Genomic DNA, 54,743 nt, shown 5'->3' with positions numbered 1-54,743 from the left:
AGCGTGTCGGGCCGGGTGCTGCTGGGCGGCCGCGACCTGGTCGGGCTCGACGACCGACGGCTGTCCGCCGTACGCGGCAACGACATCGGCATGGTCTTCCAGGATCCGCTGTCCGCACTGACTCCCATCTTCTCCGTCGGACGGCAGCTGTCCGACGCTCTGCGCGTCCACCAGAAGCTCACGAAGCAGGCCGCGTGGAACCGGGCCGTCGAACTCCTGGACCTGGTCGGCATCCCGGACCCACGGCGCAACGCACGGTCGTTCCCGCACGAGTTCTCCGGCGGCATGCGCCAACGCGTGGTCATCGCCCTGGCGATGGCGAACTCGCCGTCGGTCATCGTCGCCGACGAGCCGACCACCGCCCTCGACGTGACGGTGCAGGCACAGATCCTGGGTGTCCTACGGACGGCCCAGGCCGAGACCGGCGCGGCCCTGGTGCTGATCACCCACGATCTGGGGGTGGTGGCCGGATACGCCGACGACGTCGCCGTGATGTACGCGGGCCGGATCGTGGAACAGGCGCCCGCCGAGGAACTGTTCGCGCGGCCGACCATGCCGTACACCATCGGACTGCTGGGCGCGGTCCCCCGACCCGAGGCGCGGGCGGACCACCCGCTGGTGCCGATCGCGGGCGAACCACCGTCACTGGTCGGGCTCCCGCCAGGATGCTCCTTCGCGGACCGCTGTCCCGCCGCCGTCGGGCCCTGCCACACGGACGAACCGGAGCTGACCACGGTCCCCGGGCACGGACAGGTGGCCTGCCTGCGCGCGGACGAGATTGCCGACGGCACGTTGGCGGCCGACGCGCTCTTCCCGCAGGCGGCAGAGGCCGAAGGGCAGGCCGGGCCCGGCGCGGGCACCGGCGCCGAGACGGTGCTGCGGGTCGCCGGCCTGACCAAGACGTTCCCGCTCACCAAGGGAGCTCTCCTCAGACGCCGGGTCGGGACGCTGCACGCGGTCAGCGACGTCAGCTTCGAACTGCGGGCCGGCGAGACCCTCGGTCTGGTCGGCGAGTCCGGAAGCGGAAAGACCACCACCCTGCTGGAGATCATGCGGCTCGGGCGACCCGAGCACGGTCTGATCGACATCGCGGGCACGAACGTCGCCGCCCCGGCCTCCGCCGGCCAGAGGCGGAGGCTTCGGCGTGCCGTGCAGATCGTCATGCAGGACCCCATGGGATCGCTCGACCCGCGCCTGCCCGTCTTCCAGCTCCTCGCCGAACCGCTCCAGGCGGTGGGTGAGGATCGGGCGGCGATCCGGACCCGGGTGGGCGAACTCCTCTCCCTGGTAGGGCTGGACGCCTCGGTGGCGGACCGCTTCCCAGCGGCCCTGTCCGGTGGTCAGAGGCAACGCGTTGGCATCGCACGGGCGTTGGCGACCGAGCCGCGGATCCTGATCCTGGACGAACCCGTGTCCGCCCTCGACGTCTCCGTCCAGGCCGGCGTCCTCAACCTGCTCACCCGGCTGAAACGCGAACTGGGGCTGGCGTACCTGATCGTCGCGCACGACCTCGCGGTGATGCGCCACGTGTCCGACCGCATCGCGGTGATGTACCTGGGGCACATCGTGGAGACCGCCGGCACCGAAGAACTCTTCGCCAACGCCCAGCACCCCTACACGCAGGCGCTGCTGTCCGCGATCCCGGTACCCGATCCGCAATGGGAACGCACCCGCGAGCACATCGTCCTGGAGGGCGAGCAGCCCAGCGCGTCGCGCCTGCCGCAAGGGTGCGTCTTCGTCGACCGCTGTCCGCTCCACCGGCTGCTCGACGACGGACTGCGGCGGCGGTGTCGTACCGAGCGTCCCGCCCTGCACCCCGCGGGGTCCGGCGCAGGCCACCGCTCCGCCTGCCACGCCCGCTGACCGCCCTCCCGGCCTCTCTTCCGCAGCGCCGCCGCATCGTGCGGCGCCCCACCCCCACGAAGAAACGGATCCACTCGCCATGCGACCGAGAACCGCCCAGGCCTCCGTACTCACCCTGGCCCTCGCCCTGACGGCCACCGCCTGCAGCTCGTCCGGGGCCGACGCGCCGGACACCGGAGGGTCGGCCAAGGGCTCGACGCCCGCCGTGGCGTCGGCGAAGGTCGACTACAACCCCCAGCCCTACGACAACATCAAGGACGGAGGGACCTACACCACGCCCGGGACCTTCGACGACCAGGGCAACCCGTTCAACGCCAACGCCACCCTCACCGCCACCCGGGTGTGGTTCTGGTACAACCCCGACGTCATCACCTACTCGCCCACCGGCGACGTGCAGTACAACCCGGACTACCTCAGCGACGTCAAAGTCAGTGTCACCGGCGGCAACCAGCGAGTCGTCCTCACCCTCAACCCCAAGGCCGCCTACAACGACGGCTCCCCGATCGACTGGCGGGCGGTCAAAGCCACCTGGCAGGCCGACAACGGCGCCGACAAGGACTACAACGCGAGCAACACCGAGGGGTACCGGAACATCACCTCGGTCACCCGCGGCGCCGACGACAAGCAGGCCGTCATCAACTTCAAGGGCGTGGATCCATGGTGGTCCAGCCTGTTCACCACGCTGCTGAACCCCAAGGCCGCCACGGTGGCCAACTTCAATGACGCCTACGTGAAGAAGGCCCATCCCGAATGGGGTGCCGGCCCCTACACCGTCGGCACCTTCGACACCAAGAGCGGCAACCTCACCTTCGTCCGGAACCCCAAGTGGTGGGGGAAGAAGGGCAAGCTCGACAAGCGGATCTACGTCAACCTGGAATCGTCCGCGGCGATCAATGCGTTCAAGAACGGGCAGGTCGACTACGCCACCACGGGCAGCGCCGAGGGACTGAGGCAGATCAGCGGCGTCGCCGGCACCGAGATCCGCCGCGGCGGCAGCCCGTTCGAGTACTCGCTGTACGTGAACTCGAAGTCCGCCGTCCTCCGGGACGTGCGGGTGCGCAAGGCGCTGTTGGAGAGCGTCGACCGGACACAGATCGCCAAGATCCAGTTTCAGGGACTTGACTACTCCGAGCCGCTTCCCGGCTCAGCGCTCCTCTACAGCTTCCAGAAAGGGTATGAGGACAACGTCTCATCGGTGATCAAGTACGCGCCCGACGACGCCAGAAAGACCCTGGAGTCCGCCGGCTGGAAGGCCGGCGGCGACGGCATCCGCGAGAAGGCCGGCACCAGGCTCACCGTCCGCTACACCCTGCTCGGCGACGACCCGCTGGACAAGGCCACGGCCAACGCGTTCGCCGCGATGCTGAAGCCGGTCGGCATCGGTGTCGACATCAAGAAGGCCGACGAGGCGGACTTCTCAAAGATCCTCAGCGATCGCGACTTCGACCTCTTCCTGTCCGGCAACCGTTCCACGGACCCCTTCGGCGCGCGCTATCTCTACCAGTTCTACGGCACCGACAGCGACTCCAACCTGACCGGTACCGGAACCCCGGAGCTGGACAAGCAGATCCACGCCGCCTCCGAGATATCCGACCCCGCCAAGCAGACCGCCCGCGCCAACGCCATCGAACGTGAAGAACTGGCGCAGTACGCCTTCCTGCCCCTCTTCAGCGGTCCGTCCGTCTACGGCGTCAGGAAGGGGCTGGCCAACGTCGGCGCCACGATCTTCGGCACTCCTCTGCCGGAGACCGTCGGCTGGCAGAAGTAGCGTGCGAGCGCGGCGGCCGCCCGGTCTGTCCGCTCATGCTGCGCTCGGGTCGTGGCCGGCCAGGAAGGGGCGCACCCGGGCGAGCAGGGCTTGCGGCCGGTGCAGCGGGATGATGTGGCCGCAGTCGTCGATGACGTGTCCGGTGAGATCGTCGGTAACGGGACGGAGTTGGCGTTCCAGCGCCGAGCCGACGGGGCGGGCGCCCAGCGCCATCGTCGGCACGGCCAGGCGGTTGGCGCCGACCGCCCGCTCGATCTGTGCCGCGCTCTCGGGCAGGGCCCGGTAGTACGAGAACGCGCGGCTCAACGCCTCCCGACCGGTGTAGGCGTGGACGAAGGCGTCCCGGATGTCGGGGCGTACCCCGTCACCGAGCGTGCCGGCCCGCAGGAACCAGTCGACGTAGGCCGCCTCGTTCCCCTCCAGCACGGTTTCGGCGAGGCCGGGCGCGGCGGCGTGGAAGCCGAACCACCAGGGCGGCCCGTCGCAGAGGAAGTCCACGGCGCCGGGCAGCCTCCCCAGCAGGGACTCCATGACGACCAGGCGCCGTACGAGGCGGGGGCGGCGCATGGCGAGGAGGAAGGCCGGCGGAGTGCCGGCGTCGACGGCCACCACGGCGGCCGAGGACACGCCGAGCACGGTGAGGAGCGCCGCGGCGTCCTCGGCCAGGGTGTGCGCGTCGTACCCGGAGGCAGCGGGGCCGCTCGCGCCGAATCCGCGCAGGTCCGGCGCGATGACGCGGTGGCTGTCCGACAGGTCGGCCATGACGTCGGTCCACACCTGCCAGGTGTGCGGGAAGCCGTGCAGCAACAGCACGGCCGGGCCGGTTCCGGCGAGGGCGACGTTCAGGTCGACGCCGTTGACGGCAACTCGGCGCAGTTCGGGCATGGCGGGCTCCGGAGACTGGTAAGAAAGGTGACAAGGTCACCGTAGGGAACTAGCCTGTCTCGCCCAAGACGGCACTTTCCCTTCAGGTGGTGAGCTCCAGGTGACCACGTCGGGTCCCGACGGACAGGACAGGCGGCCAGGTGAGCGAGGCGACCTGTTGGACCCGCGCTGCCCGACCCGCCAACTGCTCGACCGCATCGGCACCAAGTGGACGTCGATGACGGTCAAGGTGCTGGCCGAGGAGTCCCCGCACGAGGTCCGGTTCGCGGAGTTGCGGCGTCGTGTCCCGGGCATCTCGCAGAAGATGCTGTCCGCCACGCTGCAGAGCCTGGCCCGCGACGGCCTGGTGGCGCGCCGCGTGGAGCCCACCGTGCCCCCTGCCGTGCACTACCGTCTCACCGAGCTGGGCCTGTCCCTTGAAGGACCGCTCTCCGTCCTGCGGCTCTGGGCCGAGACGCACATGCCGGAGATCGACCGCAACAACCGGGATGCCGACCAGTCCTCGACGCCCTAGGACGGGACTGTCAAACGAGTGGCCCTGTCTCGCATTCGGTGGTGACGGGGCGTGCTGCTGTCCGAGGAGGATGCGGTGCCGGAGCAGGGTGAAGCTTGCTCGTCCGTGCATCTGGCGGGCGATCCGTTTGGTATTGGTGTTGACGCCCTCGGTGGGGCCGTTGCTGTACGGAAGCGTGAGCCCGGCGATCACGGCGTCGATATCCCGGTCCAGGCCCCGGGTGAAGGCGTGGAGGTGGGGCAGATCGGCGGTTCGGACTCGGGCGATCCAGCGCGTGAGCGCATGGGGGTTGTCGGTCCGTCCTGACCCGAGGTTTTCCCGGAAGGTTGTCTACGTTCACATACCGCAGTCCTTCGTGGATCTTTCCTGTCTGCCCCAGGCGAGCTGCTGCCCTTGGACGGGAAGCCAGTCGCTCTGTCATCCAATCGAGCGCCAGAACAGCCGGCGTGGACCCCACTCGATCTGGCTAGTGTCAGCCCAGGCGACCAGACTTCGATGGCGCGCATCAAGTGCCATGGTTCGATGGCGCGTTCTCATCGGCGCCGAGGGTGCGTTCGAGCAGGCCGGTCAGCCGGGCAGCGGTGGCATGCTCGGCGACGTCGGCGAACTGGGCCGACAACTGCCCTGGCGCGGCCGTCTGCTGCTGGAACGCGGCGATCGACTCGGTCGCCGACAGCTGGGCGCGCCGGCGCGCGGCGATGTGGGCGAGGACGTCGTCCAGGCGGTCGCCGTCCATCTGATGTGCATCCACCTCAACTCGGTCTACCGGCTGCCGCTTGTTTCGATATGGAACCTCGTGAGTGCAAACAGGATCAGGAGATCGAGGGCCATCATGGGAATGGCCCATGCCGGATAGTGTGGGACGAACATGAACTGAGTGATCAGGCTGATTGCTGCCACCGCTGCGCCCGCCCCACGCCCCCAGCTCTTGTGGGCCAGGACCGCCACGCCGGTGATGACGAGCAGCACACCGACGACGAGGTGAAGTACGCCCCAGGTGGTGAGGTCGAACCAGTAGGTGTAGCGGGACGAGGTGGCGAACAGGCTGTCTTGTGCGATCCCGGATACACCCATGAGGATGCTGAACGACCCGCTGAACGTCATCATGCCCCCAGCGGCCAAGGAGGCGCCGTTGAGCGTTGCGCTGCCGCGCCCTCGTTGTGTCTTGGTGGGTACCGCTGTCATGGGTCATCGCCTCCCTGTCGGCGCGGTCAGCGACACACAATGGAGTACGCGAAGCCAGCCGTGCCTCCCTGCCAGGATCGCCGCATACGTTCCGTATCGCGACTGCGATCTTGTGCATGCGGAACGCCCCTCACCGAAGGCAGCGAAAGCTCCACGTCGCGGTGGCTCCAGGCCGCCCACGCCACGAGGAGGGAAGGTACCCCCGCTTGGTAGCAGCACTATGACGTGAACCGGCGTCGGGTCAGGGTCGTAAGACGGGCCGGTGAGGGGCTCGCGTGTGGGGCGGCAGTGGTGAGCGCTGCGTGGGGAGTGTCCACGCCCCCTTCGAATGGCCACGGTCGACTCGCCGGACGCGATCGCGGCGCGGAAGATGAGTGTGCTTGGCCGCGTAAGGCGCAAAGGATGGCACATGTCCCCAAGGTTTCCTGGCCGCTCCGGTCGCTTCGGGCACCGAGCCGTCCCGTTGACGCTTCGCTGCGCCGTCGGGGCGCTCACCCTGACAGGCTGCCGCGGTGGCGGTCAGAACACCGGTTCGTCACCCCCCCCCACCCAGCAGCCGCCATCCGGGGTCCCCTTCCGGCATGCCGCCGTCGGCGGCCTCTTCGACGGCTTCCACAGTCGCCTCTTCTCGCGCGTCCGCCTCGGCAGCGGCATTCTCCGCGGCCGCCCGGGCCACGGAGTTCGAGGCATCGGTCAGACGCCGAGGCCGCCCGGGCCGGCATCGCCGTATCCGAGAGCCTGCCCCGGAACCAGAGCGGAGGACTGCTCGCGCCCTGGTCACGATCACGAACAAGACGAACCAGAAGTCGTCCTGTGCCATGCAGGTCGACTTCACGGACTCCGCCGGGAAGGTCGTCGATACCGGATTCGTGGGAGCGGGGAAACCGGAGCCCGGCCACAAGGAGGAGCCCATCGCCTTCAGCGGACAGCCGCAAGGAACCCACTGACGGCCCCTCTCGCCCAGGGCCAGCGGTACTGACGTGTGTGAGGAGACGCTGTGGGCAGCATGGTCGTCGTAGGGGTGGACGGCTCGTCGTCGAGTCATGCCGCGGTGGTTCAGGCCGCCCGGGAGGCTGAGCGGCGCGGTGCGGAGCTGCGTGTGGTGCACGCCTTCAGCTGGCCGGTCGGGCCCATGTACGCGCCGCTGGACCCGTCCCCGCTCAACACGCTGGCGCACGACGCCGCACAGGACGCCCGGCGTGTGGCGCCCGGCGTGGAGGTGGGCGACGCCGTGATGATCGGCGGTGCGGTGTCGGTGCTGGTGGCCGAGTCGCGCGCCGCGGACCTCGTGGTCGTCGGCCGCCGGGGCATCGGGGGTTTCGCCGGCATGTTGCTGGGCTCGACGGCGCTGTCCGTGGCCGCCCACAGCCACTGTCCGGTGCTGGTGGTCCGCGAGGAACCGGACGGCGCCGCGCCCGTCGTGTTGGCCGTCGACGGGTCCCCCGAGGGCGAGAAGGCGGTTGAATTCGCTTTTGCGGAGGCGGCGTTGCGGGGAGCCGAGCTCGTCGCCGTGCACGCGTGGCTGCCGGATCACGAACCGGCCGGTACGGGCGTGGAGAGCCCGGAGCGCCTGCTGGCCCAGGCGGTCGCCGGACGCGCGGAGAGATATCCGGACGTGACGGTCCGACAGGAGGTGCTGAGTGGCGAGACCCGCGAGGTCCTGGTCCAGGCGAGCGGGAACGCCCAGTTGATGGTTGCCGGCGCCAGGGGGCGCGGCGGGTTCTCCGGGATGCTCCTGGGATCGGTCAGCCAGGCGTTGTTGCACCACGCGCACTGCCCGGTCGCCGTCGTCCGCGGCAGGGCGTGACCGGGGTCCTGTGCACGTGCCTCAGACGAAGACGACGCTGGACGCCGCCGGTACCGGCGGGGAACCCGCGCGTTGCCGGACGCCGGTTGCGGGGTCCGGGTCCAGCCATGTGACGTTGCCTGAGCGTTCGTTGGCCGCGTACAGCCGCGTGCCGGACGGGTGCAGGACCAGATCGCGCGGCCATCGACCTCCGCAAGGCACAGATGCGACCGGCTCCGCGTGCTCGCCGGTCGCCTCGAGCGCCAGGACGGTGATGGTGTCGGTGCCGCGGACCGCCGCCCACAGATGGCGCCCGTCGGGCGAGACGACCGGCGCCGAGGGGGAGACGGCCTCGTCGGTGTAGTCCGGGAACAGGGGTGCCGTCCGCACCGGTTCGAGCACGCCAGCGGCGTCCCAGCGGCACACGGTGACGGTCGGATCGAGTTCTCCGTGAATGTATGCGTGGCTTCCGGACGGGTGGAAGGCGAGGTGACGGGGACCCGTGCCGGGCGGCAAGGACGTCTCGCCGTTCGGCACCAGCCTTCCCTCCTGCGCGTCCAGGGAGAAGATCCACACCTTGTCGGCGCCCAGGTCGACGCCGAGCACCCACCGTCCTGGGGGATCGGGCAGCACCTGGTGCGCGTGCGGGCCGGACTGGCGTGCGGGGTCCGCTCCGCTGCCCGTCCAGTGCCGCACGTCGCCTGCGGTCCGCAGGCCGCCGTCGGCGGCGAGAGGGAGCACGGTGACGCTGCCGGAGGCGTAGTTGGCGGTCAGCAGGTGTCCGCGCACCACCGAAAGGTGGGGGGCGAATCCCCTTGCACGGCCACGGGGCGCCCAGCGGGCCGGGCTCGGGACCGGCGATGTCGTAGGCGGCGACCGAGCCATGTGCCGTCTCGGAGACGGCATACAGGACCGGTCCCGGCCCAGCGTGATCGACAGTCAGGTAGGACGGGTCGGCAGGCCATTGATGACGCCGATCTCGGTCAGCGCTCCCGTTGCCGGTTCCACGGCGGCCACCACGATGCCGCGGCCGCCCGACGACGTGAACGATCCGATGAAGGCTCGATCCGTGCGCTTGTCATCACCCACAGCGTCCTCCGCCCCTGCGCGTGGCCCAACGCCAACAGGGGCGCCTTCGCCGCCCAGGCCAGTGCCGGAACAGCGTGTCACCCCCAGACCTCCACCAGGCAATCCTGCTGAACCTGCCAGCACGCCCGCATCCCCTGACCGGGGCCATCGTCCGGTCGAGTCGCGAGCGGGCTCGGACCTTGCGACAGTGGCAGGAGTGACGGGCTGACGTCGAATGCCGGAGTCGATTCGACCGGCTCACGGTTGTCCGGTCGACCAGTGAGTCGGGACAGCAACCAGTGAGTCGGGACAGGAGGGACAGGCGGATGAAGGCGTTCGTGATGAAGGAAATCGGACGGGTGGGCTTCATGGAGAAGCCTGTTCCGGAGCCGGGTCCGAGCGACGCGGTGGTCCAGACGACCAGTGCCCTGATCTGCACCTCCGATTCCCACACCGTTCACGGCGGCATCGGCCCGAGGAAGGACCTGACGCTGGGCCACGAAGCGGTGGGCATCGTGCACGCAGTGGGCAGCGAGGTGAAGGACTTCCGGCCCGGCGACCGAGTGCTGGTCGGTGCCATCACCCCCGACTGGGGCGACCTGGCGTCCCAGAACGGGTTCCCTTCGCAGTCGGGCGGACCGCTCGGAGGATTCAAGTTCGCCAACCGCAAGGACGGGGTCTTCGCCGACTACTTCCACGTCAACGACGCGGACGCCAATCTCGCCAGGATTCCCGACACCATCGGTGACGACGTGGCGGTCTACTGCGCCGACATGCTCTCGACGGGATTCGTGGGAGCGGAGAAGGGCAACATCCCGATCGGCGGGACCGTGGCCGTCCTCGCGCAAGGACCGGTGGGCCTGATGGCCACGGTGGGGGCCAGGCTCCGCGGCGCCGGCCGGGTCATCGGGGTCGAGTCGGTCCCCAGCCGGCAGAAGCTGGCGCACGAGTACGGCGCCGATGAGATCGTGGACTTCACCAGCGAGGACGTCGTCGAGCGCATCCACGAGCTGACCGGAGGAGAAGGAGTCGACACCGCCATCGAGGCACTGGGCGCGGACATCACCTTCCAGACCGCTGTGAAGATCACCAAACCCGGCGGCACCATCTCCAACATCGGCTACTTCGGCGAGGGCGAGTTCATCCGCATCCCCCGCGTCGAGTGGGGCGTCGGCATGGCGGACCAGACGATCGCGACCGGGCTCTGCCCCGGAGGCAGGCTCCGCATGGAACGGCTGCTGCGCGTGCTGGAGGCGAAGCGCGTCGACCCCACGCACATGACCACCCACACGTTTCCCTTCGACGACATGGAGCGGGCCTTCGAGGTCGCGGACAAGAAGCTCGAAGACGTCGTGAAGGTGCTGATCACCTTCTAGGTGCTGCCCTTCCCGGACCTGCGCAGCGCGCCGGACGGTACGTTGCGGCGCCGCGGAAGCGAGGAGCCATGCACGACCCCGACCCCCCGTTCCGCCCGGTCCGCAGGCGCGAGGGCTACCTGCCACTGGAGGACCTCGGCCTCATCGGGGACGGTACGACGGCCGCGCTGGTCGGCCTGGACGGCTCGATCCCGTGGATGTGCCTCCCCCGGTTCGACTCCGACCCCCTGTTCTGCGGCCTGCTGGACCACGCACGAGGCGGCCACTTCACCCTCGCCCCGCAGGACCTGGTGGAGGCCCGCCAGCGCTACGAGCCCGACACCGGCGTACTCACCACCGAGATGCGCAGTACCACCGGCCTGGTGCGGGTCACCGACGCGCTGACCGTGCGCACCGGCGCCGACCTCACCGACGACGCCCCGGCCGGCCGGTGCGAGCTGGTCCGGTCGGCCGTGGTCCTCTCCGGACACGTCCGGCTGCGGGTGGACCTGGAGCCCCGCGGCGGCGGCACGGCGCAGGCGCTGTTCAGCGGCCTGGAACTCAGGCCCTCGCGGAGGCCGGACCTGCGCCTGCACCTGCGTTCCAACCGCGCGCTGCCCGGCCTGCACAGCACCCACGACCTGAGACAGGGAGAACACCTCGACCTCGTACTGTCCTGGGGCCGCTTTCACCGCCATCACCGGTTCCAGGCCGACACGATGCTCGCGGACACCGCTGACGCCTGGCGGCGCTGGATGAAACACTTCGGCTACTCCGGTCCCCAGGAGGCACTGGTCCGGCGTGCCGCCATCACCCTGAAGCTGTGCGATGACTGGGCCAACGGCGCCCTCGTCGCGGCGCCCACCTCCTCCCTGCCCGCGCCGATCGGCGGAGTCCGCAACTGGGACTATCGTTACGCCTGGATCCGGGACGCCGCCTACGCCGTGTTCGCCCTGCGGCGCATCGGCTTCACCGGCGAGGCGGACGCCTTCCTCGGCTGGGTCCTCGACGCCGTGGAGCAGAGCCGGATCCCCCGGATCATGTACAACCTCGACGGCGGCCCCGTACCCGACGAGATCGAGGACACCGAGCTGGAGGGGTATCGCCGCTCCGGTCCGGTGCGGTGGGGCAACGGCGCGGCCGACCAGCGCCAGCACGACGTCTACGGTGAGATCCTGGACTGCGCCGACCAGTGGCTGCGCACCGACCAGTGGCTGCGCTCGGGCCGCGAGGTGCAGCCCGCGCTGTGGGCGGGCCTGGCGGGGCTGGCCGACACCGCTGAGCAGGTGTGGCGCCAGCCGGACCAGGGGATCTGGGAGGTGCGCAGCGACGGCCGGGTGTTCACGTACTCGGCCGGCATGTGCCAGGTGGCCCTGGACCGGGCCGCGGCCATCGGCGAGCGACTCGGCCTGCCCGGACCGACCTCGGCCTGGCGTGCCTCGGCAGACCGGCTGCGTCGGCGCATCCTGGAGGAGTCCTGGGACGAGGACGCCCAGACGCTCAGCGCACACCTGGACGGCGGCGGCGCGCTCGACGCGAGCCTGCTCGCCCTCCCGCTGCGCCACGTGGTGCCGGCCGACCACCCGCGGATGGCGGCGACCACCACCGCCGTCGCCGAACGCCTGTCGGCCGGCGACGGCCTGCTCTACCGCTACCTCCACGAGGAGTCGCCCGACGGCCTGCCCGGCGACGAGGGCGCCTTCGTGCTCTGCGGCTTCTGGCTGGCCGACAACCTGACCGCCCAGGGCCGGATCGAAGAGGCCGAGAAGGTGTACGCCTCGCTGTGCGCCCGTGCCAGCCCGCTCGGGCTGCTGCCGGAACAGATCGACCCCACCACTGGAGAGTTCATGGGCAACTTCCCCCAGGCGTTCAGCCATATCGGGATCATCGCCAGCGGCGTGAACCTCGCCCGGGCGAAGGCAGGCGTACGGACATGATCAACCGGCTCGCCGTATTCGGCGCGACAGGCGACCTCACCGCCCGCTACCTCCTGCCGGGCCTGGCCGCCCTGCGGGCCGCGGGACACATCGACGACGGCTTCCAGCTGACCGGCGCGAGCCGGGAGGGCTGGGACACCGACCACTTCCGTGGATGGTGCGCCGACCAGCTCGACCGCCATGGCGGCTCCCACCCCGCCGATGCCAGAAAGGCCGTCGCAGCCTCGGCCCGCTACCGGCGGGCCGACGTCACCGACCCCGCTGACGTCGCCGCGGTCGTCGCCGGCGACGACCCGATCGCCGTGTACCTCGCCCTTCCCCCGGCGCTCTTCCCGCACATGGTCACGGCCCTGCACGAGGGGGGCCTGCCGCCGGGCAGCCGGATCGTGCTGGAGAAGCCGTTCGGCGAGGACCTGGCGAGCGCGCGCCACCTCAACCGGCTGCTCGCCGGTCTCGTGCCCGAACAGGCGGTGTTCCGGGTCGACCACTTCCTCGCCATGACGACCGTCCAGAACGTGCTCGGAAGCCGGCTCGCCAACCGCATGCTGGAGCCCATATGGAACAGCACCCACATCTCGGACATCGAGATCGTCTGGGACGAGACCCTCGCCCTGGAAGGGCGGGCCGGCTACTACGACGGCGTCGGCGCACTGAAGGACATGGTGCAGAACCACCTGCTGCAACTGCTGTGCCTGGTGGCCATGGAACCCCCGATCACCCTCGGCGAGCGCGACCTGCGCGACCGGAAGGTCGACGTGCTGCGGTCCGTGCGGCTCCTGACCGACTACGACGTCGTGCACCGCACGCGCCGCGCGCGCTATCTGTCGGGCCGGATCGGTGACCACGCCATCCCCGCGTACGTCGACGAGGCAGGTGTGGACCCCGGGCGGCGCACAGAGACCTTCGCCGAGGTCGAACTGGAACTGGACAGCTGGCGCTGGTCGGGGACGACGTTCCGGCTGCGCAGCGGCAAGGCGCTCGGAAAGGACCGCAAGGAGGTCGCGGTGCGCTTCCGGTCCGTGCCCCACCTGCCCTTCGGGCACGAAGGACAGGCCCAGCCCAACGTGCTGCGCTTCGGGCTGGAGCCGGAAGGGATGACCCTCGACATGACGGGCATCGGCGCACGCGCCCAGGCCCTCGCCCAGCTCTCACTGACCGCGCGGATGGAACCGCCCGACCTGCCCGCCTACGGCCGGCTCCTGCTGGACGTCATGAAGGGTGATCCCGCCCTGTCCATCCGGGGCGACGAGGCCGAGGAGGCATGGCGGGTCCTGGCCCCCGTCCTGAGCGCATGGGAGAGCAACCGGGTCCCGCTGGAGGAGTATCCGGCCGGCTCAGACGGTCCGCCTCCCCGGCCGCACGAGGGCGCCCCACGGCGTCGCAGCGACCTGCTGCATCCCGAAGCGCTACCGGAAGATGGACCGCACTGAGCGCCGGTCCGCGTGCGTCGTCGTCACGGGCGTCGCAGGGATCGGCAAGACCACGGTGGCCCACCTGCTGGCGCAGCGGCTGGGCGTGCCCTTCGCGGACGGCGACGACTTCCACTCCCCGGCCGACATCACCAAGATGTCGGCCGGCACGCCGCTCGACGACACCGACCGTCGCCCCTGGCTGGAGTCCGTCGGCCGCTGGCTGCACCAGCGGGATGTGGCGGGCACAGGTGCGGTGGTCGCCTGCTCCGCACTCAGGCGGCGCTACCGCGACATCCTGCGAGCGGCCTGCCCGGGCGCCATCTTCCTGCACCTGACCGCCGGCCGCGAAGTGCTGGCGGACCGGCTCGGCGGACGCACCGGCCACTTCATGCCGAGCTCGCTCCTCGACTCGCAACTTGCCACGCTCGAACCCCTCGAACCGGACGAGCCGGGAGCCGAGCTCGACGCGACTCAGGCACCCGACATCGTCGCCGACCTGGCCGCAGACCTACTGGCGCGGCAGCTTCACTGACTTCGGCGCCTCAAGATGACGTCGGATCGGACGCCGGATCATCAAGGGTAAGGGCGGTGTCCGCCATGACATGAAGCACAGGATGTCCCTGCGCGCCTCGGTCACCTCCGAAGGTGCGTCGTCGGGCCGCCGCGTCCGCACCGGTGGACGACAGCGCGAGCCGTCGGTGTCCGGGCGTTGGAGGGCTCGCGGGGTGTGGCCCTCGTCGGGGCGGCTGTCCGCTGGGGCTGTGGGCCGGTCGTGCAGCGGCCGACGGGGGCGCCGGACAGGTCGGACGGTCAGCGCTGCCCGCCGGCAGGGGCACCCGCGCGGCGGGCTGGCGGGTCAGTTGGAAGGCGCCCGGGCACGGCCTCACCGGACACCCCCCAAGGTCCGCCGCCGGCGACGGAGCGCATTTTGTCCACGCGGCCGGCACCTGGCAGCCCGGTGAGCATGCCGGCTCGGTCCTCGCCCCGCCGGGTCTGAGTCCTCCGGAACGAGAGTGGCATCAGTCATCTCTGCTTCAGGCCCTGGACTGTCAGACCCTGCCGGTATCGTCCCCCGCCCCAAAGGGGCGGGCGGCGCCGCGGAAGTCAGGCGTCGAATCGACGACGGGCAGCCTCGATGTGACCGAAGTACTGGCGGGTCCAGCCGCACATCCCGTCGACCGTCGCTCGCAGAGCCTGGCCCGGCTCGGTGAGGGTGTATTCGACCCGTGGTGGGATCGTGGGGTGCACGGTGCGCTCGACCAGGCCGTTGCGTTCCAGCATGCGCAGGTTCTGGGTGAGCATCTTGTGACTGATCCCCTCGATTTCGTTGCGCAGCTCGCTGAAGCGCAAGGTGCGCTCACCTAGACCCTCGACGATCAGGAACGCCCACTTGTTGGCGACGTCCGAGAAGATCTCCCGCGCCAAAGAGCCCGCCCGCGCCAGGTCCGTGTCCTCGGGCGAGCCTGTGAGCTGCTTGGTCACCATAAGGTTCTCCAGTCACCGAAAAGTGCGTTCTTCCACGTCAGCGACCACTCTCCTATGGTTCCTGAGTAACCACAAGAGACCATGAGTGTGCTGGCCGGGGCGTACCCGGACCCACACGCTTACACGCTCACACGAGGAGACCAGCATGGCCATCACCTTTGTGAACCCCAGCGGATTGCCCAAGATCGATGTCTACCGGCAGGTGTCGATCGCCTCCGGGTCGAGACTGGTTTTCATCGCTGGGCAGGTCGCCTGGGACGCCGCCGGCATCACGATCGGCGAAGGAGACCTTGCCGCCCAGGTCGAGCAGAGCTATCTCAACGTCGGCACGGCCCTGACGGAGGCCGGTGGCTCCTTCGACGACGTGGCGAAGCTGACCTTCTACGTCGTCGACTGGGCCCCCGACAAGATGCCGCAGCTCCTGGAAGGAATCTCCAGGGCAGCCGCGAAGCTGGGAATCACCCCGGCCCCGCCGACCACGCTGATAGGCGTTGCGGCGTTGGACGTCCCCGACCACCTGGTCGAGATCGAAGCCACCGCCGTCCTGGACTGAACAGACGGCATGCCATGGCCGAGCGCCGAAGCGGCCGACCAGCTCAGTCGCACCCGTGAACTCTCCCGGTCACAGCACCAGCCCGCGTGTCAGGCGGTGAAGCCGCCATCTACATGGATCGAGGCTCCCGTGATGTACGCGCCGTCCGCGCTTGCCAGGTGAGCGACGGTGGATGCGATCTCGGCCGCTTCCGCATAGCGGCCCACAGCCGTGAAGCCTGCGATCACCTCGGCGTCCGGCCCGTCAGCGGGGTTGGTGTCCGTGTCGGTGGGGCCGGGATGCACCAGATTGACGGTGATTCCCCGCGGGCCGAGTTCTCGGGCCAGGCCCTTGGTCATCCCGACCAGGGCCGTCTTGCTCATCGAGTACAGCGCCAGTCCGGGGAAGATCGCACGCTCGGCGACATTGCTGCCGATGCTGATGATCCGGCCGCCCCGGCCCATGTGACGCACGGCCGCCTGGGACGCCGCGAACGGCGCCCGGACGTTCACCGCCAGGGTCCGATCGATCTCCGCCGCCCCCAGGTCTTCGAGGGGGCCAACGATGAAGACACCGGCGTTGTTGACCAGGATGTCGAGTCTGCCGGACATCGCGGCGGCCTCGTCCACCGCGGCGGTGAGCGCCTCGGGGACGGCGCTGTCGGCCTGGACGGCGAGTGCCCGGCGCCCTCCGGCCTTGATCTGCTCCACCACCCGGGTCGCGTGTTCCGCGCTGTTCTCATAGGTGAGGACGACGTCGGCGCCTTCTTCGGCCAGCCGTAACGCCACAGCGGCACCGATACCCCGGCTGCCGCCCGTGATCAACGCCAGGTTTCCTTCAAGTCGGTTCATGACGTCGAGCATTGCCGGGACCAGCGCCGGAAGCTGGCGGGAATCCGCCCTGGCGTTCGGCCCTCAGGAAGGCAACACCGTCCTGATCACGAAACCGCGCTGGAGTACCAGTTGGCTGTCGCCCTGGCAGTGAGCGTCTCGAGGAGTTCCTGGATCCAGGGACGGTCCCGCCTGCGGCCGTCCGTGAACTGGGCGGCCGCGGGCGGGACGGCGGACACGCGACACCACCCGGCGCCGGCGGAGTGGCGGGCGCCGCCGGCGGGAGATCCGCCGGGGGGTGAATCCGGCGCGTACGGGCGGCTCACACCGTGGCTTCGCAGGGGTCGCGGTCCTCGGGTATCAGGGGGACGGCGGGGGCGGTGCTGGCGACGCGGACGGTCTCGCCGCTGGTGACGGCCTCGTCGATGGAGACCAGGGTGTCCAGGACGTGGTAGCCGAGCTCTCCGGTGGCGATGTGCGGGCCCGCGCTGCGGACGGCCCGTGCCATGTCCAGGACTCCCAGGCCGCGGCCGGCCCCGGCGGCACCGGCGGGCGGCACGGTCTCCCACTGGGCCTCTTGGCCGCGCTGCGGGACACGCGTGATCCTGACCTCGCCGGCGAAGGTGTTGGGGTCGGGCAGCACCAGAGTGCCCTCGGTGCCTGTGACCTCGACGAATCCGGTGCGGGTGAGCGGGGAGTCGAAGCTGAACACGCTCTGGCCGACGCCCCCGCTCTCGAACTGCACGAGCGCGGAGACGTGGGTGGGGACGGCGACGGTGAACTCGGTGCCCGCGCGCTGTCCGCTGCGTATCGTACGGACTGTGCGGGCGGTCGAGCCGAGCGCGGCGACCCGGGAGACCGACCCGAACAGGCAGATGAGGGCGGTGAGGTAGTAGGGGCCCATGTCGAAGAGGGGGCCGGCGCCCCTGGCGAAGAGGAACTCCGGGTCCGGGTGCCACAGGTCGGGGCCCGCGTACTGCATGACGGTCTGCGCGGACAGCGGGGTGCCGATGTCGCCGCGGGCGACCGCGCGCAGGGCGGTCTGCAGGCCCGGGCCGAGGATCGTGTCGGGGGCGACTCCGACCCGCAGGCCGGCCGCGGCGGCCTGGTCGAGCAGGGCCCGTGCGTCGGCGCGGTCCAGGGCGAGGGGCTTCTCGGACCAGACGTGCCGGCCCGCCGCGAGGATCGCCGAACTGACCTCGGCGTGCACGGCGGGGACGGTCAGGTTGACGATGATCTCGGTGTCCGGGTGGGCCAGGACGTCTGCTGCCGTTCCCCACTCCCGGATGCCGTAGGCGCGGGCCCGGGCCTCGGCGCGGGCGGTGTCCAGGTCGCCCACGACGGTCACGTGCAGGTCGGGGTAGCGGGTGAGGCTGGTCAGGTACTGGTCGCTGATGTTGCCGGCACCGATGATGCCGACACCGACCGGGCCGGCCGGGTCGCGCGCCGGGTTGCCTGCCGGGTGGTGTGCCGGGCTGTGTGCCGTCATCAGGCGATGCCCTTGCCCTTCAGGTAGGAGATGCCTGCCGCGATGCCCTCGAAGACGTCGCCGTCGTAGTGGTCGAACTCGATGACCGCGTACTCGGCGTACGGGGCCGCCTCGAGCGAGGCGGCCAGCGGGATCTGCCCCCGGCCCGCCGCGACCTGGCCGGTGCCGGCAGGGTCGAAGGGGGCGCCCGAGGTGAACGGGTCGTCGATGACGGGTCCGTCCTTCACATGCAGGGCGCGTACCCGCGAACCAAGGCGCTCCAGGAGGGCGACGACGTCGTTGCCGCCGGCCGCGGCCCAGAACAGGTCGATCTCCAGAGCGACTTCCGGGTCCAGGAGGCCCGCGAAGTACTCGAAGGCACTGACACCGGCGACGGTGTGCACGAACTCCTGGGAGTGGTTGTGATAACCGAGTCTCAGCCCGTGCCGGGCGGCGCGTTCGGCCGCCTCGTTCAGGAGGGCGGCGGTCCGGGCGATCTCCTTCTCGTCGGCCCACCGGGACGCGGGCACGAACGGGTCGAAGAGGATCTCCACGCCCAGACGCCGCGCGGCCCTGAACGTGTCGTCGAGATCGGCCCCCGGCGCGCCGTCGGGCGACAGGAAGCCGGCGTGCCCGGTCCGCGCGGACAGGCCGTGCCGGGCGAGCGCGCCGGCGAGTTCGTCCGCGCGGTGCGTGAAGGCGAAAGCCTCGACGGTGGTCACTCCCAGGGCGGCCAGACGGGCCAGGGCGGCGTCTTCGCCGGCCTCAAGAGCCTGGCGCAGGGAGTAGAGCTGAACCGACAACTGTGGTGTCGACAAGGGGAACTCCTCTCGTGGCGGACGAGCCGGAAACAGAATACCGACAGGGGTGATGGTTTCTAGGGGTCGTTAGCATCTCATTCATGGCAAGGGAAACGGCACGGCCGGGGTCGGCCCCGCGGAACTACCCCAAAGGGGAACGGCGGCGCGCCCAGATCATCGAGGCCGCGTTCACCGCGTTCGGGCAGGTCGGTTATCGCAACGCGAGCATGGTGCAGCTCGCCGCCGCCTGCGGTGTCTCCCGCGCGGGCCTGCTGCACCACTTCCCGACCAAGGAATCCCTCCTGGAAGCGGTCCTGGAGACACGCGACCGCCAGGACGGCGAGCACTTCCTCGCCTCGGGCGCGCTCAGCCAGGACGGCCTCGCCTACTTCGCCGCGATAATCCGGCTCGTCGCGCACAACCAGGCCAACCCCCTCATCGTGAGCCTGTTCGCGGTGCTCTCCAGCGAAGCCACCGCCACCGACCACCCCGCGCGCCCGTACTTCACCGCGCGCTACGAACGCACCCGCCGCGAAATGCAGTCGGCCGTCGACGACCTGGCACGCCGCGGGCTGCTGCGCCCCCACGTGAACGCCTCGCACCTGGCGGCGGATCTGGTCGCCTACATCGACGGCCTGCAGATCCAATGGCTGCTCAGCCCGGACACCATCGACATGCCCGACCACCTGCGCACAATGCTCCGTAACGTCATCAGCGTCGAACTCCCCTGACCCCCGCCCCCTGCGGCACTCCCGACAGTCCCCCGCCCGTTGCGACGTACCCGGAAGGCCGAGCCGACGTGGATGTGTACGAGGCGGTCAACAGCCGCCGGGCCGTACGGGCGTTCAGCGACCGGCCGGTGCACCGGGACGCGCTGACCCGGGTACTGACCGCGGCCACGCGGGCGCCGTCGAGCGGAAACCTCCAGCCCTGGCAGGTGTACGCGGTGTCCGGCGAGCCGCTGGCCGAACTCAAACGGCAGGCCACGGCCAGGGCGCTCGCGGGTGATGCGGGCGACGAACGGGAGTACCCGATGTACCCGGCGCATCTTACCGCGCCGTATCCCGAGCGCTTCGCCGCCGCGGCCGCGCAGCGGTACGCGGCGCTGGGCATCGACCGCGACGACCCGCAACGGCCCCTGAAGATTGCCGCGTTGAACACGCAGGCGTTCGGGGCACCCCTCGTGCTGTTCTGCTATCTCGACCGGGCGATGGGCCCGGGCCAGTGGGCGGACGCCGGAATGTATCTCCAGACGGTCATGCTGCTGCTGAGGGCCGAAGGCCTGCACAGCTGCCCCCAGGTGATGTGGACCATGTACCGCCGCACGGTCAGCCAACTGGTAGGCGCCGGTGACCAGCTCGTGCTGCTGTGCGGTCTCGCGGTGGGCTTCGAGGAGGAGGGCGCGCCACAGGTCCGCGCCGGCCGGGCCGAAGTCACCGAGACGGTACGGTTCATCGGGGCGTGAGCAGCCGAGACAGTACGGTCCTCGGGGGGCGAGCAGGCCCGCGGGCGGTCCGCCCGCCCGGGTGAGGCGGCGTGCGGGCCCGGGTGAGGCGGCGTGCGGGCGGCCTGCGGGCCCGGATGCGGCGGTGTGCTTCAATGCCGGGCATGGACGGCTCCACCCGCATGTGGATCAGCGAGATCCCCTCCCTCGACCCGGACACCCGGGAAGTGATCCTCGACCTCGACCACACATCCGGCGATCCGGCCGAGCAGATGGCCTGCGTCCTGCTGAACCGGGGGCACGAAGGCGAGGCCGGAGTGTTCTACCTGCTGCCGGAGGATCTTTCGGCCCGCTACGAGCGGACCGGGAACCGGCTCTCCGTGTCCCTGTTGGCCCGCCGGGACGTGCTCGCCCAGGACCTGGCCTCACGTCCGGCCGCGCTGCGCGCGCACCTCGACCGGCTCCCCCGCGATCCCTTTCACGACGGCCGTGTCGTCCTCGTGCGCCGGGAAACCGTCACCGACTTCGTGCCCGCCGAGCGGGACGGTTTCCACCAGCCCGTGACGCTGATCGACCACCACGTGGAGGACGGCGGCCGGCCGGTCGCCCTGACCGAGCTGGTGGGCCTGTTCGAGCGGCAGGAGGCGGGCATCGTGGTCGTCGCCGCGCCCAAGGCTCCGTCGGCCTGACCGTGCCGGGCCGGCGCTCCGCCACGGTCAGGCCGACGGAGCCTTGGGCGTCACAGCCCGAACAGGCGGGCTGCGTTGTCGTGGCACACCGCCCGCAGCCACTCGTCGCCGAGCTCCAGCCGCTCCAGGGCGTGGAGCTGGTGCACGTAGGGGTACGGGATGTTGGGGAAGTCGGAGCCGAGCAGGACGCGGTCGCCCAGAGCGGCGATTCGGGGCAGTATCCGGGGCGGGAACGGCATGAACCGCTCGGTGAAGTCCGTGAACGCCATCGTGGTGTCCAGCCGCACCTGCTCGTACCGCTCGGCCAGGCCCACGAACTCCTCGTACTCCGGCATCCCCATGTGCGCGACGATCAGCCGCAGCCCCGGATGCCGGGCCAGGACCCGCTCGATGGGACCGGGGCCGGTGTGCTTGCCGGGGACGGGACCGGAGCCGCAGTGGATCACGACGGGAATCTTGGCCTCCGCCAGCAGCCCCCAGGCACCGTCGAGGAGTTCGTCGGCCGGGTCGTACCCGCCCACCTGCACGTGCGCCTTGAACACCCGGGCGCCCGCCTCGACGGCCGCCCGGACGTACGCCTCCACTCCGGGCTCGGGGAAGAGGGTCGCCGTGTGCAGGCAGTCGGGAGTACGGCCGGCGAAACCGGCGGCCCACGCATTCAGCCACACCGCCATGCCGGGCTTGTGCGGATACAGCATCGATGTGAAGGACCGCACCCCGAACTCCCTCAGGAGAGCGGTGCGTTCGGCCTCCTGCCTCCGGTAGGTGATCGGCCACTCGAGGTCGCCGATCAGCGGCCCGTTCGCATCGAAGTAGTCCCAGACCTTGCGCAGGACCCGTTCAGGCATGAAATGGGTGTGGACGTCGACCAGCCCGGCCAAGCCGACCCGTTCCCGAAAGCGGCGGATCTCCCCCGCCTCCTCATGCCCGACCACCCCGGCCGCGGCCCCCGCCTCGCCGGTGGCATCGCCCGCCACCGGTGACCCGGCACCGTGAACGGACCTGTGGGCGGGAGCGGGTTCGGCAGGGATGGCGGAGGTGGCGGAGGCGGCGGGGGCCGTGCGGTGATCGTCCATACCGCCAACGATCGGTGCAGGGGAGCGACCAGTCCAGTCCCTGCCGGCCCGACGGCGCAGGCTGACGTCGTGCCGCCGGGCCGGTGCGGCGCTCAGGACAGGTAGCGCTCCACCTGGGACGCCGGGCGGACGGTCGCCTCACCGGGGTCCTGACCGGCCGCAACCCTGGCGCGACGCTGGCGCAGCAGGTCCCAGCACTGGTCGAGTTCCGTCTCCAGGCGGGCCAGGCGGGCGTGTTCAGTCGTCCCGTCGATCTCTTCCTGCGCCAGGCGGTCACGCAGGTCCTTCTCCTGGCTGATCATTTCTGTGATGCGGCCGAGGATCTCCTTCTCGGCCTCGGCCTCGGCCTCTGGTCCTGTCATGGCTGCCTCTTTCCGGACGTCGGAGCAGGTCACGGCTGCGACGGGGCGGCGTTCGCCGATACCTGCGCTACCGCCCCCCGTCCCACCGCCTCCTACCTTCTCTCACCCGGGCCCCAGCCGCACCGGCCGGGCACGGGCCGACACCGGCGTCATGATGACGGGGCATCAAGTTCCTTTGGATGACGTGGAATTCAGGCGAGAGTACTGGCGCGACACACCTACCAGCGGGTAAGTCATGGCTCTGCCACCTCCGGCAACCCGTGTCACAGCGAAGGGATATCCCGTGCGTCTGCGCCCCTTGCGCGTCCTGTGCTGTTCCGCCGTCCTCGCCCTGTCGGCGCCCGTGTTCCTCCCGGGCACCGCGTCGGCCGCGGTCCCCGCCTCCCCGGTCTACCTGCAGAACTACGCCACCGGTCTCAACGCCGCCGACAGCGGCGGCACCGTCGCCGCGCACAACCCCAAGGGCAACGAAGACCACCAGCAGTGGAGGGCCGTCGCAGTCAGCGGCGGCTACCAGCTCCAGAACGCCGACGAGTCCGGCACCTGCCTGCAACGCAGCGGCACCGCCGCGGTCACCGCCGCCTGCGGGGCGGACGGCACCACCTGGACGATCACCGCCGGCGCCGGCAGCACCTACTCCCTCACCGTCCCCGGCACCTCCCAGTACCTCACCGGGTCGCCGTCGGACTCCTCCGCCGTGCAGGTCGGGTCCTTGGACGACCTTGCCCGCTGGTTCCTCACCCCGGTCTCCTACGCCACCACGGCGATGCCTTCCACCGACACCCGCACCCTCGACCAGGTCACCTTCCTGACCGCCCACAACGCCTTCGCCAACAGCTCCGACGGCAACTTCGCGTCCTTCCCGGTCAGCCTCTTCCCCAACCAGAACCAGGGCATCAGCCGGCAGCTGTCCGACGGCGTGCGGGGCTTCATGCTCGACGACTACACGGTCTCCGGGCAGGCCGTGCTGTGCCACAACAGCTGCGACGGCGTGAGCAATCCGGTCCCGCTCGCCACCGACCTCAAGCGCATCGTCGACTTCCTCAAGGCCAACCCCGGCCAGTTCGCCACCGTGTTCCTGGAGGACTACGTTTCCTCCGACGTGCTGAAGTCCTCCCTCGCCTCCGTGAGCGGGCTGTACGACGTGCTGTACCGGCCCGACCAGGAGGGTGTCGCCACCACAGGCTGGCCCACCATGGCCGACCTCGCCGCCCGCGGCAAGCAGTTGCTGATCTTCAGCGACCGCACCCGCGCCAGCGACACCGCGAACGGGTATGCCACCCGCGACACGTTCGGTGTGATGTACCAGCGCGAGTGGACCGTGGAGAACTACTGGTCCATGGGCGCCGGCCTCGGTGACTCCGACTGGTCCTGCTACAGCCGATGGGGCACCGACAGACCACTCACCACCGACTCGTCCGCCTTCCACCCCCTGTTCGTGATGAACCACTTCCGGGACTACCCCATCGCCTCCACCGCCGCCACCGACAACGGCAAGATCCTCAACCGGGCACAGAACTTCTGCACTCCCGCCGCCCGGAAGAAGCCCAACTACGTGGCCGTAGACCGCTACGACACCGGGTCGCCCACCCCGCTGACCACCGTCACCACCCTCAACACCTACATCCTCACACCCGGCCAGTAAACGGCAGCCGACCGGGGCGGACGACCCGAACGTCGCCCTCGTGGTGGTGTCGGCGTACAAGCGAGTTCGCTTGTACGCCGACAAACGGCTTCGCGTCGGCGGCACCTGCGCCGGCGAGATCGTCACCGTCCACGTCGAGGACACCTTCTTCACGGTCACCCTCAACGGAGCCGACCTCGCACTCCACCCGCGCAAGAACCAGCACTCGCTCACTCGGTTCCGGCGAAGATCCACACACCGAAGCTCTGACGAACTGTCCACAATGTTCTGAGGCCGTCAACGATGTCATGAGGCCAAGCTGTCAACAAAGTCCCGACCTCACACGACACTGATGCTCAGCGGGGCGGTTGTGGTCCGATGACGGACAGGAGCTGCAGCCGTTCGTAGCTCTCGCTGCCGGGAATGGCGGTGTAGACGATCAGCTGATGCGACTGGTCTGGGTCCAGGAGGGTCTGGCAGGCCAGCTCCATTGCGCCGGCCTCGGGGTGGACGAAGCGCTTGACCTCGTTGGGGCGGATGCCGACCTCGTGGGCCTGCCACGCCTCCCGGAACTCCTCGCTCTGGGCCAGCAGCAGATCAGCGAGTCGGGCCGCGCGGGACTGGGGCCCGCGCAGGGTGACCAGCCCGCGCAGACCTGAGGCGAACATACGGGTCAGGAACGGGTGATCGCCGGGGGCGTAGAGCGCCCGGGTGGCGGGGTCGGTGAACCATCTGTAGCCGATGCTGCGGGCCGGCCCCTCATACGCGGTCAGGTCACCGGTGAGTGCGACGGCCAGGGGTGTCTGTCGCAAGGTCTCGCCGAGTTCGGTGACGATCTCCGCAGGCGTGTCCCGAAGGCGGTCGAGGATGCGCAGCATGCCGGGACTGATGTGGTCGCTGGCCGTGCCCCGGGGCGGCGGGGTGTGTCCGGCGAGCCGGAACAGGTGGTCGCGCTCATCGAGGGAGAGGTGGAGCCCCAGCGCGATGGAGGCAATCATTCGCTCGGACGGCTGAGGGCCACGCTCTCGCTCGAGCCGCGCGTAGTAGTCGGTCGACATGTGGCACAGGGAAGCCACTTCCTCCCGCCGTAGCCCGCTCGTCCTGCGCCGCTGCCCGCGCGGGAGGCCGACATCTTCGGGCTGCAACGCCTCCCGGCGGCGCCTTAGAAACTCCGCCAGCCCAGTCCGGTCAATCACCATCTGTGCCTCATTTACCTGCTGGTTGTTCAGATCATCATTGCTACCGCCCGTGCAGATCGGTATCCACGGCCTGGTAATCCCCCCTTACGCACGCCTCCAGCTGCGGACCTGGCGCCGTAGCGGGGGATCAGCAGGCCCTGCATAACGACGGCGGCGTCCGTAACAGTGGAGGCAACGACACAACGATCTGGAGTGAGCTCGCATGCCGCGTGATTCCATCGACATCCCCGTCCCTGATCTGTCTGGGAAGCGCGCCGTGGTGACCGGTGCGAGTGACGGTATGGGGCTTGGTATGGCGGCATGGCTTGCCGCCGCAGGTGCGGAGGTGGTGATGCCGGTCCGCAATCTGCCCAAGGGTGAGGCGGCGCTCGCGAAGATCCGTCAACAGGCGCCCGGCGGGGAGGTGTCCCTGCGCAGTCTCGATCTGTCCTCGCTCGCCTCGGTCGAGGCTTTCGGCAAGACGCTGATCGAGGAGGGCCGGCCGGTCCACCTGCTGATCAACAATGCCGGCGTCATGACGCCGCCGAACCGGCAGACCACTGCCGACGGGTTCGAGCTGCAGTTCGGCACCAACCACCTCGGGCACTTCGCCCTGGTGGCCCATCTGCTGCCGCTGCTGCGTGCCGGCCAGGCCCGGGTGACGTCCCAGGTCAGCATCGCGGCGAACCAGAGCGCCATCAACTGGGGCGACCTGCAGTGGGAACGCTCTTACCACGGCCAGCGCGCCTACAGCCAGTCGAAGATCGCGTTTGGGCTGTTCGGTCTGGAACTCAACCGGCGCAGCGAAGCAGGCGATTGGGGCATCACCAGCAACATCTCCCACCCTGGTGTCGCACCGACTAGCCTGCTGTCCGCCAGGCCCGAGATGGGGCGGGACAAGGACACCCTCGGTGTCCGCGTTATCCGTTTCCTATCCGCCCGCGGCATCATTGCCGGAACCGTCGAGACCGCGAAATTCCCCGCCCTGTATGCCGCCACGTCCCCGGACGCCAAGCCCGGCTGGTTCTACGGACCCAGCGGACCGCTCCACCTGGGTGGCCCACCCGCCGAGCAAAAGCTCTACAGCCGCCTCACCAGCACCCAAGAGGCCACCCGCGTATGGCAAACCTCCGAACAACTCACCGGCCTGCGGCTCCGGGGATAGCCCGCCAGATGGCGCGCGGGAGGACAGTCGGTGTCAATGCCACGGGCCCGGTCGGCCGCCGTCCGGCCGGCCTTTCCCGCCCAGCAGACGGTGCACGGTGGCGGACCTGCGCGCCTGCACCCACTCCCGCGAGCCCATCAACCCCGCCGACGCCGAGCACCAGGCCGTACTGGCCGCCCTGTCCCACGACGTCGACCAGCCCGACGGTGACAGCGGACGGCCGCGCGTTGGCGCGCGCGTCGAGCAGGAATCAGTGCAAGAACGGGCGGGCGAGGTTCGCATGGGCCAGCGGCTTGTCAGCCAGTTCATGCTCCAGCCAACCGGGGATCCGTTCGAGGTCTTCATTGCGGGCGGCCAAGACGCCGGTGTGCACCAGGAGTTGGCGGATGTAGTGCTGGTTCCGGCTGGGCGGCAGCTCGTCGAGCAGCTCGCGGCTGAGCGGGTGGTCCTCGGGGACGAGGCTGGCGAGGAGCCTGCTGTTCGGACTCTCGCGGATCCACTGGATCGCCTGGACGGGTGCCGGAGCAGCCGCCAGCGCCGTCTCCTGCGCCGTACCCAGCGGGACGCCCGTCAGCCGCTCGATGACGGCACGGGCCCGGCCCCGGTGGTAGCCGCCCGGGCGCTCCAACTCGCCTCGCAGCGCCTCGGCCGCCGCCACCCGCTCCCACTCCGCACCCGCCGTCACCGGCGAACCGACCGCCGCCGTCCCGGAGCCGACGGTGTCGGGGGCACCGGCCAGCACCCCGTCGACCAACGGCAGCCCGCTCGCTCCCGCCGACGCCCCCACCTCATCGTTCACCGCAGCGCCGTATCCCGCCGGCCACCACCCCCGACCGGGCATGGCCAGTACGCCACAGCCACCCGCCCGACCTGTCGCTCCTCCCCCGCGCACCAGCCGCCGCCACCCTCCCGCCCGCCGTACGGAAGGCGGCGCACGACCGCAGCCATTCGACTGTGCGGCCAGGGACGGCCGACCGCCTGTCCGTCTGCGAACAGCACCACCGCCGCCCGGCGGGCACCCGGCCCGTCGCCTGCCGCATCGACCGCGGCGGTCATCAACGCCTGATAGTCCGGCGACAACTCCTTCATCCCGGTCGCGAGTCGCCGGTGAGGCACTGCCCCACGCGGCCCGGCCGGCTTCCTCCTCGATACCTCGCCGGCTACGTCGACGGGGGCAGCCTCCTCGGCCAGCGCCTCTAGATGTTGCGGGTCAGGACGTTGGTGACGGCGCATAGTGGTGGGCAATATTGGTGGCGAGGTCGCGGAGGTGAGTCCTGGCTTCGGTGGGGCCGTGCACAGTGATGGCGCTGCCGAACGGCAGTAGTGCTCGCACGTCCTCCAGATGCAGGAAGCGGATTGTCACCTTGCGGCCGGTGGCGGATTCTTCATGGTCGTCCCAGACGAGTCGTAGGCCAAAGATCCGTTGCGCTCGCTCGATCTGGGTCTGGTCGATGGTGGCGCTGACCTCTATCGCGTGGTTGTGTTCCCACTGGTCAATGAGCGCGGCAGCGACGGTGGCCAGGGTCTGGCGCTCGCGGATCCGTCGTGGCTGGTCGACTTCTTTCCATGTCGTGATGCGTTCGAGTCGGTACATCCGTGGCACTCGGTCACAGTCGGCGACGAGGTACCAGATGCCGGCCTTGGCGAACAGCCCGTAGGGATCCACGACCAGGTCGCGTGGGCATGACTCGCGTGGGCTGTCGTACTCGATCCGTAGCCGGCGGCCTCGCCGCACTGCACCGATCAGCGCAGCCGGAGTCGTGCCGGAATCCCGTGCCTGACTCCAGGGACGGCTGTCCACGTGCACTACGTCGGTGAGCGGCAGGAGCTCATGAACTCCACGTGGCTGTGCAGCGGCGATCTTGGACAGCGCGCGCCGGCTTTCGGCCGATGCGTTCAGCTCCGCACGTTGCTTCTCATCCAGCCCGGTGAGCGACAGATGATCACGCTCGCCCGGTGTGAGTCGCGTGAGGTCGAGCCCGGATCCGGGCAGCATGGTCACGCCTCCGAGGCAGCCCCGGTGCGCGGTCACCGGCAGACCGGCGTCGCGGAGCCAGTTCAGGTCTCGGGTGATGGTTCGAAGGGACACCCCCAGCGCTGAGGCGAGTTCCTGTGTGGTCACGGCATCCCTCGATGTGAGGAGCAGCGTCAGGGTGAAGAAGCGGTCTGGGGTCACACACAAATTTTTTCAGGAATTGCGACACGATGCGGCGCATATCCCGGTCAGGCTGGTGGATGCGCACCTACGACCTGTGAGAAGGAACAACCATGACCACCTCCGTCGTGTCCATCGTCTACGTGAACGACGCTCCCGCCGCAGCTCGTTTCTACGGCGACCTCCTCGGCATGAACCCCTCGTTCGAGACTTCGGGATACATCACCTTCGACCTCGGGCCGGGCGCTGACCTCGGTCTGTGGTCTGGCCAGTTCGGGGATCTGTCACCGGACGTCCCGCGCACCAGTGAGGTTTGCCTGGCCATCGACGGTGGGCCCGACGAGGTCCACGCGACCTTTGAGCAGTGGAATTCCAAGGGAGTCACGATCCTGCGCGAGCCTCATGATGCGGGGTTCGGGCTGACCTTCCTCGCAGCCGATCCTGACGGGAACCGTATCCGCGTCGCGCCGCGGGACTGAAAGGCCGAATGCGGCAGGCGCGCGCGATAGGTGTCGCGCCTGCCGTCGTCTGACTTCGAGAGGACGACGAGTGCCCCACGCGATGCGCCCCTGAGCGTCGAGGGCCGTAGGCGGCTCGTGAAGCGGTGCCAGACACGTCCCATCACCCACGTCGCCGCTGAGATGGGTATCTCTCACGGATGCGCCGGCAAGTGGGTAAATCGCCGGCGGCTACACGGTGATGCGGGATGGCAAGACCGGCCGTCGAGTCCGCACCGCAGTCCGAACGCGACTCCAGCATGGGTCATCGAGCAGATCGAGTCCTGGCGCCGCGAGCTCAAGTGGTCCGCGCATCGGATCACCGACGAACTGGTGAGTATCGGTTTTGTGATCGACCGGCGAGCTGTCAGCCGACACCTGACCCGGCTCGGCCTCGCGAACGCCGCTTCATCGACCCAGGCGGTGAGAACAACCGGAAGCCGGGGAAGATCACTGCCCGCTGGCCCGGACACATGGTGCACCTGGAGGTGAAGAAGGTCGGCCGGATCTCCTGATGGTGCCGGGTGGCGGATCCACGACGGGGACAGCGATCAGGCCAAGGTCGCCAGTCGGGCGAAGTCGGCCGGGGCGAAGCGTGGCTACGTCTACCTGCACTCCGTCGTCGATGGTTTCTCACGGCTCGCCTGCGCAGAACCGCTGGGCGATGAGAAGGGTGCGACGGCTGCTGTTTTCCTCGCCCGGGCGAAGGTCGGGTTCGCCGCCCACGGCATCAACCACATCCACCGGACGTCACCGACAATGGCGCTTGCTACCGCTCCGGCGACTTCGCCCGCATCGTCGGGCAAGGCACCCGGCAGCAGAGAACCAAGCCCTACACACCTCGGCACAACGGGAATCATGGCCGAGGAAGTCCTCTGCGCCCGCGAGTTCACCAGCGAGGACGCCCGGTCAGCCGCGATCACAGTGTGGAGCATCCACTACGACTACCACCGGCCGCACAGTACTGGCGCCAGCAGCACGCCTCCGCAAGAGCGTCACCAACGTCGAGCCCTCATACAACTAGGTTCCCTGGGCCGCGATGAAACGCTCCAGGAGGGCGCACAGCAGTTCCTGGTCGCCGTCTTCCAGGCAGCCGAGGAGCAGGGCACCCACCTCGTCACTGATCCCTGAAGCTCTGACAAAGGCCGCCCTGCCCTGGTCGGTCAACTCCACCGCGTAGGCGCGCCGGTCAGAGGGAGAGGGGCGCCGCACAGCAAGGCCGCGAGCCTCCAGGTCGTCGACCGTGCGGACCATGGCGGACTTGTCGCTGCCCGTGAGTTCGATGAGCCGTCGCTGACTGAGCGGCCCGTGCGTGGCGAGGTTGAGCAGAACACCGTAGTGCCGACCCTCGATCCCCAGTGGACGCAGAGCCTCGGCGAACGTCCGCGCGGCACGGCGTTGTGCGAGACGCAGCAGCGGACCGATACGCGCGGGACCGCTGCCGAGCGCGAAGGAAGGGGAGTTGGGCGCGTTCATCGCCGTCCAGCATAGGGCAAGCCAAGATTGATTGCACCGAGATAGTCTCGGGTGGCACTATCTTGGCCATGCCTAATTCGATTGTGCGGCCTTGGCCCCTCGCGTTCTTCCGGGTCGCGGTGACCTGTGAGGCCGCCTTAGCACTCGGGCAGGCCGTACTGGCCGGCAGTTTCCTGTCCGGTCACTACCAAGCCCTCGACCTCCATGCCTTCAACGCCACAGCCACCGGGCTGACTGCGGTGGCGCAGATCGTGGCCGCCCTGCTGTTGTGGCGACTCGGCGGCGGGCCGAACTGGCCGTTTCTGGTCAGCATCGCACTCTTCGGTGCAGAGGCGGGGCAGATCGCCATGGGGTATGCGCGCGTACTCGCCGTACACGTCCCGCTGGGTGTCGCGATCATCGCCTGCACGTTCCTCATGCTCGTCTGGGCCTGGCGCCCGGCAGCAGGCCCGAACTCCGCCCCCGAGGAGCGCGCATGACTGACGGCATCACCAGACGTCGCCTGCTCACGGCTGCAGCCCTGGGCGGCACCGCACTCACCGCGGGCGGGTGGGCTGTGATAGGAGGATCACTGACGCCCAGTCAACCCGGTCTTCTGCTACGCAGCCAGGCGCCCCTGCCACGGCCCTACGCGGTACCACTGCCCGTCCCGTCGGTACTCGCGGCGACGCGTTCCAGCGGCACCACGGACGTCTACGAAATCACCCAGAAAACCGCGCGCCTGCGAATCCTTCCCGGGCTCGAGACCACCGCCTGGACGTACGGCGGCACCTTCCCCGGGCCGACCCTGGTCTCTCGCTCGGGCCGCAGGACGGTGGTACGGCACCGCAACGAACTGCCGCACCCGACCGTGGTCCACCTGCACGGCGGCCACACTCCCTACGGCAGCGACGGCTATCCGACCGCGCTGATCCTGCCGCGCGGCGGCACGGCCTCCCACACCGATGGAACGGCCGGGATGCCGGGCATGGCCGGCACAGCCGGTTCACGAGACGCTACCGCAGTCGAGCGTACGTATACGTATCCGATGGACCAGCGGGCGGCCACTCTCTGGTACCACGACCATCGGATGGGTTTCACCGGCCCGAACGTCTGGCACGGCCTCGCGGGATTCCACCTCGTCCACGACGACGAGGAAAAGGCCCTGTCCCTGCCGGACGGAGAACGAGACATCCCCTTGATGATCGCCGACCGGGCCTTCGCGGCCGACGGAGCCTTTCGGTACCCCGCTCTGGACGCGGCGCAACACACGCCCGGTGTCACCGACCCGTACATGGACGGCGTCCTCGGCGACGTCCTTCTCGTCAACGGGGCGCCCTGGCCTGTACTTGAGACACAACGGCTGCGCTATCGCCTCCGTCTGCTCAACGCCTCCAACGCCCGCCGCTACCGTCTGGCACTTGATCCTCCGCCGCCGGGTGGCGGCGGTCTCGTGCAGATCGGCGGCGACGGGGGCCTGCTGGAAAGGCCGCTCGCGCACGACGCCCTGGACGTCGCCCCGGCCGAACGCTTCGACGTGATAGTCGACTTCTCCCGCTACCGGCCCGGCACCCGCGTACGGCTGGTTAACCGGCTGGGCAGCGGCAGCACGGCGAAGGTCATGCGCTTCGATGTCTCCACCGCCCGACCACCGGCCGACGACTCGCGCATACCGGACCGGCTGACTGCCATACCCGCGCCGCAGCCGGAGCGGGCAGCGGCGACCCGCACCTTCCATTTCCAGCGGCACTCCGGATCCACCGGCTGGACGATCAACGGACGCCCGTACGAGCCCGGCAGGCCCCTGGCCACCGTCCGGCTCGGCATCTCCGAGGTCTGGCGGTTCGTCACGGACTTCCACCACCCTGTCCATCTCCATCTCAACCACTTCCAGGTCACCGCACGCAATGGCCGCTCACCCGGCCCCTACGACGCGGGCTGGAAGGACACCGTGGACCTGCGCCCCGCCGAATCCCTGGAGATTGTCACCCGTTTCACCGACTACCCCGGCCGGTTCATGCTGCACTGCCACAACCTCGAACACGAGGACATGGCCATGATGGCCGACTTCATCACAGAGTGAACGAGCTTCGAACGCCTATGGGATGACACGGTGACGGACTCATACTTCCGTCACCGCCTCGAACGGCACCCTCGCCTGACACACAACAAACGGGGCCAACCAGCCGTCCCGGCCCTCGACGACCTCCGACCTGGGCCGGAGAACCGGTCAACTTGCCATGCGGGGCGTGGACGTTCTCATTCCGAACCTCCTGTGCCGGTTCCACCGGTCAGGTGCGACGTTGCATGCGTTCCCGGAGTCTCGGTCGGCTGCCGGCGTTCTTCCGCTCGGCTCTCGACCAAGTCGGCTCATGCTGTTGAGCATTGGCGGCGCAAGCACTGGCTGGGCCCCGACGGGAGTTGCTGGTGGCCGTCGGCGGTACCAACGCCGAGATCGCCACCGAGCCGTACGCCTCACTGTCCACGGTCAAGACGCATCTGTCCGGCGTCCAGCTCAAGCTGTCGGCCCGGAACCGGGTCGAGATCGCCGCCTGGGCCTGGCGCAACGCCACCACGACATCCGACTCCGAAGGCCCCCCTCTTCCTTTTGGCGGCGTCGAGCACCTGATTCGTCTCGTCGTCGACCCATACCGCGAGGTGGACGCCAACTGTCCTGCTCGGTGTATCGCTTCGCTCACCAGCAAGGAGTTGCTCGCGGGAGCGCAAAACCCGCCACGAGCGGTCCGAGCGTGTCGTCAGCGACGCCGAACCGTTCGCCGTACCTTTGCCGCTCGTGCGGGAACCTTCCCTGCGCTCCGGACGATGGGGGCAGTGAGGTTTTCTCAACGAGACGATCTCGATGGGTTCTGAAGGGCCGCCCGGCTGCGGCTTGATCGGGAGTCGGCTGCAGACAAGCGTGAAACCCCCGGTCAGGAGACCTCTTGTGTGAGAGATCGCCTGACCGGGGGCCCATGTCGGCTGGCCAATTTGGCATGATCATCACCGTGCCGGGTGGGGCAGCCCGAGCTTCGCCAGCACTTGGTCGAGGATCGCGCCCTGGTGCACTTGCTCGAGATGGCCGGACTCAGACGCGAGGACACCGTTGCAGCCCGTGCGGTGCACGATTGCTGTTGCGGACGGCTTGCGCGGATGCCCGGCGGAGAAGAAGTCGAGTTCCAGGTACCCGTGGTTGTCCGCCGGACAGGGCAGGAAGCCACCGTTGAACGTCAGCGCGTTCAGGTAGCTGGTGACCGCCCTCACCCGAGCGTGATCGGAGACGGTGACGGTCCGCAGCGCGGGTTGTTCCGTTGTCGTCGGCGTCAAGGTCGACCCGGCAATCACCCGGATCGAGACCACGTTCGAGGGAATCAACCCGGCCGTGGCATGCGAGGGGTGTCGAGCGCCGACCAGGGGAGCTGAGACAGCCGAGGCGGGAGAGCCGATGACAGTAGCGGCGGATACCGCCCGAGCTGCGCCGCATCCGGTCAGCCAGGGGGCAGCTCCGCAGAGCGTCAGGGCTAACGAGAGGTTCCTGATGAACCTGTGGGAAAGAAGCACGCCGGTTCGACGCAGCGGCGCCCAGGCCGGTTCCGCAAGCAGCAGTCAGGTGCGCTCGACAAGCTTGGATCTTGATGGCGAGTCGGTGTGAGGCCTCTGGTAGGACAGGTCCGCCAAGATCATGCCCGTAACTACCAGAGGCCTCAGGTTGGTGACCTACGCTGCCACGCTTGATGTACCGCGCCACGTGGTCGAGTTCCTTGCCCGCCTGCTGACCGCGCATCGCCGGCGGATCGGCACGCCGAAGGGCTCGCGGGCGCTGGGACCGTTCCGGCAGGCGGTGCTGGTTCTGCGCTGGTTCCGCGAGCACGGCTGCGTGCACTGCCTGGCCCGCGATGCGCGGGATCTCGCAGACCACCGGCTACCGCTATCTGCACGAGGGCATCGCCATCCTTGCCGAGCAAGCCCGGGCCTGCACGACGTGTTGGACCGCTGTTGCCGTGGGGGCCTGACCCATGTGATCTTGGACGGCACGCTGATTGAGTCCGACCGAGTGGCCGGCACCCACCTGAATGCTGGGGGCAGGGAAGCCGACACTTGGTACTCGGCCAAGGACAGGGCCATCGGAGGCAACGTGCAGTTCCTGTCCGCACCGGGCGGTACCCCGTTATGGGTCTCCGAGTTATGGGTCTCCGACGCCGAGCCTGGTTCGGTGCCGGACATCACCGCGGCCCGCGCACTGCCTGCCCGCCCTCTACCAGGCCGCGGCCAATGGACTGCCCACGCTCGCCGATGCCGGTTACCAGGGCACCGACATCGGCGTCCACCACCCCGTCAAGAAACCCCGCGGCGGCTCCCACCTGCAACTTCCCCCCCGACAGCCGGACCTACAACGCGCTCCTGCGAGGCATCCGAGCCCTGGGTGAACGGGCCGCAGCCGAGCAAGCCGCCAGCAGAGGCCCCGCGTGCGTGGACACGCCTATTCCTGGACTACGTCACCGCCAAGTACGGCATGATCGACGCCCTGCGCGCCATCGCCGCGACGGGAAGCAATCCTTATGGTCACAGCCTGGAAATGATCCAGGCCGCCATTACCTCACTCATGGACGCCTGCACGGCCGCTGGGGTGATCCGCACTGATATCCGGCCCACCGACATCGGCGCTGCCCTGGAAGGCATCGCCCTCACCTCGGCGGGTGCTGAACACCGACAGCAAGCGGAGCGCCTGCTCGACCTCACCCTGGACGGCCTCACGGTCCGCCCGTGAGGACGCGTGCGTGCGTCCGCTCCACCACCGCGGGGCCTCGGGCGGCCATTCCTCGCTGTCGTCGTCCTCGTCCGGCTCGGGCCCGTCGGGGGTCGCGTAGCGGGCACAGGGCGCCAGCGGCCGGGACGCCGGCGGTGAAGCTGTAGCGGCCGAGCAGGTTCAGGTTGCGGTGGCTTGAGCGGGGGCAGGCGGGCGATGTCCTCATCGCGGATCTCGTGGCCCTCGGCGCGGAGCTGGGCGATGACGGCGTCGATGTACTTCGTCGTCCAGAGGACGATGGCGTTGAGGACCAGGCCATCGTGGTGTTCGGAGCTGGCGAGCGGTCGGGCTTTCGGCCGTGCTGACCGCCCGGAAGGCAGGAGCAGAACACATCGTGGTGGTCGACCGATCGCCACAGCGCTGTCGGCTCGCGGTGGAACTCGGGGCCACTGCGGCCGAAACCGTATTGTCTCCCGATACGGTGCACCGTCTCCTGGGCACAGGAGGAACCTTCGACTGCAGCGTGGACACAACAAGGGTCGCGGCACTGATGGAAACCGCTGCCGAAGCCGTCGGCGCCGGCGGGACCACCGCCATGGTGGCGGGGGGAGCTGACCGACTCGCCTTGCGGCCGGTGTAACTCACCGGCAGCGGAGGCGGCGCGCCGGAGGCGGGCGTGGTCCGGCGCGCCGCGTGATCACTGAGGCAGGCCGCCGGTTACGGCGAGGGTGCTGCCGCTGACCCAGGCGGCGAGGTCACCGGCGAGGTATTCGGCGGCGTCGGCGACGTCCTTGGGGGCGCCGATGCGGTCGGCGATGCGGCCGGCGGCCTGGATGCCGCGGAACGGGGAGTCGCCGGGTATGGAGTCGATGAAGACTCCGGCCTCGTCGATCGGGCCCGGCTGAATGGTGTTGACCGTGATGCCACGCTCGGCGAGCTCTCGGGCGAGGACCTCGGCGAAGTAGCGCCCCGGGGCCTTGGTCGCGGTGTACAGACCGGCCCCTGCCACGGGGCCTGCGATGGCGGTGGAGGCGATGTACACGATCCTCCCGTGGGCTGTGGTGTGCTTCGCGGCCCGCTGCAGGGTCAACAGCGCGCCGCGGGCGTTGACGTTGACCATGCTGTCGATCTGCTCGTCGGTGAGGTCCACGATCGGGGCCCCGAGCAGCTCAAGGCCGGCGTTGGCGACGACGATGTCGATGGAGCCGAACCGTTCCTTGGCCTGGGTGAACAGGCGGTCGACGTCGGCGGGCTTGGAGATGTCGGCCTGGACGGCGATGGCCTGCCCGCCGTGTGAGACGACTTCCTTGAGCGCCTCGTCGGCGTTGGCGGCGTTCGACGAGTAGTTGATGACGATGTTGGCGCCGAGCTGGGCGTAGCGCAGTGCGATGGCCTTGCCGATGCCGCGGGCCGAGCCCGTGATGACAGCGGTCTTGCCGGTGAGGTCGGTCATGGTCTTCCTCCTGTGCGGATGGTTCTGCGGGTCCGGGTCAGTGAGCGGCCGGAGCGGGAAAGCGGTACTCGGTCTGGGTGCGGTCGGTGAACAGCCGCCAATAGGTCTCGGCGAGTTCGGCGGGGTCGATGACGTGCATGCCGGTGGTGCCGCCGGTGATCTCGGCGAGCTGCTCGGGCGACATGGCGTTGTACGCCTCGCTGTGCTCAATGAGCGCCGACAGCGTGACGACTCCCGCGTAGACGCCGGCGTCGGCGACCTCACCGTGCAGGGAGTAGACGAAGTTGCGGATGCCGGCCATCGCCGGACCGATGCCGCTGATGAAGGGCTGAGGGTCGGCGGCCGTGAACCCGCCGGTCACGATGAACCCGCCGGTACTGCGTTCGATCATCCCGGGCAGCACCGCGTGCGCGATCGCGACAGGGCTGAGCAGGAACAGGTTCACCCAGGGGCCAAGGCGTTCGGCGTCCAGCTCGGCGGCGGGGACGAATGCGGTCCCGCCGGGAAGAGGCTGGTAGGAGACGACGTCGATGCGGCCGTAACGGTCTTTGATCTCCTGCACGACCGTGGCGGCGTTGGCCGGGTCCGACAGATCGGCCGGGAACGCGTCGGCGTCGATGCCCTCGGCGGCCAGCTCGGCCGCCATGGCCTGGAGCCGGCCGGCGTTGCGGGCGACGAGCGCCACGCTGAAGCCTTCTTTGCCGAAGCGGCGGGCGAGGGCGGTGCCGAGACCGGGGCCGGCACCGAAGATGGCCAGAACCTTGGACATGGGGATCTTCCTTCGTGTGATGGGCAGGCGTGATCGCCTGGTGGCATCGCGGGGCAGCGTCGGAGTACCGACGCTCCGCCCGGCGGGGTGGGATCAGAAGTCGATGGAGGCGGCGGTCTGCTTGCGAGCGTCCAGCTCGGCGATGCGGCCGGTCAGAGCGGCGCGCATGGCGATGTAGGCGTCGCTTCCCAGGACCAGCCGGCGGGGCGCGGGGGTGGAGTCGGCCGAGGCGATGATCGCGGCGGCGACCTTCTGCGGGTCACCGGGCGCCTCAGCGGTGACGTTGTCGACACTGGCGAGGTACGCGCGGATCTGCCCGGCCGGGCCATCGGCGTACTCGGGCATCGCCGGCGCAACGTCGAGGTTGGCACCGAAGGTGGTGCGGATGATGCCGGGCTCCACCATGGTGATCCCGACACCGAAGGGCTCCACCTCTGCGATCACCGACTCGAAGAAGCCCTCCACACCCCACTTCGAGGCGTGGTACATGCTCGCGCCGGGTGTGGTGATGTGCGCACCCATGGTCGACATCTGGATGAAGCGGCCGCCGCCCTGGACGCGGAAGTGCGGGAGCACGGCACGCAGCAGGTGGATGGGCGCCGTCATATTCAGCGCGATCTGCTCGTCGATCGAGGCGACGGTCATCTCCTCCGCTGCGCCGGCGGATCCGCGTCCGGCGTTGGAGTAGACGACGTCGACCCGGCCCAGGCCGGCGAACGCGCGCTCGACGGTGTCGTTCAGCGCCTTGGTGTCGGTAACGTCCAAAGGAGCCGTCCACAGCTGGTCACCGAAGCGGTCGGCGAGGTCGGACAGGACCTCGGGGCGGCGGGCGGTCGCCGCGACGCGATCGCCCCGCTCCAGCAGCTGCTCGGTGACGACGCGGCCGATACCGGCCGAGGCACCCGTGACGAACCAGGTCTTTGAAGCCATGACCACTCCCTAATCCAACCGTTTGGTTTAGTTGCTTGGCCTCAAGCTACGGCGACCCCTCTGGTAAGTCAAACGGTTGGTTTATTCTGGTGTCATGGCTTACGACTCCGCTGCAACCAAAGCCCGGCTCCTGGACGCGGCCTACGAGGAGTTCGTCCGGGTCGGCCTCGCCGGCGCCCGCGTCGAACGCATCGCCAAGGCCGCCTCGGCGAACAAACAGGCGATCTACCTCTACTTCGGGTCCAAGGAAGACCTGTTCGACGCAGTCATGGCCGACCGCCTCCGCGTTCTCGCCGACGTCGCACCCATCACCGCCGACGACCTGCCCGGCTACGCAGGCGCCCTGTTCGACGCCCTGGTCGCCGACCCCGGCCTCCAGCGCCTCAGCCAGTGGCGCGCACTGGAGTTCCCCGAAGCATCGGAAGCCGAGATCGAATCCCACGTCGCCAAGGCCACCGAGATCGCCGCCAGCTACGGCGTCCACCTCAACCTGGCCACCGACCTGATGATGATCACCCTGGGCGCAGCGATGGCCTGGAACGCCACAGCAGAACGCATCCGCAATCCCCTGGGCGAGCCCGAAGAGCAGCGCGCCGCTGCGCACCGCGAAGCGGTCGTCGCCGCGGTCACCGCGCTGACCGAAGCGCTCACCGACGCACCGGAGAAGGCGACCTCATAAGCATCCGTACCTGGTTCATCACCGGCGTCACCAGCGGTCTGGGCACGTCCGCGACACGACCTTCGCCGAGGATGACTCCCGCTGCGAACCGGCAGCGCACCACGCGCCATGGCCACCTGACGCAACTTGGCCATCGGCGTCCTGAAGCTCGCCGGCATGTTGTCGCCCGGCTCCGCCCCCACCACCAGGGCGGTCGCGGTGAGGTCGAGCGCGGTGAGAGCGGCGCCGACGATCACCAGGGGACGCCCGACCAGAAAGCCTGGTCGTAACCATCCCCTTCCTGGCTGAGTCGGCAGTGCTGCGGGAGGCGCTCGGGCGCGAGCTGTACGAGGCCGTACTGGCCCTCCGCCGCGCGGGGGCGGAGCTGTTCGCGATGTTCACCGACGCGGACGTCATCGACGCCGTCCGCTCGCGGTATTGACCGGCTACTCCTCGGGCTCCCAGGCGATCAGCTGCTCGAACACCCGCTGGTCGCCCTCGATCTTCAGGTCGCTCAGCGTGAGGCGGCCCCAGACGAAGAGGAGCAGCTGCTCGGCCGTGCCCGTGGCCGAAGCGGAGGGGGGCGCGGCGTCGTCCGTGAGGGGTGCGGGCCAGGCGCCGGTGTCGTCCAGCCTGAGGAGCCAGGAGCGGCCCTCGGTGGCGTGGTAGTGGACGGTGGCGGCCTCGTGCGGCCAGGCCGCCGGGGTGGAGTTGCAGGTGTCGAGAAACTCGGCCACGCCGTCGATCGCGACGTGCACCGGCATCGGCTGCACGGCGCCTGCGGCGAGCTGGGCGTCGTAGGTGTGCACCAGCACCTCGTGCACCCGGCGCCGGGCAACGCCCCAGGCATTCGCCGGCGACACGCCGGCGCTCCACCACGCCCAGCACTCGCGCTCCGGGCCAGCCTCGCGCAGCGCACTCAGCAGCAGCTCGTTCGACTCGGTATACCAGGCCAGCAGCGCCTCGAGCTCGCGCGGCACCTCTGCGGCATCCTTGGCCGGCGGAGCCCCGGCCGGGCCCGCGGCGACGATCGAGGCCCACCAGCGCTGGCCCGTACCCAGGTGCTGCACCAGATCGAACAACGGCCACTCGGGGCAGGACGGCACCGGCGCGTCAAGGCTGGGCGCGGCAGCAACCGCACTCCGGAACGCGGCCGACCGCTCGTCGATCAGGTGCAGCAGGGCGGAATACTCAAGACTCTCTGTCACATCGCTTGCCTATCACCCCAGTTCAGCCGACCGCAGCCTATTTTCCAGGCCGTCAGCTGCGGGAGTTACAGCGGCTGATAGAAAGCCCGGCCGTAGCAATATCCCCCTTCCGGATGGCTCGCTGAACAAGTCATGGGGAAGTCATGGGGGAACGGTCCTCCGGGGATGGTGCCGGATGACCTCTGGGGGCGGAAACCCGGCCGGCTGCCTTGCCGACGTACAGCACTGTCGCGCCGGGCACCCAGGCGCTGTTCAGGGTGGAGGCCCTCGTGGTGGGGTCGTGGCCCTGGCGGTGGCCGGCGGGGCTGCGTGCGAGGAAGACCTGGCGAGGTGGGGGGCACTATGACGTAGATGCCCTCCCCGGCGGAGACGGTGCCCGTGTGGGAGTTCAGCGAACGGCACGAAGCCGACGAAGCCTCTGCCTGCGTCACGCGCGTCAGGGGCGCGTGACGGCCCGCTGAGGCCGCGGCGAGGCCGTTTTCGGCAGGTTCGGCTCGGGAGTCATCGTGCGACTGTCTCCACGGCGGAGCGGCCGGCCCGGAGGTCGGGGGTGGGGGTGCAGAGCGCGCCAGCCTTCGTCTCCCGAGTGAACCGGACCTTGTCAGCGGGAGCATCGGTCCTCGGCCACGAACTCGTAGAAGTCCATGTTGGCGATCTCCAGGTTGCACACCATCGATCCGACCTCGCGGCATGGAAGGACGGCCTGTTGCCCCGGGGTGTCGTACAGGTCGACGACGGTCAGCGGTCGTCCGGTCTCGGCAAAGGTCCGGGCGTCGGCGAGCGCGACCAGCGTGGTGTGCTCCTCGGGCGGGACGAGCGCCGGGACGTGGCCCGGCTGGAGCCCTTCGAAGGCAGGGTTGTCGACGAGTAGCGCTGTCAACGGGTAGTGCTCCACGTCGATCTCGTCCGGGTCCAGGTCCGCGCCGACCCAGCCGTCTTCGTCTGTCCCGCCCAGTTCGTCCAGTAGGGCTTGCCAACCTGCCTCGTCGTCGAAGCAGGTGCGGACCAGCAGTGCCGCCGGGGTGGATGGAAGTGACGGGAAGGACCGGCGTGGTGGCGTGGGCGTGGGGAGAGCCGGCCGGCCGCCACTGCCCTGGTATGTCCCGCACCGGTCCATGTCGTGCACCAGGTCGTCGAAGGAGAGTTCGCCGCCCAGCAGGTCGGCGAGGATCTCGCCGAGCCGGGCTGACGGGATCCGGACGCCACGCCCGGGTATCTCCGCCAGGTCCACCAGCAGCGGCCCGTCCCCGCCGTACACCACGGGGATGTCCGCCAGGACGACGACCGGCGGCACGGGGCTGCTGTCGGGAACAAGCGCCGGGATGTTTCCCCCGTGCAGGTGGCCCCATCCGCCGTTCTCGGCCATACGCAGCCGCACCCCGCTGCCCTCGACGACGAGCCCTGCATTCTCCCGGCGGGCCCCGATCTCGTCGAGGAGCCTGCCCCACAGAGCCCTGCCGTCCTCGTAGCACGTACAGACCAACAGCACCTCACCGGGCGCTGGCTGGGGAAGCTCGGGAAAGGACATGTCTCTCCTGCGGCAGTGTCAGCGGTCAAGGGCCATCGACGCCCAGTCGATGCCATGAAGTCCGTCGAACGTGATCCAAACCATGCCAGGCACCACTGACAACAGGAGGCGTTCCCGGTGGGACCGATTGAAGGCGCGAGCCGTCCCGTTGGCGTCCGACGGCTCGACGATCACATTCAGGTGAGGGGCAGTTCGCCAAGCCGCCGGCCCTCATCCGCCTTGGCGGCAAGTAGGGCGGCGATGTCAGCGTCGCCCGTGAAGGCCGGGCCTGTCCACCGGTCCGGGACCGGCGCCGGCGCGAGATGGATCTCGGTCCCGAACGTGCGTGCCGCATCGAACAGGGTCCGCAGCGTCTCCACGGTCGCAAGGCCGAGTCACGAGGAGTGCGTCGCGTGTCCGTTCCAGAAGCAATCGAGGTGATCAGGCCGTCGTTCTTCCCCTCAGGGGCCGGGCGCACGGTCCTTCTCGCCCAACTCGCCAACGGCCCAGTCTCGACCTCCGGGAGGTCAGGAAGTCTGCACGTCCCGGACGTAGAGGTGACCAGCACGGCACTCGCGGACTACTCGGCCAGCGCCCAGACCGCGGGCCCCCACCTGCCCCCGGTCCTGGTCGACGGCTTCCAGCGTCTCAGCCGCCGCCAGACGCACAGTAAGTGGCAGGTCGTCGAACGCGGCGCACAGGTACGCGACGGTGCGCCGGGAGTGCTGCTCCGCGGCGCTGACCCCGTCGGTGGTAAGAGGGAAAGGCGGTAAGTAGCCAGGTCGGCTTCAGGAACGAGGGGCGGGCCCGCCGGTGAGTGCGCGGCAGCGAGGTGAAGCCAGAGATCACGGCTTCAGCGCCACGGCTCCCAGCTGGGGTACGACCGTGGGCTCTTCGCCGGGCTCCGGCCGCCACAGCGAGCAGGACACGAGCCCGGGCTCCAGGAGCGTGAGCCCGTCGAAGAACTGGGCGACCTCCTCGCTGCTGCGGGCGGTGACCGGCGGTTTGGCGTTGGCGTTCCAGAACTCCATCGCCTCAAGCTGGAGGTCGCCGCCGAGTTCGGGCTCCGTGGTGGGATGGGTCAGTACGAGGAAGCTGCCGGGGGCCAGCGCCTCCACGAGCCGACGTGCGATGGCCCGCGCCTCCTCACCGTCAAGGACGAAGTTGAGGATGCCGAGCAGCATGAGTGCCGTGGGCTTGGTGAAGTCGAGTGTCCGTCCGGCGATGCGCACAATGGTGTCCGGGTCGTGCACATCGGCGTCGATGTAGTCGGTGGCGCCTTCCGGGGCACTGGTCAGCAGGGCGCGGGCGTGCGCGAGCACGATGGGGTCATTGTCGACGTACACGACCCGCGACTCGGGAGCGATCCGCTGGGCGATCTCGTGGGTGTTCTCCAAGGCCGGCAGGCCGGTGCCGATGTCGAGGAACTGACGGATGCCGTGCTCCTGTGCCAGACAGCGCACGGCGCGGCCAAGGAACTCCCGGTCGGCGCGCGCGATGTCACGGATGACGGGGATCATTCCGGCAACGTGATCGCCCACCTGCTGGTCGACCTCGTAGTTGTCCTTGCCGCCCTGCCAGTAGTTCCACACGCGAGCGTTGTGCGCCGTCCCCGTGTCGAGTCGCTGTACTCCGGCGTCGGCGCTCCGGTTCTCGCTCACGTCATCCTCTCCTCGCCCGCCCAAAGACCGCGTGAAACAGGGCACTTGCGGTCACGGCTGCGCTACGGCACATCGGTTGGTGTCATTCTGCCGTACGCCGCGATCGTCGCGTCCCGGAACAGGCGGGCCGGAGGAAACTTGGGTCTACGGCGCCCTGCTTGCGGCTGTCGCCGCTTGGGCCGGTCTGTCCCTGCCGGACGATGAGATCCACCAGGCGTCCTCGTGCATCCCTCCGTCCCGGCGTCGGGCCCGGGTGGTCGGGGTCGGCTCCGTAGATCCGACCACGCAGCAGCTGCTCGTCGTCGCTGTCCGTGTTCTCCTGGTTCTCCTGCCTCGCAGCCCCACCGACAACGAGGCGGTGCGGTATGAGGAAATGCGGATCCCCCAGCCGCAATCCACAGCGTGTCGTCACGGGCATGGCGGTAGATAGCGCAGTGTGCCCACGTACTGCCGCCACTGCTTGCGTGTCAGAGGGGGCGTGGCGGCGGTGCAGATCCGCTGGATGGCTCGGTTGGCATCGGTCTCCCAGAAGAGGGTTGCGCTCTGACCGCCGGTGAGCAGGGTGTGGCCGTCGGGACTGAACGCCAGCGACTGAATGCCGGTGGCAGCGACTCGCAGGGGGTCGGTCAGAGGCCTGAGGTGGTCGCCAGTGATGTCCCACAGCCGCCAGGTGTCGTCATCGGCGGCTGTGGCCAGTACGTGGCCGTCAGGGCTGAACGCCGCGGTCACGGCGGTGGTCCCGAGGGCGGCCCCGACGTCCCGGGGATGCGCGGGGTCGCGTAGGTCCCACAATCTGACGTGGCTGCCGTCCTCGGCGTTGCCCATGGCGAGGAGGCGGCCGTCAGGGCTGAAGAGTGGGCTGCTCCCCTGGAAGGAGCGGCTGATCCGCCGCGGGTGCGCGGGGTCGCCCAGGTCCCACAGGCTCGCCCCGGTGTCACCGGTCACTGCCAGCGTGTGCCCGTGAGGGCTGAATGCAAGGTGGTCGATGACGCCGTCCGAAAGGCCGGAGAGAAAGCCGGGGAGGCGCCGCGGGTGCGCCAGGTCATGCAGATCCCACAGTTGCACCCGGTCCGCACTGTCATCTGTGAGGTGGCCGGTGATGACGGCAACCAGGGTGTGACCGTCAGAGCTGATGGTGAGTTCGCCGATGCCGGTGGGGGCGGGCAGCGGTGGGGTCAGGGGGGTGGGGGTCAGGGGGGCGGTGACGTCCCAGAGACGTAGCGTGCCGTCCTCCGTTGCCGATGCGAGTACTGGGCCGGCCGGGCTGAAGGCCAGCGCCTCGCTCTGGTCCTCCGGGACCATGGCGGCGTTGACGACCCGTCTGGGATCGGCGGGTTCGCGCATGTCCCACAGCCGGAGGACGCCGTCCTCACCTCCCGTGACCAGCATGTGGCCGTCGGGGCTGAAGACCATTTCGGAACTGCTGAAGTGAGTCAGCTTGGTGAACGGCAGAGTCCAGATCTGAAGCTTGTCGTCGTTGCCCATGGCCAGATGCCGGCTGTCGGGGCTGAATGCCATCGAGAACGCCGTTTGCTTCGAGTGGCCGAGGGGTCGGCCCAGCAGGACCGGGTCCAGGGGGTTGGTTATGTTCCACAGGCGGACGGCGTCCTCCTGGGCGAGAGCGAGGATGTTGCCGTCGGGGCTGAACATCGCGTCCATGCCGGTGGCGTCGTCTGACAAGGGGGTGTCGATCCGGAGGGTTTTCGACGGGTTGCGCACGTTCCAGAGGGCGACTGTGTTGGTGTCGCTCACAGTGGCCAGCGTGCTTCCGTCAGGGCTGAAGGCGATCGACATGGCGTCGCTGCTGAACCGATGGCCGATGCGTCGGGGGTGGTCTGGGTGCCGGGTGTCCCACAGCCGCAGGGTGTAGTCGTCGTCCGCGGCGGCCAGGAGGTGCCCGCGGGGGCTGAACGCCACGGTGGTCCCCGGCAGGGGGCGGCCCGTCGTCCGGGGGTGTGCCGGTGCACGGATGTCCCACAGCTGGACCTTGTTCTCATCGGTTGCGGTGGCCAGGGTCTGGCCGTCGGGGCTGAACGTCAGGGCCACGGTCCCGACACCGTGGGCGGTGTTGAACGGGGAGCCCAGCTGCCGGGGTCGGGCGGGATCGGTGACGTCCCACAGCCAAGCGGCGTTTGTATCGCCCTGCGCGGCGGTGGCCAGGAGGTGCCCGCGGGGGCTGAACGCCATGGTCGTACCTGGCAGGGCGGGGCCCACGCGCTGTGGGTGGGCGGAGTCGCGAGCATCCCACAGCCGGATCCTGTCATCGGATCCCACCGAGCCCAGGACCTGGCCGTCAGGGCTGTAGCCCACCTGGTAGACGGCGGCGCTGGCACCATGCACGGTGCCGGACAACGGGGTGTTGGCGGCGTTGATCAATCGCGTGTAGGTCTGCGGTGATCGGCGCAGGCGGTAGGCGGTGATGTCGAGCTGTGCGGCCAGCGACACGTCCTGGTTTTCCGGGGGCACCTCCGTACCGCGCAGCTGGTCGGCTTCGGTGGTGATCTGCCGGGATACGGCGGTGTCGCGTTGCCTGTGGGCCGTGGTGCGTTGCTGGAAGGCGGTGACGGCAGCTCCTACGGCGATCAGGGCCAGGACGGACAGGGCTGCGATGAGCGACTGCAGCCGCCGCGTGGTACGGGCGGCTGCGCGCTGTTCCCGCAGGCGTGCGTCGACGCTGGCGGCCAGGAACGCCTGCTCGAGACCGGTGAGGTAGCGGCTGCGATCGGCGGCGGGGAAAGCTTCCTCTGCTGCGGCAAGGCGGGTGCCGCGGTACAGGGCACCGGAGTCGCGGCCCACATCGTCCCAGCCGGTGGCAGCGGCCGTGAGCTGCCGGTGCAAGCGCAGGCGGTCGCGTTCGGCGTCGATCCAGCCACGCAGGCGGGGCCAGGCGGTGATGAGGGCTTCATGGGCGAGGTCCACGGCGCCGTCGTCGAGGGTGAGCAGCCTTGCGCGGGTGAGACGTTCCAGGACGGTGGTGGCGTCGTTCGGGTCGCCCAGTTCGAGTTCGGCGCGCGGGGTGGGGCGTCGGGTGTCGGCAGTGCCGAAGCCGGGGGTGATCAGGCGGAGCAAGATGCGCCGGGCAAGGTCGGCCTGAGCGACGGTGAGAGCGGTGTAGAGGTCTTCTGCGGTGCGGGCGATGGCGCCGTGCAGGCCGCCCGCCGCCTCGTAGGTCTCGACGGTGAGGGCGCGGCCCTTGCGACGGCGCCAGGTCTCCCGCAGGGCGTGGGACATCATCGGCAGCGCGCCGGGTTCACCGTCGACCTCGTCGAGAATCCGTGTTGTCAGGGCGCGCTCCACGATCGTCCCCCCACTCTGAGCGGGTTTGACGATGGCCTCACGAAGCTCGTCGCGGCTCATCGGTCCGGCCAGCACAGTGCCGTCCTGCAACGCAGCCGTCAGTCCAGGATGTTCCGCGCAATGGCCGAGGAAGTCCGCACGGACAGCGATGACGACGTGCAGCCTGCTGGTGGGGTCGCCGGACGTGAGGAGGCCGTCGATGAACTTGTTGCGTTCGGCCTGGTCGGTACAGAGGGTGTAGAGCTCTTCGAACTGGTCGACGATCAGCCAGGTGTCGCCGTCGGCGTCCTTCGGTATCAGGCGCTCCTCGTGGGTGCGCAGAGGATGTTCGCCCGGGGTGAGGACGCGCAGCGCGGCCGGCTGCGGACCGGTCGGGCCCGGGGTGCGCAGACGGGGGATGAGGCCGGCGCGCAGCAGAGAGGACTTGCCGCTGCCCGAGGGGCCGAAGACGGCGGTGAAGCGGCGGATACGGGTCAGTTCGAGAAGACGGTCCGCAAGCTCGTCGCGGCCGAAGAACAGATCGGCGTCGCCGGGTTCGAAACGGGCCAGGCCCCGGTAGGGGGGCTCATCGTTCTCCTCGTCGGTGCGTGGCTCGGCCGCCGCTTCCGCGGCCGCCTGACGCCACCGCGCCTCCCACTCCTCCAGCTCGCCGCCGCAGGCCTGGACGTAGGCCAGCACCACCGGCAGCGTCGGCAACCGCTCCCCCGCGGCCGCCTGAGACAGCGTGCTCGCCCCCTGGCCGGTGCGTTGCGCCATCGCCCGGTACGTCGGACTCCCGGCCTCCGCCCGCAACTTACGCAACTCGGCGGCAAACCGTGCCACCGGCCCCGCACTCGGATCCAGCGGGCTCTCCGGACGCCCCGCCATCGACGACTCCCCTCACCGCCCCCGCCTCCCCCGTGGACGCGGCGTCGTGGCTCGTGAAGGTACGGGTGCCCGTGACAGGAGAGCAAACGAGCAGCGCCGTCTTCGGCCAAAGCCGCTACTCCTCGCCGTGACCTGCGGTGCGGCCAATGATCAGGGTGACAGAACCGTCTGCCCATTCAATTCCGGAACCGCTGGACTCGGTGATGCGCCACCCCGCGGTGGCGCCGGTGCACGGCACCGGCCGTCGCCCTCACGGGGGTGGGCGACGGCGGCCACATCAACAACGAAAGGACACAGCATGGCCATCACTACCGTGTGCAAGCGGATCGGGCTTGCGGGCGCCGCACTGTCCCTGGGCGCAGGTCTCGCCGCTGGCATCCCGTCCCAGGCGAGCGCCGAGCCGGCAGCGCCTCTCGTCGTTCACCAGACCCGGCTGTGGACCCAGGTCGGCGGCGGCGCGAACGGATACGTCGACATCAAGCACACGTACTCCGGCAGCGGTTACTACTCCGGGACGATGACCGGCACGCTGAACCACTACTGGGCACCGACCAACCGCGAGGTCGTCGTCGTCTTCAAGGTCAACGGAACCTTCGGCGGCCAGTCGAAGGTGACCAAGACCAGCGTCTCGATCGACAAGTCGTACCGCCACCGCAGGACGGTCTACGCACGGATCTGCCTGCACCGCAGGGGCGTGCCCATCGGCCTGAACTCCGGTGTCTCCTACTGCAGCCCGTGGTGGGGATGAGGCCCCGCAGCTGTCCTCGACTGATCCCCGACTCAGAGAAAGGCCGGAAGACAATGGGAAAGCAGCAGCCACTCCGGAACACCAGGACGGTGTGGGCCCTGTTCGCGCTCGTCACCGCAATCCTGACGTTGCTGTCGGTGCCGACGGGCGCCCAGGCACTCGTTTCAGGCGCCTCCGCGGCGTCGCCCACCCGCGCCGTAGGAAGTCCGGCACCGGGCTCCTCGATGGTGCGCAAGCAGGTGCCGGCCCCGGCGCAGAGCGGCGCGACTTCGCTGCGGTACTACGTCGGGTGCTACGCGCACGCCACCAAGCCGTTCACCGTGACCCACAGCAGCAGGGACATCCACGGGGAGGGCTACCTCACCTCCTGCTTCGGTTCCCCGGACAGCTGTCACCTGGGAGTGGACCTGGAACAGTACAACGGGCGCACCCACCAGTGGCACGTAGTGGCCCACAACGGAGGGTCCTGGAAAGCATGCAAGATCCGTAAGCCGGTACAGGCGGTCTACCGGAGCTGCCGGCACGACAATTCCACTCGGTGGTACTACCGGTCGTCCATCTACCTCGTCGTGGAAAAGGGCGGACGGTACGGGAATATGGGTCACACCTACAGCAACGGAAACCTGTTCTGGTGCTCCTGACGGACACGTAGAGGTAACAGCCGTCAACCGCCCTTCCAGCACACCGAGTTAACCGATCATGGACAGTCCGGCGCCGGAACCGGTGCCGGACTGTCCCGCCTGCGCGGAGGAGTGGCGGCGTTAGCGCACCCGGGGCACCCGGTACCCGCCACCCGCCGTGGGAGTCAGCCGCCGGACCTCGATGCTGTCAGGGATCCAGGAGACGGCGACGTGGCCGGCTTCACGGGCACGGCGCGGCTCCGCTCCCTCCCCGTCGTCCGTCGCGCACAGCCGCCTGCCGGGCGGCGGCCGCGCTGGAGGGCGCTGTCGAACGGGGCGGTCAGGTTCGCGGAGGCGTTGCAGCAGCCCGTCGCAGGGGACCACGCGATACGGTGCGGTTGACGAGCGTTCCTGCACGCGCATGTGCTCAGGAAAGCCACGATGCCCGGTGTGCCGACGTAGAATTGTCCGTACCTGCGGCACCGGAGCTAGGAGGCTCCGATCATGCGCGACGGTGAGCCGGACGAGCGTCGTTCGTCGGCCGTCGGGGAATCCTCCGTCGGCCGTTCGGGTACCTGCAGCTTCGAGGGCTTCGACAGACTCGGCGACTATGTGCTGTGTGAGGTGCTCGGCGAGGGCGGTATGGGGCAGGTGTACCGGGCGTACGACCTGGGCCAGGACCGAGAGGTCGCACTCAAGATCCTTTCCCCGCGGTTGCGGCTCGACAAGGAGTTCCGACAGCGCTTCCAGCGTGAGTCACGGATCGTGGCACGGCTGAACGAACCGCACATCATCCCCATTCACCACTACGGCGAGATCGAGGGCCTTCTCTACCTCGACATGCGGCTGGTCGAGGGTGAGGACCTGCGCAGCAGGCTGCGCGACCGCGGCCCGCTGCCCCTGGCGGAGGCGACGAACATCCTGGGGCAGGTCGCAGACGCACTCGACGCCGCTCACGAGGCCGAAGTGATCCACCGGGACGTCAAGCCGTCGAACATCCTGCTCAGCAAGGGACACAGTGGTGCCCCCTTCGTCTACCTGGTCGATTTCGGTATCGCCCGTTCCGGAAGAGGCAACACCCTCACCGCGCCCACCCAGGCAGTCGGAACCGCGGAGTACATGGCTCCGGAGCGCTTCCTGGGCACAGGCACGGACTCGCGTATCGACGTCTACTCACTCGCCTGCGTGCTCTACGAGTGCCTGACAGGCCGTACGCCGTTCCCCGGGCAGGAATTCGCGTCCCAGTGCCATGCTCACCTCGAGCTGCCGCCGCCTCGTGCCTCGGAGGCTGTCGCCTGGCTCCCGGCGGAGTTGGACGGCATCATCGCCAAGGGCATGGCGAAGCAGCCCGAGGAGCGGTACGCGACGGCCGGTGAGCTCGCACGGCACCTGCGGCGCGTGGCGGAAGCGGCGACCGCCGGGGGGCACGGGGCCAGGGTGGCGGACATCGATCCCGGACATCGGCCACCAGCAGGGGAACGCACCTCGCCCCGGCAGGTCACACCCTCCGCGGGAGGCAGGCCGGCCCTGGACGCCACGGCGGGTCTCCAGTCCACGCCGGACCAGGGGCACAAGCGCAACGCAGCCGCGAAGCGCGACAGCAGCCGGCGGCGCGGTTCGGGCGCGGATCACGCCACGGACCACCAGGACCCGCGAGCCCCGGATCACCGCGCAGCGACGGAAAGCCGGGTATCCCCGAAGCCACTGTTCAGGCGCAAGGCGTTCCTGATCGCTGCCGCCGTCGCGGCAGGGCTGTGCACCGGCCTGCTCGTGTTCGGCCTGCGGTCCTCGCCCTCACCGCCGACGGCTTCCACCGCACCCTCTGCCAACCAGACGCCAGGACCGGGGGCAGGTACGTTGCCGGCGCTCTTCACCACGTCGCTTCCGGCGGCGGACGACACCAACGAGACGGTGAGTCCGGCCGAGCAGCCGCTGATGCGGTCCTCGCACTTCGACCACTGTCGCCCGATGCAGAGCATGGAGAACAACCATGCGGTCCGCGCTGCCGTGCATTGCTGGGTGGACAACGGCGGCCCTGGTGGCAGACCGGCCGTGGCGAACTTCTACAGGTTCGACAGCTCCGACACCCTGGACAAGGTCATCGGTGCGCAGACCGCCCGAGCCGGGAAGGGGCCCTGCACGGGCGCCGGGCCCGCTGCGCAGAGCTGGCCGACCGGCAGCACGGTCGCCTCTGGAACGCTGTACTGCTTCACCGGCCGGGACGGACCCACATTGGCCTGGTCCGACGACCGCCAGGGGAAGGCCACCCTCCGCGTCGTCGGCGGCTCCGAAATGCAGACGCTGTATCACTGGTGGTCGGTGAACCATTGAGTGTCCTGCACCACGGGCGCCGGACTGTGGTCAGCTCGTCGTGATCGACAGCAGCGGCCCGCTGTCCGTGTCGACCTCGAACTGGGCGACCGCATCCACGCTCTTCGAGATCGCGCCGGGGATCGGGACGGTGCCGGAGCCGTTGCCCGCGAGCCAGCTGGCGGCGGTTTCGCGGCTGCCCTCCAGGCCGACGGCGACCAGCGTGCAGTGCGTCTGGGAGGGGACCCCGGATACGTTGAGTCGTACTTCACTGCCCCAGGGTGTGGGGGCTGTGGTCACCGTGGCCCTCACGCCCGAGGCCTGGTCGGACGCCTTGAAGGTCCGGGTGCCCGGCGCGCCGATCCGGGAGGTGGTGCCAGGCGACGACAACCGTGACGCCACCACCCAGGTGACGGCGGCGACGACCACCACCAGAGCGAGCACGGCGGCATGCCGCCGCCACGCCCGGAGCGGCTGGTCGCCGGCTTGCTGATGCATCTCGTCGAGGGCCGTTCCGCCGGGCTGGGCCTGGGTGGCTTCATCGGGCGTGAGCCGACCACCGGCGTCGCGACCGATCACCACCGTCCTCTCCGCCCCGGCTGCGGCAGGGGAGGCGCGCCCCGGCATCACATCGGCTTCGCTGACGCTGTCGAGCAGCGGGACGAGCTCGGCCAGCGCGTCCCGCTCCGCCCGGCAGTCGGCACAGGTGGCGAGGTGGGCGGCGATCACCCGTGCCTCGTCCGGCGCGAGCTTGCCCAGCACGTACGCACCGAGTGAGAGCCGGGCGGGGTCGAATCCCGAGGTGTGCGTGCGCATCTCGTCGCCCCGGTCGGTACGGGCAGGAGCGACGGGGCCTGACGCCACCCCCGCGTGCCCCGCCGCCGTACCGTCCGCGACCTCGGGGCCACCACCTTGGGGGCCCCGCTCGCACAGCTCGCCGCGGAGCTGCGTCAGCGCGTGATACAGACGGGACTTCACCGTTCCGACGGGGACGCCGAGCGCCTCAGCTGTCTCGTCCATACCCCTGCCGCGATAGAAGGTCTCCAGAAGCACGGTGCGTTGGGTGGGGACGAGGGCACGCACGGCCTCGGCCACCCGCCAGGCCGGGGCGGATCCGCGTCGCCCGTGCTCCACGGTGACCTCTCCGGCGGGCCTATGGGCGGGCTCCTCCGGACACACCGCCAAACCAGGCTCGGCGGCCAGGCCGCGCAGGACCGAGCGCAGCCACTCTCGGCGGGATTCCCGTTCCGGGTCGAAGGAATCAAAGTTGCGCCAAGCCCGCAGAAGCGCCTCCCGCACCAGCGCCTGCGCCTGCTGCCGATCTCCCGACGTGAGATCCATGGCCTCGTTCAGCAGCGGTTCGCCGTGCTCGGCGTACATGGTCAGCAGCACCTCCTCGTCAGGGCTGAAGCCACTGCGCTCAGCGTTCACGATGGTCGATCACTCCCAAATGCACCAGATTGTCGAGTTATACCGCATAGTGAATATTACTCTATGCAATAGATTTGCGACGCTCCGTAGCAGGGAGGCAGCGTGAGAAGAGCGCTCTACGCCGTCATGGCGTTGGCGACCATGGCGTCAACCGCGGCACCCGCCGCGGTTGCCCAACCCGGCGGCGTCCAGCGCTACCAGGCTCCCCTCGACCCGGTTCCCACGAACCGGGTCAACGGGTCGGGCCTGGCCAACCTGCAGCTCAGCGGGACCCAGGCACAGATCACGATCGAGACCGCCGGCCTCGTGAACAGCTGGCACGCCTTGCACATCCACATCCACGGCCAGGGCAAATGCCCCGATGCCTCGATGGCGAGGCAGCACAACCAGCACACGGCGATCAGCGCGACCGACGGCGCCGCCGCCTACGGCGAGATCATGTCATCGCTGACGGTGAGCGGGGATACCAGCCCGAGCCGGGCGTTCACTTCGGACCGCTTCCCCTCAGGAAGCAATCTCGCCTACGCACGAACGGTGACGCTCGACAGCGACACCGTGGAGCAGTTGCAGGACGGCAAGGCGGTCCTCGTGGTCCATGGCATCGACTACGACGGCCACGGCCGGTATGACGACGCCCTCGGGACCAGCGAAGACGACACCACGCAGACCCAGGAGGCCACCGCCCCGGCACTGTGCGGAACCTTCAGAGCGCTCGGCGCCTCCGCATCCCAGTCGGCCGCGCCCAGCACCGGCCCCACCGGCTCCGAACCCGGCCAGTACGCACAGCAGGGGACGGGCACTGCTAGCGGGACGAGCACGGTCGACATCATCGCGCTCGTCCTCGCCTCGGCGGCCTTCGCAGGAGCCCTCGCCGCGGCGTTCTACAGCCGCGCCGCCCTGAAACGCCTCGAACGCTGAATCTCCGCCCCGCCCGGCACCTACCGGACGGGGCACCATGATGCGGCGAATTCCAAGATCAGCCGAACTCCAGGGCACCAAGGAACACAGTGCGCGAGCGCTCTCGGTGACGACAACGCCACGCAGGTCGATCCGGTCCAGCAGTGGAGCGAACGCGGGAATCTCGTTGCTTTCGGCGGTGACCTGGCGCTGAGCGACCACGGTCTGGCAGGCGTGCAGCGCGGCGGCGAACAGGTGGACGCCGGTGCCGTCGGTACGGGATCCACGCACGGTCTTGCCGTCGACGGCCAGGCCGACCAGCGTGTCGCCGGGGTCGCAGACCGGGTCGGCGACGTGCCGGGCGAGCCAGGCACCCACGGCGTCGTCCAGTGCGTCGCCGTCCAGGGGGCCGGGAGGCGTCCCAGCGTGGAGGCGTTTCGGTGTGCTGGAGGTCAGCCCGAGTTGTTCACGCAGCCCGGTTCCAGCGGCAGCACCAAAGGCTCCTGGGAGTCCACCGCCCCCAGCACCGCCGTCTGGATCTGCCTCCGATCGGCACCCGGCAACCCGCCACCACGCAACGCCACACCCCGTCCCGTTCCGCCACATCTCATCGTGCCACCAGCCCCGTTGCCCCTCCAGACCACACGACGGGCCCGGCCCGGCAGCAAATCTGACGGCGCATGACACCGTTCGCGAACGCCGAGCGGCTGCCGCCGCATACGTCACCTTCAGGCTGTGCGGTGACCGGACGGTCGCACGTGGTCGCAACCGGAGAGGGGCGGAACGTGGTGAACGTTGGGACGTAGCCGCTGTGGCAGCAACTCGCCGTCACCGAGGGACTGCCGGACGAGGCACTGCCCACGGTGATCGCAGCGCTGTGCACCACCTCCCGCGCCTTCTACGGCATCGACATGGGCTGGGCCACCCTGCTGCCGGCAGGGCAGGGCCGTCGCGCCGCCCACCGTCGCACCGCGCATCGATGGCCACCGGGGTGGGGGGGGGGGGGGGGGGGGGGCCCCCCACCCCCCCCGCCGCGCCCGGGGGCGCGCCCGGGAGCGCCCCCCCGGGCTGGGGCCGGGGCGGGTCAGGGGGTTCGGGGTTGAGATGTCG

At 69.5% G+C, this 54,743-nt stretch carries 47 protein-coding genes and 7 pseudogenes; 28 read left to right on the top strand and 26 right to left on the bottom strand.

Annotation, left to right across the window (positions count from 1 at the left end; genetic code table 11):
- Both ACFY0P_RS48740 and ACFY0P_RS48735 read left to right on the top strand, forming a co-directional pair.
- On the top strand, nucleotides 1-1,863 hold a 1,863-nt coding region (locus ACFY0P_RS48740; RefSeq protein ID WP_388928948.1), incomplete at its 5' end, for a dipeptide ABC transporter ATP-binding protein.
- A 79-nt stretch (nucleotides 1,864-1,942) separates the two neighbouring features.
- A complete protein-coding gene (locus tag ACFY0P_RS48735; protein ID WP_388928947.1) occupies nucleotides 1,943-3,631 on the top strand; it encodes an ABC transporter family substrate-binding protein in 1,689 nt (562 codons plus the stop codon).
- Nucleotides 3,632-3,664: 33 nt separating this feature from the next.
- Here the strand turns inward: ACFY0P_RS48735 and ACFY0P_RS48730 are convergent, their stop codons facing one another.
- Complete coding sequence (locus tag ACFY0P_RS48730; RefSeq protein ID WP_388928946.1) at nucleotides 3,665-4,516, bottom strand: alpha/beta fold hydrolase; 852 nt, start codon at nucleotides 4,514-4,516, stop codon at nucleotides 3,665-3,667.
- 100 nt (nucleotides 4,517-4,616) lie between these two features.
- Between ACFY0P_RS48730 and ACFY0P_RS48725 the strand changes: the two genes are divergently transcribed.
- A complete protein-coding gene (locus tag ACFY0P_RS48725; RefSeq protein WP_388928945.1) occupies nucleotides 4,617-5,030 on the top strand; it encodes a winged helix-turn-helix transcriptional regulator in 414 nt (137 codons plus the stop codon).
- 60 nt (nucleotides 5,031-5,090) lie between these two features.
- Here the strand turns inward: ACFY0P_RS48725 and ACFY0P_RS48720 are convergent.
- The 3 genes and pseudogenes from ACFY0P_RS48720 to ACFY0P_RS48710 form a co-directional block, all read right to left on the bottom strand.
- A pseudogene (locus tag ACFY0P_RS48720) lies at nucleotides 5,091-5,330 on the bottom strand (transposase); the annotation flags it as partial.
- A gap of 205 nt (nucleotides 5,331-5,535) precedes the next feature.
- A complete protein-coding gene (locus ACFY0P_RS48715; protein ID WP_388928944.1) occupies nucleotides 5,536-5,781 on the bottom strand; it encodes a hypothetical protein in 246 nt (81 codons plus the stop codon).
- An 11-nt stretch (nucleotides 5,782-5,792) separates the two neighbouring features.
- Nucleotides 5,793-6,215 carry a hypothetical protein gene (locus tag ACFY0P_RS48710; RefSeq protein ID WP_388928943.1) on the bottom strand — a complete coding sequence of 141 codons (423 nt, stop codon included), beginning with the start codon at nucleotides 6,213-6,215 and terminating at the stop codon, nucleotides 5,793-5,795.
- Nucleotides 6,216-7,212: 997 nt separating this feature from the next.
- Here ACFY0P_RS48710 and ACFY0P_RS48705 point away from each other — a divergent pair.
- A complete protein-coding gene (locus ACFY0P_RS48705) occupies nucleotides 7,213-8,022 on the top strand; it encodes a universal stress protein (protein WP_388928942.1) in 810 nt (269 codons plus the stop codon).
- Nucleotides 8,023-8,043: 21 nt separating this feature from the next.
- Here ACFY0P_RS48705 and ACFY0P_RS48700 read toward each other — a convergent pair.
- A pseudogene (locus tag ACFY0P_RS48700) lies at nucleotides 8,044-9,090 on the bottom strand (lactonase family protein).
- A 320-nt stretch (nucleotides 9,091-9,410) separates the two neighbouring features.
- Here ACFY0P_RS48700 and ACFY0P_RS48695 point away from each other — a divergent pair.
- From ACFY0P_RS48695 to ACFY0P_RS48680, 4 genes are all read left to right on the top strand, one after another.
- On the top strand, nucleotides 9,411-10,445 hold the full coding sequence (locus ACFY0P_RS48695) for an NAD(P)-dependent alcohol dehydrogenase (protein ID WP_388928941.1): 1,035 nt from the start codon (nucleotides 9,411-9,413) through the stop codon (nucleotides 10,443-10,445).
- 68 nt (nucleotides 10,446-10,513) lie between these two features.
- A complete protein-coding gene (locus tag ACFY0P_RS48690) occupies nucleotides 10,514-12,361 on the top strand; it encodes a glycoside hydrolase family 15 protein (protein WP_388928940.1) in 1,848 nt (615 codons plus the stop codon).
- On the top strand, nucleotides 12,358-13,791 hold the full coding sequence (locus tag ACFY0P_RS48685) for a glucose-6-phosphate dehydrogenase (protein ID WP_388928939.1): 1,434 nt from the start codon (nucleotides 12,358-12,360) through the stop codon (nucleotides 13,789-13,791). Before ACFY0P_RS48690 ends, ACFY0P_RS48685 begins: the two co-directional genes overlap by 4 nt.
- Entirely contained in the window at nucleotides 13,778-14,305 is a 528-nt protein-coding gene (locus tag ACFY0P_RS48680) for a gluconokinase (protein WP_388928938.1), read from the top strand. Before ACFY0P_RS48685 ends, ACFY0P_RS48680 begins: the two co-directional genes overlap by 14 nt.
- Before the next feature lie 572 nt (nucleotides 14,306-14,877).
- Here ACFY0P_RS48680 and ACFY0P_RS48675 read toward each other — a convergent pair.
- Nucleotides 14,878-15,258 carry a winged helix-turn-helix transcriptional regulator gene (locus ACFY0P_RS48675; RefSeq protein ID WP_388928937.1) on the bottom strand — a complete coding sequence of 127 codons (381 nt, stop codon included), beginning with the start codon at nucleotides 15,256-15,258 and terminating at the stop codon, nucleotides 14,878-14,880.
- Nucleotides 15,259-15,403: 145 nt separating this feature from the next.
- On the opposite strand from ACFY0P_RS48675, the gene ACFY0P_RS48670 reads away from it, so the two are divergent.
- Complete coding sequence (locus ACFY0P_RS48670) at nucleotides 15,404-15,811, top strand: RidA family protein (RefSeq protein ID WP_388928936.1); 408 nt, start codon at nucleotides 15,404-15,406, stop codon at nucleotides 15,809-15,811.
- An 89-nt stretch (nucleotides 15,812-15,900) separates the two neighbouring features.
- Here the strand turns inward: ACFY0P_RS48670 and ACFY0P_RS48665 are convergent, their stop codons facing one another.
- The 3 genes from ACFY0P_RS48665 to ACFY0P_RS48655 all read right to left on the bottom strand — a co-directional run bounded on the left by ACFY0P_RS48665 (nucleotide 15,901) and on the right by ACFY0P_RS48655 (nucleotide 18,906).
- On the bottom strand, nucleotides 15,901-16,641 hold the full coding sequence (locus ACFY0P_RS48665; RefSeq protein ID WP_388928935.1) for an SDR family NAD(P)-dependent oxidoreductase: 741 nt from the start codon (nucleotides 16,639-16,641) through the stop codon (nucleotides 15,901-15,903).
- 301 nt (nucleotides 16,642-16,942) lie between these two features.
- Nucleotides 16,943-18,109, bottom strand: a complete 1,167-nt coding sequence (locus ACFY0P_RS48660) for a Gfo/Idh/MocA family protein (protein ID WP_388928934.1) — start codon at nucleotides 18,107-18,109, stop codon at nucleotides 16,943-16,945.
- Nucleotides 18,109-18,906, bottom strand: a complete 798-nt coding sequence (locus ACFY0P_RS48655; RefSeq protein ID WP_388928933.1) for a sugar phosphate isomerase/epimerase family protein — start codon at nucleotides 18,904-18,906, stop codon at nucleotides 18,109-18,111. The genes ACFY0P_RS48660 and ACFY0P_RS48655 overlap by 1 nt, the downstream gene beginning before the upstream one ends.
- An 83-nt stretch (nucleotides 18,907-18,989) precedes the next feature.
- Between ACFY0P_RS48655 and ACFY0P_RS48650 the strand changes: the two genes are divergently transcribed.
- From ACFY0P_RS48650 to ACFY0P_RS48640, 3 genes are all read left to right on the top strand, one after another.
- Nucleotides 18,990-19,619 carry a TetR/AcrR family transcriptional regulator gene (locus tag ACFY0P_RS48650; protein ID WP_388928932.1) on the top strand — a complete coding sequence of 210 codons (630 nt, stop codon included), beginning with the start codon at nucleotides 18,990-18,992 and terminating at the stop codon, nucleotides 19,617-19,619.
- Between the two features lie 68 nt (nucleotides 19,620-19,687).
- On the top strand, nucleotides 19,688-20,353 hold the full coding sequence (locus tag ACFY0P_RS48645; protein ID WP_388928931.1) for a nitroreductase: 666 nt from the start codon (nucleotides 19,688-19,690) through the stop codon (nucleotides 20,351-20,353).
- Between the two features lie 143 nt (nucleotides 20,354-20,496).
- The gene (locus tag ACFY0P_RS48640; RefSeq protein WP_388928930.1) at nucleotides 20,497-21,021 is read left to right on the top strand and encodes a hypothetical protein; all 525 of its coding nucleotides are present in this window, start codon (nucleotides 20,497-20,499) and stop codon (nucleotides 21,019-21,021) included.
- Nucleotides 21,022-21,071: 50 nt separating this feature from the next.
- On the opposite strand, the gene ACFY0P_RS48635 is transcribed toward ACFY0P_RS48640, so the two are convergent.
- Together ACFY0P_RS48635 and ACFY0P_RS48630 are read right to left on the bottom strand one after the other, a co-directional pair.
- Nucleotides 21,072-22,097 carry an amidohydrolase family protein gene (locus ACFY0P_RS48635; protein WP_388928929.1) on the bottom strand — a complete coding sequence of 342 codons (1,026 nt, stop codon included), beginning with the start codon at nucleotides 22,095-22,097 and terminating at the stop codon, nucleotides 21,072-21,074.
- A gap of 92 nt (nucleotides 22,098-22,189) precedes the next feature.
- Nucleotides 22,190-22,459 (bottom strand): DUF2630 family protein, encoded by a 270-nt coding sequence (locus tag ACFY0P_RS48630; RefSeq protein ID WP_388928928.1) that lies wholly within the window; start codon nucleotides 22,457-22,459, stop codon nucleotides 22,190-22,192.
- A 235-nt stretch (nucleotides 22,460-22,694) separates the two neighbouring features.
- On the opposite strand from ACFY0P_RS48630, the gene ACFY0P_RS48625 reads away from it, so the two are divergent.
- Nucleotides 22,695-24,104: an RICIN domain-containing protein gene (locus ACFY0P_RS48625; RefSeq protein WP_388928927.1), complete on the top strand. Its 1,410-nt coding sequence runs from the start codon at nucleotides 22,695-22,697 to the stop codon at nucleotides 24,102-24,104.
- Nucleotides 24,105-24,439: 335 nt separating this feature from the next.
- Here the strand turns inward: ACFY0P_RS48625 and ACFY0P_RS48620 are convergent, their stop codons facing one another.
- On the bottom strand, nucleotides 24,440-25,282 hold the full coding sequence (locus tag ACFY0P_RS48620) for a helix-turn-helix transcriptional regulator (RefSeq protein ID WP_388928926.1): 843 nt from the start codon (nucleotides 25,280-25,282) through the stop codon (nucleotides 24,440-24,442).
- A 202-nt stretch (nucleotides 25,283-25,484) separates the two neighbouring features.
- Between ACFY0P_RS48620 and ACFY0P_RS48615 the strand changes: the two genes are divergently transcribed.
- Complete coding sequence (locus ACFY0P_RS48615) at nucleotides 25,485-26,426, top strand: SDR family oxidoreductase (RefSeq protein ID WP_388928925.1); 942 nt, start codon at nucleotides 25,485-25,487, stop codon at nucleotides 26,424-26,426.
- 250 nt (nucleotides 26,427-26,676) lie between these two features.
- On the opposite strand, the gene ACFY0P_RS48610 is transcribed toward ACFY0P_RS48615, so the two are convergent.
- Together ACFY0P_RS48610 and ACFY0P_RS48605 are read right to left on the bottom strand one after the other, a co-directional pair.
- Entirely contained in the window at nucleotides 26,677-27,225 is a 549-nt protein-coding gene (locus ACFY0P_RS48610; protein ID WP_388928924.1) for a hypothetical protein, read from the bottom strand.
- Between the two features lie 411 nt (nucleotides 27,226-27,636).
- The gene (locus ACFY0P_RS48605) at nucleotides 27,637-28,602 is read right to left on the bottom strand and encodes a helix-turn-helix transcriptional regulator (RefSeq protein ID WP_388928923.1); all 966 of its coding nucleotides are present in this window, start codon (nucleotides 28,600-28,602) and stop codon (nucleotides 27,637-27,639) included.
- Between the two features lie 92 nt (nucleotides 28,603-28,694).
- Here ACFY0P_RS48605 and ACFY0P_RS48600 point away from each other — a divergent pair, with 92 nt between their 5' ends.
- Entirely contained in the window at nucleotides 28,695-29,060 is a 366-nt protein-coding gene (locus ACFY0P_RS48600; RefSeq protein WP_388928922.1) for a VOC family protein, read from the top strand.
- Between the two features lie 39 nt (nucleotides 29,061-29,099).
- Nucleotides 29,100-30,083, top strand: a pseudogene (locus tag ACFY0P_RS48595) (leucine zipper domain-containing protein); the annotation flags it as partial.
- 15 nt (nucleotides 30,084-30,098) lie between these two features.
- On the opposite strand, the gene ACFY0P_RS48590 reads toward ACFY0P_RS48595, so the two are convergent.
- Nucleotides 30,099-30,554, bottom strand: coding sequence for a MarR family winged helix-turn-helix transcriptional regulator (locus ACFY0P_RS48590; RefSeq protein ID WP_388928921.1), 456 nt, complete (start codon nucleotides 30,552-30,554; stop codon nucleotides 30,099-30,101).
- Nucleotides 30,555-30,622: 68 nt separating this feature from the next.
- Between ACFY0P_RS48590 and ACFY0P_RS48585 the strand changes: the two genes are divergently transcribed.
- The 3 genes and pseudogenes from ACFY0P_RS48585 to ACFY0P_RS48575 all read left to right on the top strand — a co-directional run.
- A complete protein-coding gene (locus ACFY0P_RS48585) occupies nucleotides 30,623-31,033 on the top strand; it encodes a hypothetical protein (RefSeq protein ID WP_388928920.1) in 411 nt (136 codons plus the stop codon).
- Nucleotides 31,030-32,616, top strand: a complete 1,587-nt coding sequence (locus tag ACFY0P_RS48580; protein ID WP_388928919.1) for a multicopper oxidase family protein — start codon at nucleotides 31,030-31,032, stop codon at nucleotides 32,614-32,616. The genes ACFY0P_RS48585 and ACFY0P_RS48580 overlap by 4 nt, the downstream gene beginning before the upstream one ends.
- Nucleotides 32,617-32,957: 341 nt before the next feature.
- Nucleotides 32,958-33,101 (top strand): annotated as a pseudogene (locus ACFY0P_RS48575) (response regulator transcription factor); the annotation flags it as partial.
- Between the two features lie 432 nt (nucleotides 33,102-33,533).
- Here ACFY0P_RS48575 and ACFY0P_RS48570 read toward each other — a convergent pair.
- Entirely contained in the window at nucleotides 33,534-33,890 is a 357-nt protein-coding gene (locus tag ACFY0P_RS48570) for a hypothetical protein (protein WP_388928918.1), read from the bottom strand.
- Between the two features lie 1,084 nt (nucleotides 33,891-34,974).
- On the opposite strand from ACFY0P_RS48570, the pseudogene ACFY0P_RS48565 reads away from it, so the two are divergent.
- A pseudogene (locus tag ACFY0P_RS48565) lies at nucleotides 34,975-35,298 on the top strand (TetR/AcrR family transcriptional regulator); the annotation flags it as partial.
- A gap of 48 nt (nucleotides 35,299-35,346) precedes the next feature.
- Here ACFY0P_RS48565 and ACFY0P_RS48560 read toward each other — a convergent pair.
- A pseudogene (locus ACFY0P_RS48560) lies at nucleotides 35,347-35,594 on the bottom strand (Tn3 family transposase); the annotation flags it as partial.
- 35 nt (nucleotides 35,595-35,629) lie between these two features.
- Here ACFY0P_RS48560 and ACFY0P_RS48555 point away from each other — a divergent pair.
- Nucleotides 35,630-35,917, top strand: a pseudogene (locus tag ACFY0P_RS48555) (zinc-binding dehydrogenase); the annotation flags it as partial.
- Between the two features lie 57 nt (nucleotides 35,918-35,974).
- On the opposite strand, the gene ACFY0P_RS48550 reads toward ACFY0P_RS48555, so the two are convergent.
- From ACFY0P_RS48550 to ACFY0P_RS48540, 3 genes are all read right to left on the bottom strand, one after another.
- On the bottom strand, nucleotides 35,975-36,730 hold the full coding sequence (locus ACFY0P_RS48550; RefSeq protein ID WP_388928917.1) for an SDR family oxidoreductase: 756 nt from the start codon (nucleotides 36,728-36,730) through the stop codon (nucleotides 35,975-35,977).
- A 37-nt stretch (nucleotides 36,731-36,767) separates the two neighbouring features.
- Nucleotides 36,768-37,499: an SDR family NAD(P)-dependent oxidoreductase gene (locus ACFY0P_RS48545; protein ID WP_388928916.1), complete on the bottom strand. Its 732-nt coding sequence runs from the start codon at nucleotides 37,497-37,499 to the stop codon at nucleotides 36,768-36,770.
- A gap of 93 nt (nucleotides 37,500-37,592) precedes the next feature.
- Complete coding sequence (locus tag ACFY0P_RS48540; protein WP_388928915.1) at nucleotides 37,593-38,429, bottom strand: SDR family oxidoreductase; 837 nt, start codon at nucleotides 38,427-38,429, stop codon at nucleotides 37,593-37,595.
- A 94-nt stretch (nucleotides 38,430-38,523) separates the two neighbouring features.
- On the opposite strand from ACFY0P_RS48540, the gene ACFY0P_RS48535 reads away from it, so the two are divergent.
- Both ACFY0P_RS48535 and ACFY0P_RS48530 read left to right on the top strand, forming a co-directional pair.
- Entirely contained in the window at nucleotides 38,524-39,108 is a 585-nt protein-coding gene (locus ACFY0P_RS48535) for a TetR family transcriptional regulator (RefSeq protein WP_388928914.1), read from the top strand.
- Between the two features lie 295 nt (nucleotides 39,109-39,403).
- Nucleotides 39,404-39,529, top strand: coding sequence for a hypothetical protein (locus tag ACFY0P_RS48530; protein WP_388928913.1), 126 nt, complete (start codon nucleotides 39,404-39,406; stop codon nucleotides 39,527-39,529).
- A 4-nt stretch (nucleotides 39,530-39,533) separates the two neighbouring features.
- On the opposite strand, the gene ACFY0P_RS48525 is transcribed toward ACFY0P_RS48530, so the two are convergent.
- The 3 genes from ACFY0P_RS48525 to ACFY0P_RS48515 all read right to left on the bottom strand — a co-directional run bounded on the left by ACFY0P_RS48525 (nucleotide 39,534) and on the right by ACFY0P_RS48515 (nucleotide 42,182).
- Nucleotides 39,534-40,295 carry a maleylpyruvate isomerase family mycothiol-dependent enzyme gene (locus ACFY0P_RS48525; protein WP_388928912.1) on the bottom strand — a complete coding sequence of 254 codons (762 nt, stop codon included), beginning with the start codon at nucleotides 40,293-40,295 and terminating at the stop codon, nucleotides 39,534-39,536.
- 601 nt (nucleotides 40,296-40,896) lie between these two features.
- Nucleotides 40,897-41,823, bottom strand: a complete 927-nt coding sequence (locus ACFY0P_RS48520; RefSeq protein ID WP_388928911.1) for a DUF6924 domain-containing protein — start codon at nucleotides 41,821-41,823, stop codon at nucleotides 40,897-40,899.
- A gap of 176 nt (nucleotides 41,824-41,999) precedes the next feature.
- On the bottom strand, nucleotides 42,000-42,182 hold the full coding sequence (locus ACFY0P_RS48515) for a hypothetical protein (RefSeq protein WP_388928910.1): 183 nt from the start codon (nucleotides 42,180-42,182) through the stop codon (nucleotides 42,000-42,002).
- A 33-nt stretch (nucleotides 42,183-42,215) separates the two neighbouring features.
- Between ACFY0P_RS48515 and ACFY0P_RS48510 the strand changes: the two genes are divergently transcribed.
- The gene (locus ACFY0P_RS48510; RefSeq protein ID WP_388928909.1) at nucleotides 42,216-42,575 is read left to right on the top strand and encodes a hypothetical protein; all 360 of its coding nucleotides are present in this window, start codon (nucleotides 42,216-42,218) and stop codon (nucleotides 42,573-42,575) included.
- Nucleotides 42,576-42,647: 72 nt separating this feature from the next.
- Here ACFY0P_RS48510 and ACFY0P_RS48505 read toward each other — a convergent pair whose 3' ends face one another.
- A complete protein-coding gene (locus ACFY0P_RS48505; RefSeq protein WP_388928908.1) occupies nucleotides 42,648-43,463 on the bottom strand; it encodes an SAM-dependent methyltransferase in 816 nt (271 codons plus the stop codon).
- A 408-nt stretch (nucleotides 43,464-43,871) separates the two neighbouring features.
- Nucleotides 43,872-47,516, bottom strand: coding sequence for a hypothetical protein (locus ACFY0P_RS48500; protein ID WP_388928907.1), 3,645 nt, complete (start codon nucleotides 47,514-47,516; stop codon nucleotides 43,872-43,874).
- A gap of 409 nt (nucleotides 47,517-47,925) precedes the next feature.
- Here ACFY0P_RS48500 and ACFY0P_RS48495 point away from each other — a divergent pair, with 409 nt between their 5' ends.
- The 3 genes from ACFY0P_RS48495 (at nucleotide 47,926) to ACFY0P_RS48485 (ending at nucleotide 51,326) form a co-directional block, all read left to right on the top strand.
- On the top strand, nucleotides 47,926-48,375 hold the full coding sequence (locus ACFY0P_RS48495; protein ID WP_388928906.1) for a hypothetical protein: 450 nt from the start codon (nucleotides 47,926-47,928) through the stop codon (nucleotides 48,373-48,375).
- Nucleotides 48,376-48,428: 53 nt separating this feature from the next.
- On the top strand, nucleotides 48,429-49,016 hold the full coding sequence (locus ACFY0P_RS48490; RefSeq protein WP_388928905.1) for a hypothetical protein: 588 nt from the start codon (nucleotides 48,429-48,431) through the stop codon (nucleotides 49,014-49,016).
- Nucleotides 49,017-49,499: 483 nt separating this feature from the next.
- Nucleotides 49,500-51,326, top strand: coding sequence for a serine/threonine-protein kinase (locus ACFY0P_RS48485; protein ID WP_388928904.1), 1,827 nt, complete (start codon nucleotides 49,500-49,502; stop codon nucleotides 51,324-51,326).
- A 30-nt stretch (nucleotides 51,327-51,356) separates the two neighbouring features.
- Here ACFY0P_RS48485 and ACFY0P_RS48480 read toward each other — a convergent pair whose 3' ends face one another.
- On the bottom strand, nucleotides 51,357-52,736 hold the full coding sequence (locus tag ACFY0P_RS48480) for a sigma-70 family RNA polymerase sigma factor (RefSeq protein WP_388928903.1): 1,380 nt from the start codon (nucleotides 52,734-52,736) through the stop codon (nucleotides 51,357-51,359).
- A 102-nt stretch (nucleotides 52,737-52,838) separates the two neighbouring features.
- On the opposite strand from ACFY0P_RS48480, the gene ACFY0P_RS48475 reads away from it, so the two are divergent.
- Nucleotides 52,839-53,654, top strand: a complete 816-nt coding sequence (locus ACFY0P_RS48475; RefSeq protein WP_388928902.1) for a hypothetical protein — start codon at nucleotides 52,839-52,841, stop codon at nucleotides 53,652-53,654.
- Nucleotides 53,655-54,743: the final 1,089 nt, after the last annotated feature.

The sequence above is a fragment of the Streptomyces sp. NPDC001714 genome (genome assembly GCF_042892755.1).
Lineage (GTDB): Bacteria > Actinomycetota > Actinomycetes > Streptomycetales > Streptomycetaceae > Streptomyces.
This window is presented reverse-complemented; position numbering and strand designations above follow the sequence as displayed.

Coding starts and splice junctions, on each gene's coding strand:
- ACFY0P_RS48735 (WP_388928947.1), top strand. CDS start 1,943: ATGCGACCGAGAACCGCCCAGGCCTCCGTACTCACCCTGGCCCTCGCC.
- ACFY0P_RS48730 (WP_388928946.1), bottom strand. CDS start 4,516: ATGCCCGAACTGCGCCGAGTTGCCGTCAACGGCGTCGACCTGAACGTC.
- ACFY0P_RS48710 (WP_388928943.1), bottom strand. CDS start 6,215: ATGACAGCGGTACCCACCAAGACACAACGAGGGCGCGGCAGCGCAACG.
- ACFY0P_RS48695 (WP_388928941.1), top strand. CDS start 9,411: ATGAAGGAAATCGGACGGGTGGGCTTCATGGAGAAGCCTGTTCCGGAG.
- ACFY0P_RS48690 (WP_388928940.1), top strand. CDS start 10,514: ATGCACGACCCCGACCCCCCGTTCCGCCCGGTCCGCAGGCGCGAGGGC.
- ACFY0P_RS48685 (WP_388928939.1), top strand. CDS start 12,358: ATGATCAACCGGCTCGCCGTATTCGGCGCGACAGGCGACCTCACCGCC.
- ACFY0P_RS48680 (WP_388928938.1), top strand. CDS start 13,778: ATGGACCGCACTGAGCGCCGGTCCGCGTGCGTCGTCGTCACGGGCGTC.
- ACFY0P_RS48675 (WP_388928937.1), bottom strand. CDS start 15,258: ATGGTGACCAAGCAGCTCACAGGCTCGCCCGAGGACACGGACCTGGCG.
- ACFY0P_RS48670 (WP_388928936.1), top strand. CDS start 15,404: ATGGCCATCACCTTTGTGAACCCCAGCGGATTGCCCAAGATCGATGTC.
- ACFY0P_RS48665 (WP_388928935.1), bottom strand. CDS start 16,641: ATGAACCGACTTGAAGGAAACCTGGCGTTGATCACGGGCGGCAGCCGG.
- ACFY0P_RS48660 (WP_388928934.1), bottom strand. CDS start 18,109: ATGACGGCACACAGCCCGGCACACCACCCGGCAGGCAACCCGGCGCGC.
- ACFY0P_RS48650 (WP_388928932.1), top strand. CDS start 18,990: ATGGCAAGGGAAACGGCACGGCCGGGGTCGGCCCCGCGGAACTACCCC.
- ACFY0P_RS48640 (WP_388928930.1), top strand. CDS start 20,497: ATGGACGGCTCCACCCGCATGTGGATCAGCGAGATCCCCTCCCTCGAC.
- ACFY0P_RS48635 (WP_388928929.1), bottom strand. CDS start 22,097: ATGGACGATCACCGCACGGCCCCCGCCGCCTCCGCCACCTCCGCCATC.
- ACFY0P_RS48630 (WP_388928928.1), bottom strand. CDS start 22,459: ATGACAGGACCAGAGGCCGAGGCCGAGGCCGAGAAGGAGATCCTCGGC.
- ACFY0P_RS48625 (WP_388928927.1), top strand. CDS start 22,695: ATGGCTCTGCCACCTCCGGCAACCCGTGTCACAGCGAAGGGATATCCC.
- ACFY0P_RS48620 (WP_388928926.1), bottom strand. CDS start 25,282: ATGGTGATTGACCGGACTGGGCTGGCGGAGTTTCTAAGGCGCCGCCGG.
- ACFY0P_RS48615 (WP_388928925.1), top strand. CDS start 25,485: ATGCCGCGTGATTCCATCGACATCCCCGTCCCTGATCTGTCTGGGAAG.
- ACFY0P_RS48600 (WP_388928922.1), top strand. CDS start 28,695: ATGACCACCTCCGTCGTGTCCATCGTCTACGTGAACGACGCTCCCGCC.
- ACFY0P_RS48590 (WP_388928921.1), bottom strand. CDS start 30,554: ATGAACGCGCCCAACTCCCCTTCCTTCGCGCTCGGCAGCGGTCCCGCG.
- ACFY0P_RS48585 (WP_388928920.1), top strand. CDS start 30,623: ATGCCTAATTCGATTGTGCGGCCTTGGCCCCTCGCGTTCTTCCGGGTC.
- ACFY0P_RS48580 (WP_388928919.1), top strand. CDS start 31,030: ATGACTGACGGCATCACCAGACGTCGCCTGCTCACGGCTGCAGCCCTG.
- ACFY0P_RS48550 (WP_388928917.1), bottom strand. CDS start 36,730: ATGACCGACCTCACCGGCAAGACCGCTGTCATCACGGGCTCGGCCCGC.
- ACFY0P_RS48545 (WP_388928916.1), bottom strand. CDS start 37,499: ATGTCCAAGGTTCTGGCCATCTTCGGTGCCGGCCCCGGTCTCGGCACC.
- ACFY0P_RS48540 (WP_388928915.1), bottom strand. CDS start 38,429: ATGGCTTCAAAGACCTGGTTCGTCACGGGTGCCTCGGCCGGTATCGGC.
- ACFY0P_RS48535 (WP_388928914.1), top strand. CDS start 38,524: ATGGCTTACGACTCCGCTGCAACCAAAGCCCGGCTCCTGGACGCGGCC.
- ACFY0P_RS48520 (WP_388928911.1), bottom strand. CDS start 41,823: ATGTCCTTTCCCGAGCTTCCCCAGCCAGCGCCCGGTGAGGTGCTGTTG.
- ACFY0P_RS48500 (WP_388928907.1), bottom strand. CDS start 47,516: ATGGCGCAACGCACCGGCCAGGGGGCGAGCACGCTGTCTCAGGCGGCC.
- ACFY0P_RS48495 (WP_388928906.1), top strand. CDS start 47,926: ATGGCCATCACTACCGTGTGCAAGCGGATCGGGCTTGCGGGCGCCGCA.
- ACFY0P_RS48490 (WP_388928905.1), top strand. CDS start 48,429: ATGGGAAAGCAGCAGCCACTCCGGAACACCAGGACGGTGTGGGCCCTG.
- ACFY0P_RS48485 (WP_388928904.1), top strand. CDS start 49,500: ATGCGCGACGGTGAGCCGGACGAGCGTCGTTCGTCGGCCGTCGGGGAA.